The sequence below is a fragment of the Streptomyces sp. TS71-3 genome (assembly GCF_018327685.1).
Classification (GTDB): Bacteria; Actinomycetota; Actinomycetes; order Streptomycetales; family Streptomycetaceae; genus Streptomyces.
The window spans coordinates 4,485,248-4,542,918 of sequence record NZ_BNEL01000001.1 but is presented as its reverse complement, the minus strand read 5'-3'; the positions used below and the strand labels follow the sequence as shown (position 1 = coordinate 4,542,918).

Genomic DNA, 57,671 nt, shown 5'->3' with positions numbered 1-57,671 from the left:
GGTGGCCTTCGTGCTGGACCCCTGGATGTGGACGCACGGCGCGGCACGGGCCGGCGCCGCGGTCCCCTCCCCGGGGTGCGAGGACCGGCTGCGCCAGCTCCGTGAGGCGGGCTGGACGGCGCTGGCGGTACCGCCGGGTGCGGGCCCCGCGCAGCTGTGGCAGCAGGCCGACCGGCAGCGCAGCGCGGAGAGCGCGAGTCCGGCGGGTACGAGTGGGGGTTGGTCATGAACGGCGTGCGCCGTCCCGCGCGCGGGGCGCGGGGCAGGGACCTGGACACGGTGAGCGGGGCGGCGGCCGCAGCCGGAGGTGCCCGATGAGCGGGCGCACCCGGATGGCGCTGTGCTCCACCGCCGCCACACTGCTGACGGCGTGCGCGCTGCTGCCGCTGGTCGACAGCTCCGTCTGGCTGTTGCAGGCGGCCTTCCTGCTGGTGGCGCAGACCGCGGCGGGGGCCCTGGCCCGCAGGGTGCCGCTCCCCCGGCCGGTGACGGTGCTGGCGCAGGCCGTGGTGTCGCTTCTGCTGCTGACGCTGGTCTGTGCCCATCAGCAGGCCATCGCCGGCCTGGTGCCGACCCCCGAGTCCCTCCAGCGGTTCTCCACGCTGATCCAGCTGGGCCGCGACGACGTGCGCCAGTACGCGATCCCGGCCCCGCTGACCGACGGGATCCGGTTCATGCTGGTCGGCGGCGTGCTGCTGATCGGCCTCGCGGTGGACGGCATCGCGGTGACCTTCCGCAGCGCCGCCCCCGCGGGGCTGCCGCTGCTCGCGCTCTACGCCATCGCCGCGGGCCTGTCGCGGAGTTCCGCGGACTGGCTGTGGTTCCTGCTGGGGGCGACGGGGTACCTGCTGCTGCTTCTGGCAGAGGGCCGGGACCGCCTCTCCCGCTGGGGCCGGGTCTTCAGCGGGGCGCCACGCCCGCCGGGCGGGCGGGTCACGGCGGCCGGCCAGGAGGCCGGCGCCGCCGTCGCGCCGGTCCGTGCCGGCCGCAGGATCGGGGCGGTGGCGCTCGGCATCGCGCTCGTGGTCCCGCTGGCGCTGCCGGGGCTGAGCGGCGGGCTGTTCGATCCCGCGGCCCACGGCCGCGGCGTGGGCCCGGGCGGGGGCACGGTCTCCGCGGTCAATCCGCTGGTGTCGCTCCAGGACAGCCTCAACCAGCCCGAGGACCGGCAGGTGCTGACCTACCGCACCACCCCCGGCACGGCGAACGACCAGTACCTGCGGATCGTGGCCGAGGACGACTTCGACGGCAGCACCTGGAAGCCCACGGTCCGCCGCATCACCGACGTGCCGAAGGTCCTCCCCGCGCCGCCGGGCCTGAGCCCCGCCGTGCGCACCACGAAGGTCAGGACCATCATCAAGGCCGCCGGCTGGTACGGGCAGGACTGGCTGCCCATGCCGTACCCGGCGAGCCAGGTCAGCATCGGCGGCCGCTGGCGGTACGAGCCGGTGGGCCGCACCCTGGTCGGCGACCGCGGCCAGACGACCAAGGGCGTCTCCTACGAGGTGACGAGCCTCGCCGTGGCGCCGACGGCGCAGCAGCTGGCCGACGCCCCGAAGCCGCCGCCGGACGTGATGCGCGAGTTCACCAAGGTGCCCGCGTCGCTCCCCTCGGTGGTCGCCGCCAAGGCCCGCGAGGTCACCGCGGGCGCGATGAACGACTACGAGCGTGCGGTGAAGCTCCAGGACTACTTCGCCCTCAACGGCGGCTTCACCTACAACACCAACGTGCACGCGGGCAGCGGCCCAGGTGCCATCGCACGGTTCCTGCGCCAGAAGGAGGGCTTCTGCATCCACTTCTCCTTCGCGATGGCGGCCATGGCCAGGACGCTGGGCATACCGGCCCGGGTCGCGGTGGGCTTCACGCCCGGCACGCTGACCGCGGACGGTTCCATGTCGGTGGGCCTGAGGGATGCGCACGCCTGGCCCGAGCTGTACTTCGAGGGGGTCGGCTGGACCCGCTTCGAGCCCACCCCGAACCGCGGCTCGCTGCCCGACTACACCCGCTCCGACACCCCGAGCGACATCTCCAGCGATCCGTCGGCGCCCTCGCAGGCGGAGCCCACGGCACCGTCCTCCGAGCCGACGGCCCAGGACAACTGCTCGACCGCGGAGAAGCGGGTCGGCTCCTGCGAATCCACCATCCCGGGGGCCGGTGGGGGCTCGGGGGACGACGGCCCGTCGGCCGGCCAGATCACCGGCATCGTCGCGGGCGCGCTGGCGCTCCTGCTGCTTCCGCTCATTCCGATGCTGTGGCGGATGAGGGTGCGTGCGAGCCGGCTCGGGGAGTGGGACAGCCATGCTTCGGTGGTGCTGCGCGTGTCCGGATCGCGGGGCCGCGGGGTCCTACGGGCGCGGGGGCGCGTGGCACGCGCCGGGAAGGGACGCGCGTCCGCCGGCGGTGGCGCCGATCCTCGGGTGCGCTGGGGGCACACCGGGCCCGAGCAGCCGGCCGCCGGTTCCACGGTGGAGCCCACCGCTGACGAGGCGGTGCGGCACGTCCTGGCGCACTGGCGTGAGATCACGGACACGGCCTGGGACCACGGCATCCCGCCCGACGATTCGGAGACTCCCCGCAGGGCCGCCGAGCGGATCGTGCGGTCGGCGCCGCTGGGGCAGGACGCCGCGGCGAGCGTGCACCGGGTCGCGAGCGCGGTGGAGCAGGTGCTCTACGCCCGCACGCCCTCGCCCGCCCCGGGCCTCGCCGACGACGTACGGCAGGCACGGGCCGGCGTGCGGGCCTCGGCCGGGCGCTCCACGCGCCTGCGCGCCCTGCTGGTGCCGCGCTCGGCCGTCCGCCTGGTGTGGGCGTTCTCCGCCTGGCGCAGGCAGGCGGCGGCAGGACTGGCCGCGTCCTGGCCGAGCGGGCGCTTCGGGCTGCGCCGGGCGTCACGGTGAGGCCGGGCGCCGCGGTAGGCGAGGCGTCACGGTACGGGGCCTTGGACCGGGCCGGGCTCGCGGGGAGGCGGCGGCCCTCAGGGGGGAGCGGGGTCCAGGCGGGGCCTCTCCCTCGGCTCCTCCGGACACGACTGAGGGCGACCACTGTGAAGGGTCGCCCTCTGTATGTGTGGTGATGTCCGCCGGTGGTGGGCCGGCGGGGCCGTCACTGGCCTTGCTCGTCCTGGCGTCGCTGCCACCGCTCCTCGATGCGGTCCATCATCGAGCGCCGCTGCCTGCCCTGCCTGCGGCCGGGTCGCGTACGGGGCGCGCCCTGGGCGCCCGCGCCGGCCGGTGACTGCTCGCCCGCCCTGGGTGCCTTGCGCCAGCCCGTGATGGCGAGCACGGCACAACCCAGCATGACGAGGAACCCCACCACGCTGATCCAGATGAGCTGGGCGACCATGCCGCCCATGAGAAGACCGATACCGACCAGAAAGCCCACAACTGCCAGATACGCCCGACGCCGGGTATACCTGCGCAGTCCGCTTCTCTCAAGCGCTGTCGCGAACTTGGGATCTTCGGCGTACAGCGCTCGCTCCATTTGCTCGAGCATTCGCTGCTCGTGCTCCGAGAGCGGCACGGAGTCCTCCTCATGGTGCAGTCGCCGGGGCGACTGGGGGGTTCCCTTCAGGATAGGCAGGGAATCGCCCCCGTGAAACCCGCCCCTCTACGCCAATTCACCACCCGGGCCGCGATGCGGTTCCGAGTCGCTGATCACTAGATTCCCCAGCTATCAGCCCCTCATGCCGGACGGCCTCCTTCGATCATACGGCGCCGTGCGCCCGATGGGGTGTTCTGTGGGGTACTCCATTCGCCGCTGCGTCGCTGATCAGTCGCGGTCCGTCGCGGTGCCCTGGCCGTCCGCGCGGCCCTGCCGGGCGCCGAGCACGTGGAGCTGAGTGGCGACGGACTGGAAGGCGGGCAGTTCGGCGGCCTCCGCCTCCAGCTTCAGCAGGCCGTCCAGGGCTCCCGGTTCGGTGTCGACCAGGTCTCCCGGGACGAGGTCGGCGAAGACCCGCACGCCGTGCACCGCCTCGACCCGGACGCCCGCGGTCTCGGCGAGCGCGGTGAGCTGCTCGACGGTGAAGCGCCGCGGCACGGGGTCACCGCCGCCCCAGCGGCCCCGGGGGTCGGTGAGCGCCTGGTGGGCCTCCGTGAAGCGGCCGGCCAGTGCGCGGGCGAGCACCGCTCCGCCGAGCCCCGCGGCGAGCAGGCTGAGCACTCCGGAGGGCCGCAGCGCGCCGATCACGTTCCGCAGGCCCTCGGCGGGTTCGTCCATGTACTCCAGGACGCCGTGGCACAGCACCACGTCGTACCCGCCGCGCTCCACGACGTCGAAGAGGCCGTGCGCATCGCCCTGGACGCCCTGGATGCGGTCTTCCACGCCTGCCTCCGCGGCCCGGCGCTCCAGCGCGAACAGGGCGTTGGGGCTGGGGTCGACGACGGTGACGCGGTGGCCGAGGCGGGCGACGGGCACGGCGAAGTTCCCGCTGCCGCCGCCGGTGTCGAGGACTTCGAGCTGCTCTCGGCCCGTGGCCTTGACCCGGTGGTCGAGGGCGTCCTTGAGGACCTCCCAGACCACGGCGGTACGGAGGGAAGCGCGGGGGCGCATCGGATCCGACACGGGATTGACTCCTCGGCGCGGCGCCGCCTCTTGTCGGGCGGAGCGGTTTGCTTGCAGGCTCACCCACCCTATTGCCTCCCGGGCCCCGGCTCGGCGCGCCGGCGGCCCCGCCCGGCGGCCGCGGGACCCGACGGGCTCGGGGCGGCGGCCGGCAGCGGGCACGTGCTGGTCGATCGCGCGGTTTCCCGGCGCTCCTGAGGACGCAGAGGCACCCCGAGCCCAGCGCCCGCCCCGGAGGCGGGGCTGGGGGGCTCACTCGGGGGTACCCCCCCATCCCCGCCCATAGAGCAGTGGGGAAGCCTCAGGGCAGTGGGGCAGCGACGGCCCCCACCGGCCGGCAGGCAGGGGCCGGTAGGTGGCGATTGAGATCCAAGCGGCCGAGGCCCGGGGCCTGCGCGGGCGAGGCTGGGCTTCCGTGGACGCCGGGGAAGCCGCTTCCCGCCGGCCCCGGGAGCCGGCTCAGCTTGCGTTCTCGATGGGCCCCTCCCCCTCCGTCCGCCGCATGGCACGGCCCCCGGCGGGACGGTGCCGGTCACCCGTCTGGCGTACCTCCCGGGGCTCGGCGGAGGGCTGTGGCAGGACGGGCTGGAGCGTCAGCATCCGCTCGACCAGGCGCAGGAACATCGCGCCGTCCCGCAGCAGGTCATCGGCGTCACGCCGGGTCACCGCGCCCCGGATGCCCGCCTCCGCGCGGGCCCTGCGGTCGGCGCCGGAGGCGAAGAGGGCGCTCCACTCGGCCAGTTCCGGGGCGATCTCGGGGAGCACTTCCCAGGCGCTCCTGATGCGCGCCCGGCGGCGGGGCGTGGGCTCGGGCCTGCCGCGCGCCGCGAGCACGGCCGCGGCGGTGCGCAGCGCGGCGAGGTGGGCGATGGCGTAGCGGTCGTTCGGCGCTTCGAGGAGAGCCGCCTCGTCGAGGCCCGCGCGCGCCTGGGCGAGCAGGTCGAGTGCGGCCGGCGGGGCCGCGGAGCGGCGCAGCACGGGGTGGACGTCGGTGGCGGGACCGGTCAGCGAGGGGGCAGGGCCGGCGGCGCGGCGGCCGGCGGCTGCTGCGGGGTACCTGGCCATGACATACCTCCTGTCGTCTGGGTGACGGCCCCGTGGCCGTCAGTACCCATCGTGGACCACCCCACTGACAATCGGCTCTGACCTGCACGTTTACTTCGATCGCACGTTCGGATACGGGTCCCCGCGGGCTCGGGGCCGGGCGGGTCGGCCGAGCCGCCCCAGGAGCCCCGGACACCCGGCCGGACCCGGCGCGTGCCCCTGCCCCGCGCCCCGTCCCCACACGAGTACGCCGGTCCGGTGCGGCCCATCCCCCGTTCAGGACCGCACCGGACCGGCGTCCCCCCGCAGCTCCCCCGTGGTCACCCCGCGGCCCGTCCCCCATGGGCCGTCGCATCGCGCCAGGGCCGGCCGCCCCGCGGTGCACGGGCGGCCCAGGGGCGCGGCGCCGTTCCGCCGCCCCGTGTCGGCGGTACGGCGCCGCGCGCCTTCCGTGCCACCACTCTTCCGTGCCGGGCGGCCCGGCCCATCCGCGTGCCTACTCATCTCCGTGCCTGAGTAGGCCTACTCAGGCATGGGGGCACGCCCCCAGCACCACCCTTGGCGGGGCGCCCGGAGAGCACGCTGAGGCAGTCGTACGGCCGCCGGCCGGCCCGCCCGTCTCACGCCCTCGGACGCCCGCGGACGCCTTCGGCCACGGGTCCCGGACGGGCCCGCCGCCGGTGCGGATAAGGTCCCTGGCATGGCACGGATTGCGGTGATCGGCGCCGGGATGGGCGCGATGGCGGCCGCCGCCCGGCTGGCCGTCGCGGGCCACCGGGTGGTGGTGTACGAGCGCTCGGACACCTACGGCGGGGCCCTGGGCGGCGTGGAGCGCGACGGCTTCGTCTTCGATACGGCCCCGGGCCTGCTCCCGCTGCCCGCGGTCTACCGGGACCTGTTCGTCAAGACCGGCAAGGAGCCCCTGGAGGAGTGCGTGGGGCTGACGCAGGTCGAGCCCGCGGCCCGCCATCTGTTCGCGGACGGCACGGACGTCCGTCTGGCGAACGCCTCCCGGGCCGCCGTCGGTGCGGCCCTCGACACGGCCCTCGGCGGCGGTGCCGGCGAGCTCTGGGCGGCGTTCATGAACCGCGCGCGGGAGGCATGGGACCGTTCGCGCCGCCCGCTGCTGGAGGAGCCGCTGTGGCCGAACTGGCGGGTGCTCGGGGAGCGCGAGCCGTATCCGGCGGCCGTCAGGCGCCGCCTGCTGCGCAAGGACCGCTCCGCGGCCACCCTCGCGGAGATCGCGGAGCTGGAGCTCGGCGGCGAGCCCCGGCTCCGCGCGCTGCTGGAGCACCATGCGCTCGCGGCCGGCATGGACCCGCGGACGGCCCCGGCCTCCGCTGCCGTACTGCCGTATCTGGAGCAGACGTTCGGCATGTGGGCGGTGCGCGGCGGCCTGCGGGCGCTCGCCCGGGCCGTGTACGAGCGCTGCGTGGCCCGGCGGGTCGAGTTCCGCTTCGGCGCTCCGGTGGCGGGGATCGTGGAGAAGGACGGCAGGGCGGCGGGCGTCGAGCTGGCGGACGGCACGGTCGAGGAGGCCGGCTTCGTAGTGGCCGGCGTGGCGCCGGGCGTGCTGGACAGGATGCTGGCGGGAGTCCCGGCCCGTGCCGCGGGCGAGGTGCCCGGCCGGTCCGGGTTGCCCAGCCGCCTGACGGTGCTGCTCGCTCTGCGGGGCGCCCGCCCGTCCGATGCCGCACACCGCACGGTGGTGCACACCCCCGATCGCGAAGGCGAGCTCGACCGGCTCTTCGGAGCCGCCCCGGGCCTGCCCGCGGAGCCGACGGTCGGCGTGCTGCGCCCCGACGGCCCGGAGTCCGTGCCGGACCCCGGGCACGAGGCCGTCACGGTGACCGCCACGGTGCCCGCGGGCGCGGCGGTCTCCGAGGAGGACGTCGAACGGGTGCTCACGCGCGCGGAGGAGGCCGTTCCCGGGCTGCGCGAACGTCTGCTCTGGCATGAGGTGCGGACCCCCGCGGACGTCGCCGAGGCGACCGGCGCGGAGGGCGGAGCGGTCCCGCCGCCCTCCCTGGCCGCAGCGGGCGGCCGGCTGCTGCACCCCTCGAACACCACCCGTCTGCCGGGGCTGTTCACCGTGGGCGGCTGGTCCCACCCCGGAGGGGGGCTGCCGCACGCGGGCATGTCGGGCGCGCTGGTCGCCGGACTGATCGTGGAGGGCTCGCAGTTCCGCGGCTCGCGGTGAGCGGCCCGCCGAGGCCCCTGGCCCCGCACGTGACGGCCGCACGGCGGCCAGGGCGGCGGGCGCCCCGGAAAGCTCGACCGCGGCATGACCCCGGCCAACGCGGCCGCCACCCGTGCTTGTAGGCCCGTCGCCGTGCTCGATGACGCCGAGGCGCCCCGGGTAGCCGGGGTGTGTCAGTAGCGGTGCTGCTGGTCGCGGTAGCCCGGGTCGTGGCCCGTGGTGGGGTCGTAGCCCGCCGCGGGGTCGTAGCCGGCCGCCGCGGGGTCGTAGGCGCCCTGGGGGTGGCCCTGGTACGGGTAGGACTGCTCGGGCGGCAGGTCACCGCCGTAGCCGTCCTCGATGCCACGCTGCTGGGGCATCCAGACGCCGCCGGGAGGCGTGTCCGTGCCGTACGAGCCGCCCGCGTAGGGATCCTGGGCCGGATAGGACTGGGGGTAGCCCTGCTGGGCGTAGGGGTCGTACTGCTGCTCGGTGCCGTAGCCCTGGGTGCCCGCCGCGCCGTCCGGCTGTCCCGCCGCGCCGTTCGCGTACGGGTCTGCGACCCAGCTTTGGTACACCTGCTGCCCGGCGTCATAGGTGTACTGCTGCTGGTCGTAGCCCGTGGCGTACCCGTCGTACCCGTACTCGGTGCCGCCGTAGCCCGCCTGCTGCGCGGACGCCGAGGCGTAGGCGGGGTTGTCGGGGGCCGCGGCCGGCGGGTAGCCGTAGCCGCTGTCGTCGTAGCCGTTTCCGTAGCCGCCGTCGCCCTCGGCACCGTAGGCGGGCGCGTTGGTGTAGATGCCGTACTGGCCGGTGTCCTCCGGCAACGGCTCGGGTTCGTAGACCTGGGCCGGGGGCTGCTCGGGCGGCAGCGGCCCGGGCGCACCGGCCGCGGCGTAGGGCTGCTCGGGGTGCGGCGGGGTGTCGGAGGCGTCGGGGCCGTCATAGGCGCCGGCGGCCTGGTACGCGCCCGTGTCGCCGTATGCGCCGACGGTGTCGTACGAGCCGGTGTCCTCGTACGCGTCCTGGGCACCGTACGCGTCCTGGCCGTCGTAGGCGTCGGGAGAGCCGGCCGGCTCGTACTCCAGGTCGGAGACCTGGAGGGTGGGGTCCTGGTGGGCGCCCGGGTCGCCCTTGCGGCGTCTGCTCGCACCCGGCCTTCCACCCAGCGCCCAGCCCGTGGTGAAGCCGCGGCGGAACGACAGGGTGACGCATGTCTGCCCGACGGCGAAGGCGATGGCGCCGATCACGATGACCACGATGGACGGCATCACGACGCCGACCACCACGCCCAGGAAGCCGACGAAGGCGAGCAGCCGCCAGCGCAGGCGTGCCTTGTACTGCAGCAGCACCTCGCCCAGCAGCCAGAGCGCGACCAGACCGAACGCGATGTAGAGGACCGTCATGCCCATGTACGCCCCTCCCTTACGGTCGTGCGGTTTGCCACGCCCTGCCGGGCAAGCGTAAGGCCGCTGCTAGCCCTGGTGCTGGTGCAGACCCAGATTCTCGTGGATTTCCAGCGTCGCCGTGGAGTTGTTGAGCGTGATGAAGTGCAACCCCGGGACGCCTTCGGCGAGCAGCCGTGCACAGAACTCCGTCGCGAACTCGATGCCGATGGAGCGTACCGCCGCGGGGTCGTCCTGGACGGCGAGGATGCGCTCCGTGAGCGCTGCGGGGATGTCGGCGTTGCTGAGCTGGGGCAGCCGCTGGAGCATCTTGACGCTGGTCACGGGCATCACCTCGGGGATGATGGGCGTGTCGCAGCCGGCCGCCGCGGCGCGGTCCCGAAGCCGCAGGTACGACTCGGGCTGGAAGAACATCTGGGTGATCGCGTAGTCGGCGCCCGCCCGGCACTTGTCGGTGAAGTGCCGGATGTCGGTGTCCTCGTCCGCCGAGCGGGGGTGCATCTCGGGGAAGGCCGCGACGCCCACGCAGAAGTCACCGGACTCCTTGATCAGGCGGACCAGGTCGGCGGCGTAGGTGAGGCCCTCCGGGTGCGGGACCCAGTCGCCCATGGGGTCGCCGGGCGGATCGCCGCGCACGGCGAGCATGTTCCGGATCCCGGCGTCGGCGTACTGCCCGATGATGTTGCGCAGCTCGGCGACCGAGTGGTTCACCGCGGTGAGGTGCGCGACCGGGGTGAGCGTGGTGTCGGCGACGATCTGCTCGGTGGCCTTCACGGTGCCGGCGCGGGTGGAGCCACCCGCCCCGTAGGTGACCGAGACGAAGCTCGGTGCCACCGCCTCGACCCTGCGCAGGGCGTTCCAGAGGTTCCGCTCACCCTTCGGGGTCTTGGGTGCCCAGAACTCGAAGGAGTACGTGGTCGTCCCGGACGCGAGCATGTCGCGCACGGTGGGTGCGCGGTCGATCCTGGTGGATGCGGTGCCAAAGGCCATACGGGCAGACTAGCCAGACGCGGGGCGCGACCAAACCGGAGCAAGGTCAATTGTCTTGTTTGCCGGGATGCCGACTTACGGGTGCCCACGTGACGGGCGGGTGTGCCACGGTATGTCGCTCCGGTGTTGGCCGATTCCTGCCAGGCGGTGTGTGCCGGTGACAAGGGTGACAAGGGTGTGCCAGGGCGGGTGACGTGGCGGTGCCATGCCGGAGACGGTCCCGTGCCGGGCACCGGATCAGGCGGTGTACCGGATCAGGAGGCCCGCAGGCGCTTGGCGAACTCCGCGGCCGCCGCCGCGGGGTCGTCCGCGCCGGTGATCGCGCGCACGACGACGACCCGGCGGGCGCCCGCGTCGAGGACCTGGTCCAGGTTGCCGAGGTCGATGCCGCCGATGGCGAACCAGGGGCGGTCGGTGCCCAGGGACGCGGTGTACCGCACAAGACCGAGGCCCGGCGCGTGCCGGCCCGGCTTGGTGGGGGTGGGCCAGCAGGGGCCCGTGCAGAAGTAGTCCACGCCCTCCTCGACGGCCGCGGCCGCGGCCTCCGGTTCGGCGTGGGTGGAGCGGCCGATCAGGACCCGCTCGCCGAGTACGGCCCGGGCGGCGGGTACGGGAAGGTCGCCCTGGCCCAGGTGGAGCACGTCGGAGCCGGCGGCGTGGGCGACGTCCGCGCGGTCGTTCACCGCGAGCAGCTTGCCGTGCCTGCGGCAGGCGTCGGCGACGACCCGCAGGTGCTCCAGCTCCTCCGCGGCCTCCATGCCCTTGTCGCGCAGCTGGACGATGTCGACACCGCCCGCGAGGGCCGCGTCCAGGAACTCGGGCAGGTCGCCCTGCCGCTTGCGCGCATCCGTGCAGAGGTACAGGCGGGCGTCGGCGAGCCGGTCCCTGAGGGTGCCGGGCTCGGCGGCGGGGCCGGGGGCCGGGATGGCGCTCTGGCTGGTGCTGGGCACGGCGGGGTCCCCCCAGGGGTCGTCGGTGGCGGCGGTGGATCGGCCCGGGTCCGCGGGCGGGCGCGGGACGCGCACGTCCCGGCGTACGGGCCGCGGGGTGGCCGCGGCCCGTACGCGCGGCTGTTCGTGGAGTCAGCGGATCCGAATCAGACGGCGAGCGCCTGGGCGCGGCGCTTCACCTCCGTGCCGCGATTCTCGCTGAGCGCCTGCGCGGGCGTGCCCGGCAGGCTCGGGTCCGGGGTGAAGAGCCACTCCAGCATCTCTTCGTCGGTGAAGCCGTCGTCCCTCAGCAGCGTCAGGGTGCCGGTCAGGCCCTTCACGACCTTGTCGCCGTCGATGAAGTCGGACGGAACGTGCAATGCCCTGTTCTCACCGCGGCGCACAGCGATCAGCTGGCCCTCCTTGACCAGCTGCCTGACGCGCGTCACCTCCACGTCGAGCCGTTCGGCGATGTCCGGGAGGGTGAGCCAGGCGGGGACGAGAGCATCGATCTTTGCGTCAATCTCGGTCACAGGACAAGCGTGCCATCTTGGACCGGCAGTCGGAAGCGGGGCGCCTCCGGCGAGGCGCGCCGCGGGGCGGGCACGGTCGGCAGGACCCTCAGGCTGTGGCCGATTTCAGGGGCCGGGTGGGGTCGGAGAGGGCGGCCGGGTCCATGGGCGTGGCGGACTCGATGAGCCTGCGGCCCTGGGCCAGGTCGCGGGGGCGGCTGACGGCGAGGACGGCGACCAGCTGGGTGCCGCGGAGCCAGCAGGCCGACCAGGAGGCGCCCGCGGGGTCGCCCCGCCACACCAGCGAGTCGGCGCCCGTGTGGTGCCCGGCGTACTGCACGAACCGGCCGAACTGCTCCGACCAGAAGTACGGCACGGGATCGTAGACCGCGCTGGTCAGGCCGAGGATGTTGGCGGCGACGGTGCGCGGTCCCTGGAGGGCGTTGTCCCAGTGGTGCACCAGGAGCCGTTCCCCGTAGCGCGCGGACGGGAACGACGCGCAGTCCCCCACCGCGAACACGTCGGGCGCCGAGGTCCGCAGGCCGTCGTCCGCGCGGACCTCGCGGTGGGTGCCGAGCGCGATCCCGGAACCGGCGAGCCAGCCGGTCGCGGGGCGGGCGCCGACGCCGACGACGACGGCCCCGGCGGGCAGCCGGGTGTCGTCGTCGAGGACCACGCCGCCGGGCTCCAGACGGGCCACCCGCGCGCGCGTGCGCAGCCTTACGCCGGCCTCGGCGTACCAGTCCGCCATGGGTGCCGCCACCTCCCGGGGCAGCGCGCCGGCGAGCGGCTGGTCGGCGGCCTCCACGACGGTCACCTCGCAGCCCGCCTCACGCGCCGCCGTGGCGAACTCGGCCCCGATCCAGCCGGCCCCGACGACCACGATGTCGTGCTGCGCGGCGAGTACCGGGCGCAGTCGCTCCGCGTCGTCGAGGGTGCGCAGCAGGTGAACGGCCGGCATGTCCTCGGCGCCGGGCAGCCGGACGGGCTCCGCACCGGTGGCGATCACCGCCACGTCGTAGGGGACGGGACCCTGGGGGGTGTCCACCTCGTGGTCGGCGGGCCGCAGGCCGGTCGCCTCCTGGCCGAGCCGCAGCTCGACACCGAGCGCGTCGAAGTCGATGTCGAAGGCGGAGCCCTCCGCCTTGCCGAGCAGCACGGCCTTGGACAGCGGCGGCCTGTCGTACGGCGGGTGGACCTCCGCGCCGAGCAGGGTGACCGGGCCGTCGAAGCCCTGCTCGCGCAGGGCGACGGCGGTCTGCACGCCCGCCATGCCGGCCCCCACCACGACGATGCGGCGCTCCGCCTGAAGCTGGTGTGACCGGCTCTCCGGTCCCGTCTGCTCGCTCACCCGATCACCATAAGCGCGTGACTTTCCGTCAGTCAGCCGTTCCCCGAGGCGTACTCCCTGGGAGGGCCCCCGGAATGCGGCTCCCTTACTGGGTCGCACGGTGAGGGGCTAGGGTGGGCCGCAGGAAAGAGCTCCGCGGGAGCCCGGACGCACCGGGCTGAGAGGGAGGCTGGGACGGCCTCCGACCGTACGAACCTGATCCGGGTCATGCCGGCGAAGGGAGGGTCTTGACACCCATGCGACCCCGTGACGAAGGCGGTCCGCCCCCGGCGGACGGGCCGCGCCCCACAGGACGTCCGCCGGGCGGCACACCACCCGGGCGCGACGACGGGACGTCCGCACCGCCCGCACCGGACACCGGGGCCTCCCCTCCGCCGGGAGGGGGCACCGGGACCTCCACACCGCTCGCGCGGGACACGGCCACGGCCGCACCGCCCAGCGGCACGTCCTGGGACGTGCTGGTGGTCGGGGGCGGCGTCATCGGCCTGGTGACGGCCTGGCGCGCGGCGCAGCACGGGCTGCGCACCACCGTCGTCGACCCGGCGCCGGGCGGCGGCGCCGCACAGGTGGCGGCGGGGATGCTGGCCGCGGTCACCGAGCTGCACTACGGCGAGCAGACCCTGCTCGGCCTGAACATGGCCTCGGCGCGGCGCTACCCGGACTTCGCACAGGAGCTGTCCGAGGCGTCGGGCGTGGCGGATCTGGGCTACCGCGCCTGCGGCACCCTGGCCGTCGCGCTCGACGCCGACGACCGCGCCCACCTGCGCGAACTGCACGCCTTCCAGCAGCGACTCGGGCTGGACCCGCAGTGGCTGACGGGCCGTGAGTGCCGCCGTCTGGAACCGATGCTCGCCCCGGGCGTGCAGGGCGGCCTGCGGGTGGACGGCGACCACCAGATCGATCCGCGCAGGCTCTCCGCGGCCCTCCTGACGGCCTGCGAGCGCGCCGGGGTGCATTTCCATCGGCAGTGGGCCGCACGCCTGCCGGTGGAGCGGGACAGGGCCTCGGGCGTCGTCCTGGAGGACGGCACCCGGGCCTCGGCCGGGCAGGTGGTGCTGGCGGGCGGCAGTCTCAGCGGACGCCTCGCGGGCGTTCCCGAGGGCGTTCTGGCGCCGGTGCGGCCGGTGAAGGGGCAGGTGCTGCGGCTGACCGTGCCGGCCTCGCACGCGCCGTTCCTGAGCCGGACGGTACGGGCGGTGGTGCGCGGCAACAGCGTCTACCTCGTGCCGCGGCTGAGCGGTGAGCTGGTGGTGGGCGCCACCAGCGAGGAACTCGGCTGGGACACCACGGTGACCGCGGGCGGCGTGTACGAACTGCTGCGCGACGCCCACGACCTGGTGCCCGGCATCACCGAACTGCCCTTCACCGAGAGCTCCGCGGGACTGCGCCCCGGCTCCCCGGACAACGCGCCGCTGCTCGGGCCCACCGCGCTCCCCGGGCTGCTGCTCGCGACCGGGCACCACCGCAACGGCGTCCTGCTCACCCCGGTGACCGGCGACATCATGGCGCACGTCCTGACCACCGGTGAACTTCCCGAGGACGCACGCGCCTTCACCCCGCGACGCTTCAGCGAGGCAGAGCGAAGGGAGCAGAGGACATGACCGGCAGGACCGCTTCCGTATCGGTCTCCGTCAACGGCAAGGGCCAGGACGTGCCCTCGGGGACGACGCTCGACGCGCTCGTCGCCGGGATCTCCGCGGCGTCCTCCGGGATCGCCGCCGCCCTCAACGAAACCGTCGTCCCGCGCGCGCAGTGGCCCCGTACCCCGCTGCGGGACGGGGACCGCATCGAGGTCCTGACCGCCGTCCAGGGAGGGTGACGCAGATGGCAGACGACGCGTTCGTGCTGGGCGGGAGGACGTTCGGCTCCCGCCTGATCATGGGAACCGGCGGCGCCCCCAGTCTCGACATCCTGGAGCGGTCCCTGATCGCGTCGGGCACGGAACTGACGACGGTCGCGATGCGCCGCCTCGATCCGGGCGTGCAGGGCTCGGTGCTCTCCGTCCTGGAGCGGCTCGGCATCCAGGTGCTGCCGAACACGGCGGGCTGCTTCACCGCCGGTGAGGCCGTGCTCACCGCCCGCCTGGCGCGTGAGGCGCTCGGCGGTGACCTGATCAAGCTGGAGGTCATCGCGGACGAGCGCACCCTGCTGCCCGATCCCGTCGAGCTCCTGGACGCCGCGGAGACCCTGGTCGACGACGGTTTCACGGTCCTGCCGTACACCAACGACGACCCGGTGCTCGCCCGGAAGCTGGAGGACGTGGGCTGCGCGGCGGTGATGCCGCTCGGCTCCCCCATCGGCTCCGGGCTCGGCATCCGCAACCCCCACAACTTCCAGCTCATCGTGGAGCACGCGCGCGTGCCGGTGATCCTGGACGCCGGTGCGGGCACCGCCTCCGACGCGGCGTTCGCGATGGAGCTGGGGTGCGCCGGGGTGATGCTGGCGTCGGCGGTGACCCGCGCCCAGGAGCCGGTGCTGATGGCGGAGGCCATGCGGCTCGCGGTGGCCGGGGGGCGGCTCGCGTACCGGTCGGGCCGCATCCCGCGCCGGCACTTCGCCGAGGCCTCCTCCCCGGCGGAGGGGCTGGCCCGCCTGGACCCGGAACGCCCGGCCTTCTGAGCGGGTGCCGGTGACCCGGCCGTGACCCGGAACACCCCTCGGGCCGGTGGCCCGGCTGCGACCCGGACCGCCGCCTCGGGCCGGTGGCGGTCCGGTCCGCGACCGGCCACCACGGCGGCCCCGGCTGCCGGGTCGGCCGTCACGGGACGGCTTCAGTCCCGCACCGGGGACGTCCGTGTGGTCCGGGTTGTCGGTGACGGCTCGTAGACTCACCTTTCGTGGACACGACCCTCTCGGACCGGCTGATCGGGCAGGTCCTCGACGACCGGTACCGCATCGACGCGCTCATCGCGGTGGGCGGGATGGCCACGGTCTACCGAGCGGTGGACACCCGCCTCGACCGTGTGCTCGCGCTGAAGGTGATGCATCCGGCGCTCGCCGCCGACGCCTCCTTCGTCGAGCGCTTCATCCGCGAGGCGAAGTCGGTCGCCCGGCTGGCCCACCCGAACGTGGTCGGGGTCTACGACCAGGGCACCGACGGAGGCTACGTCTTCCTGGCCATGGAGTACGTCGCCGGCTGCACCCTGCGCGACGTGCTGCGCGAGCGGGGCGCCCTGCGCCCGAGGGCCGCGCTGGACATCCTGGAGCCCGTGCTGGCCGCGCTGGGCGCCGCGCACCGCGCCGGGTTCGTGCACCGCGACATGAAGCCGGAGAACGTCCTCATAGGGGACGACGGCCGGGTGAAGGTCGCGGACTTCGGCCTGGTACGCGCCGTGAACACGATCACCAGCACCACGGGCACCGTCCTGGGCACCGTCTCCTACCTGGCCCCCGAGCAGATCGAGCACGGCACCGCGGACCCCCGGGTCGACGTCTACGCCTGCGGTGTCGTGCTGTACGAGATGCTGACCGGCGCCAGGCCGCACTCCGGCGACTCCGCCGCCCAGGTGCTCTACCAGCATCTGAGCACGGACGTGCCGGCCCCGTCGGCCTCCGTCCCCGGGATGCCCGCCGAGCTGGACGCACTCGTGGCCTCCGCCGCGGCGCGGGCGCCCCAGGCGCGCCCGCAGGACGCGGTCGCCCTGCTCGCGGACGCCAGGCGCGCTCGGCAGGCACTCACGAGCGAGCAGCTCGACGCCCTGCCGCCCGGCGCGCGTGCCACCGCCCACGACAACGCGGAGGACCGCACCAGCGTGATCCCGAGCGCCTTGCGGGCCGCCGTCGGCGCCCGGTCCGGAAGGCGCCGGCACGCGGGCGGCAGCGCCCGCGAGGACGTGGTGGCGATGCACCACTCCACCAGCCGGCTGGAGAGCCCGCCCCCGGTGCGCCGCCGCCCGCGCCCCCGGCGCGGCACCCTGGCGCTGATCATCGCGGTGCTCGCCGTGCTGGGCCTGGGCGTGGGCGTCTGGTACATCAATTCCGGCCAGTTCACCCGGGTGCCGCCGCTGCTGGCGAAGACCGAGTCGGAGGCGAGCCGGCGGCTCGCCGACGCCGACCTGAAGACGGGTGACATCAAGCACGCGTACAGCGACACCGACGAGCGGGGCACGGTCATCGCCAGCGACCCCAAGGCGGGCAGCCGCATCCGCAGCCACGACGAGGTCGGCCTGACCATCTCGCTCGGCCCGCGGACGGTCCGGGTGCCCGATCTCCAGGACGTGCCGCTGTCCAAGGCGAGGGCGCAGCTCAAGGGCGCGGGCCTGGCGCCCGGCATGGTCAACAGGACGTTCAGCGACGCCGTCGAGAAGGGCGCCGTGATCCGAACGGACCCGCCCGCCGGAAACAACCTCAGGGCGGGATCCGCGGTGGCGCTCACGGTCAGCAGGGGCGAGCCGGTGGACGTCCCCGACGTCGGCGGCGAGTCCGCCGCCGAGGCGACCGCGGATCTGCACGACGCCGGTTTCGGCGTCAAGGTCGCGGACAAGCAGGTCAGCTCCCCCTTCGACGCGGGCACGGTCGCCGCCCAGTCGCCGGGCAAGGACACCCAGGCCGGCGAGGGCGACGTCGTCACCCTGACGCTCTCCAAGGGTCCCGAGATGATCGAGGTGCCGGACGTCGTCGGCCAGAACGTGGACGACGCCAAGCAGAAGCTGACGGACGCGGGCTTCGACGTCGACGTGGACCGCGGCTTCCTCGACTTCGGCGACAAGGTCAAGGACCAGTCGGTACAGGGCGGCGACAAGGCCCCCGAAGGGGGCACGATCACCCTCAAGGTGGGCTAGGGCAGGGCTGGGCCTCCGGCATGGCACCCTGTCCCGTGTGAGCAGCCGAACCGGCCGTAGTAGCCGAGTACATGATCCCCTCGGGGTGGCGCGCAATCCGGTCGGCGGGCATGTCCCGGTGGCCGGCGGCCTGGCCTCGGCCGGGCTGTCGTACGCGCGCGAGATGGGTGCCGAGACCGTGCAGGTCTTCGTCGCGAACCCGCGCGGCTGGGCGACCCCGGCGGGCAACCCCGAGCAGGACGAGAAGTTCCGCGAGGCCTGTGCCGCGGAGCGCATCCCCGCCTACGTCCACGCCCCGTACCTGATCAACATGGGCTCGCACACCGCCGAGACGGTGGAGCGGTCGGTGGTGTCGCTGCGCCACTCTCTGCGGCGCGGCCGTGACATCGGGGCGCTCGGCGTCGTCGTGCACACGGGTTCCGCGACGGGCGGGCGGCAGCGCGCGGTGGCGCTCGCCCAGGTACGGGAGCGGCTGCTTCCGCTGCTCGACGAGCTGACCCACGACGACGACCCGTACCTGCTGCTGGAGTCGACCGCGGGCCAGGGGGCCTCGCTCTGTTCCAGGACGTGGGACTTCGGGCCCTACTTCGACGCGCTGGACCACCACCCGAAGCTCGGCGTCTGCCTGGACACCTGCCACATCTTCGCGGCGGGCCACGACCTGACCGGCCCGGACGGCACGCGGCAGACCCTCGACCTGCTGGTGGAGACGATCGGCGAGGGAAGGCTGAAGCTGATCCACGCCAACGACTCGAAGGACGTGGTCGGCGCCCACAAGGACCGGCACGAGAACATCGGCGCCGGTCACATCGGCGAGGAGGCGTTCCGGGCGCTGATGGCCCACCCCGCCACCGAGAACGTGCCCCTGATCCTGGAGACGCCCGGGCCGAAGGAGAAGCACGCCCAGGACGCGGCGCTCCTGAAGAAACTCCGGGAGTAGCGGCCGGATCGGGAATACCCCTAGGGGGTATGACGTTCACTCGGGTAAGGACATCACACCGGACCAGGGGGCACCATGCTGGAGAACACTCACGAAACGGCCGGCCACGAGCACGCTCACCACGCAGCGGCAGGCGCCACCCACCCGGCCACCTGGGCGACGGCGGCGCGGGCCACTCTGCACTGCCTGACCGGCTGTGCCATCGGAGAGGTGCTGGGCATGGTCGTCGGCACCGCGCTCGGCTGGGGGAACCTGCCGACCACCCTGCTCGCCATCGTCCTGGCGTTCTTCTTCGGCTACTCGCTCACGCTGCGCGGCGTGCTGACCGCGGGTGTGGGCCTGCGGGCGGCGGTGCGGGTCGCGCTCGCGGCGGACACCGTCTCCATCGCCGTGATGGAGCTGATCGACAACGGCACCATCGCCGTCTGGCCCGCGGCCATGGACGCCCACCTCGTCGACCTGCTCTTCTGGGTCTCCCTCGGGATCTCGCTGGTGCTGGCGTTCCTGGTCACCACGCCGGTGAACCGCTGGATGATCGGGCGCGGCAAGGGGCATGCGGTGGCTCATCAGTACCACCACTGAGTCGCCGGCCGGACGGCCGGGGAGTAGCCGATGGCCGGGCCGGTGGGCCCTTGAGCTCCTGGGCTCCTGGGCTCCTGGGCTCCTGGGCTCCTGGGCTCCTGGGCTCCTGGGCTCCTGGGCTCCTGACAGTACGAGCGTGACGGGCGCCCCGGGCGTGGCACAGGCCGCGCTCGGGGCGCCCGGTCGTTCAGAGCTCCGGTCCGTCCCCCGGTTCCTCCTGGTAGGAGTAGCGCTGCTCGCGCCAGGGGTCGCCGATGTTGTGGTAGCCGCGTTCCTCCCAGAACCCGCGGCGGTCGGCGGCCATGTACTCGATGCCCCGCACCCACTTGGGGCCCTTCCAGGCGTAGAGGTGCGGAACGATCAGGCGGAGCGGGAAGCCGTGCTCCGCGGTGAGCGGCTCGCCGTCCTTGTGGCTGGCGAAGATCACTCCGTCGGCGGTGAAGTCGGAGAGCCGCATGTTGGAGCTGTAGCCGTACTCGGCCCAGATCATCACGTGGCTGGCGGAGGGCGAGGGCGGGGCCAGGTCCAGGACGGTCGCGGCGGGCACGCCGCCCCACTCCGCTTCGAGCATGCTGAACTTCGTCACGCAGTGCAGGTCGGCCGTGACGGTCGTGTACGGCAGCGCGGAGAACTCCTCGTGGGTCCAGCTCGTGGTGCCGCCGTCGGCGGTGACGCCGAAGACCCGGAACTCCCAGCGGTCGGGCCGGAACTTCGGTACCGGCCCGTAGTGGGTGACCGGCCAGCCGCGTTGGAGGCGCTGGCCCGGTGGGAGCTCCGGCCGTGCTGCGTGCCGGGATGCGCGTCCCACCGGATGAGCCATGCTTCCATCCTGACAGACCCGGTTTGGGCTGAGCGGGCGGTTCCGTGCGGGCCCCTTTTCGGCCCCTCGCCGCCACCGCCTGCGGCGAGCCCTTCCCGTCCAGCCCCTTGCTGCCTCTTGCCCGGCTCTCCGACGGTGGGGGGCTGAGCGCGCAGTTCCCCGCGCCTCCTTCCGTCCGCCTGCGGCGGGTCGCCAGGGCCAGGCCCCTTGCTGCCTCACGCGCGGCTCTCCGCCCGTCCGGGCTGGGAGCGCAGTCCCCCGCGCCCCCTTTGGCGCACGCGCCACCGCCTGCGGCGAGGCCCGGCGGCCCAGCCCCTTGCTGTCTCGCCCGGCTCTCCGCCCGTCTTGGCTGAGCGCGCAGTTCCCCGCGCCCCTTTGCGGCGCACGCGCCACCACCTGCGGCGAGCCCCCTGCGGCCCTGAGAGGCGGCGGTCCCTGACGGGGCCCCGCCCGTCAGGGGCGCATCGGGTGAGAGGAGGCCTTACTGGTCCCTGTACATCTCCGCGACCAGGAACGCCAGGTCCAGGGACTGGCTGCGGTTGAGGCGGGGGTCGCATGCCGTTTCGTAGCGCTGGTGGAGGTCGTCGACGAAGATCTCGTCGCCGCCGCCCACGCACTCGGTGACGTCGTCGCCGGTGAGCTCGACGTGGATGCCGCCGGGGTGGGTGCCGAGTTCCTTGTGGACCTCGAAGAAGCCCTTCACCTCGTCGAGCACGTCGTCGAAGCGGCGGGTCTTGTGGCCGGAGGCCGCCTCGAAGGTGTTGCCGTGCATCGGGTCCGTCACCCAGGCGACCGTGGCACCGGTCGCGGTGACCTTCTCGACCAGCTCGGGCAGCTTGTCGCGGACCTTGTCGGCGCCCATGCGGACGATGAAGGTCAGCCGGCCCGGCTCGCGGTCGGGGTCCAGCCGCTCCACGTACTCCAGCGCCTCCGCGGCCGTGGTGCTCGGGCCCAGCTTGATGCCCAGCGGGTTGCGGATCTGCGAGGCGAACTCGATGTGCGCGCCGTCCAGCTGACGGGTGCGCTCACCGATCCACACGAGGTGGCCCGAGGTGTCGTACAGCCGGCCGGTACGGGAGTCCGTGCGGGTCAGCGCCGTCTCGTAGTCGAGCAGCAGCGCCTCGTGCGAGGAGTAGAACTCGACGGTCTTGAACTCCTCCGGATCGGCTCCGCACGCGTGCATGAAGTGCAGGGCGTTGTCGATCTCGCGGGCCAGCTGCTCATAGCGCTGGCCGGAGGGGGAGGACTTCACGAAGTCCTGGTTCCAGGCGTGCACCTGGCGCAGGTCGGCGTAACCGCCGGTGGTGAAGGCGCGCACCAGGTTCAGCGTCGAGGCCGACGCGTGGTACATCCGCTTCAGACGCTCGGGGTCCGGGACGCGGGCCTTCTCGGTGAAGTCGAAGCCGTTGACGGAGTCGCCCCGGTAGCTCGGCAGCGTCACGCCGCCGCGGGTCTCCGTGGGCTTGGAGCGCGGCTTGGAGTACTGGCCGGCGATCCGGCCCACCTTGACCACGGGCACGGACGCCGCGTACGTCAGCACGGCACCCATCTGGAGGAGCGTCTTCAGCTTGTTGCGGATGTGATCGGCGGAGATCGCGTCGAAGGCCTCGGCGCAGTCGCCGCCCTGGAGCAGGAACGCCTCGCCCTTGGCCACGGCGCCCATCCGGGAGCGGAGCAGATCGCACTCGCCCGCGAAGACGAGCGGCGGATACGAGGCCAGCTCCGCGATCACGGAGCGCAGCGCCTCGGCATCGGGGTACTCGGGCTGCTGCGCCGCGGGCAGGTTCTGCCAGGTGTTTCCACCGGCCTGGGTTTCAGCGTTCACGGTCACGGACCCAGGTTACGGCTTCCTTACGCCTCGGAAGTCGCATTATCCAGGAGATGAGACATGCGCCTCTGCGGACACGGGCTGCTCCGCGGCACGCACGGGCCGCCCCCCGTACCGCACGGAGCGTTTCGTACCGGTCGCCCTACGTCAGTCGGCACAGGTGCCGCCGCGGCCGACGCGCCGCGGAGTTCGTGTACAGTCACGGCCATGTTCGCGCAGCCGACCCTGGACTGGTGGTGGACCGCTCATCAGGCGGCCCACTGACACTGCGCACCCGCATCACCGCAGAGGCCGCCCGAGGGGCGGCCTTCGGCGTTTCCGCGGCCCGTTCCTCGCCGACTTTCGGAAGGAACCCGCCATGCGCCCCACCTCTCCCGACGAGGGCACCGACCCCGCCGACGATGCCGAGCGCCCCGGCCCCGACACCGCCGCGCTCATCAGAAGCCTGCTCGCCCCGGACGCGCCCCCTTTCGCCCTGTTGCGCCGCAACACGCCCGGTCACCACCCCGACACGGTGGAGGTGCTGCTCGGCCGGGTCACCGAGGCGGGGCGCCTGAGGGACATCCCGCTGCCGGCCGGCGCCCCGGCCGGTGGCCGCGCCGTGCACGACGCGCTGGCGCTGGTGCCGTTCCGGCAGATCCGCGAGCGGGGCTTCGACGTGCGCGACGACGGCACCCCGCTGGCCCTGCTCGTCCCGGACGAGACGCACGAACTGCCCCTGGACGAGGTGCTGGCCGCGCTGCCCGCCCACCCCGTGCGGGTCGCGGACGGCGGGTTCGACGTGCCCGACGAGGAGTACGCCGCGATCGTGGCGCGGGTCCTGCGGGACGAGATCGGGGTCGGCGAGGGCGCCAACTTCGTGATCCGGCGCGACTTCCGCGGCCGGATCGAGGGCTTCGGCGCCGCCGACGCGCTGGCCCTCTTCCGGCGGCTGCTGGTCGGCGAGCGCGGCGCGTACTGGACCTTCGTGGTGCACACCGGCACCCGCACGCTGGTCGGCGCCAGCCCCGAGGTGCACGTGCGGATGTCCGGCGGGGGCGACCGGGCGCCCGCGGCCGGGAGCGACGGCGAGCGGCCGGGCGGGACGGTGGTGATGAACCCCATCAGCGGCACCTACCGCTATCCGGCCGAGGGCCCTTCGGTGGCCGGGCTGCTGGACTTCCTCGACGACCGCAAGGAGATCGAGGAGCTGTCGATGGTCGTCGACGAGGAACTCAAGATGATGTGCACCGTCGGCGACATGGGCGGGGTGGTGGTCGGGCCCCGGCTGAAGGAGATGGCCCATCTCGCGCACACCGAGTACGAGTTGCGGGGCCGCTCCTCGCAGGATGTGCGGGACGTGCTCCGGGAGACGATGTTCGCGGCGACGGTGACGGGCTCGCCGGTGCAGAACGCCTGCCGGGTCATCGAACGGTACGAGCCGCGCGGGCGGGAGGGCGGGCGCGGGTACTACGCCGGGGCGCTCGCCCTGATCGGCAGGGATGCCTCGGGCGCCCAGACGCTGGACTCCCCCATTCTGATCCGGACCGCCGACATCGCCCCGGACGGCCGGCTGCGGGTCTCCGTCGGCGCCACCCTGGTGCGCGGCTCGGACCCGGCGGGAGAGGTCGCGGAGACCCGGGCGAAGGCGGCCGGGGTGCTGGCCGCGCTCGGCGCCCACCCCGGCCGCGGGAACCCGGCGGGAACGCCGCCGCGGCTGGCCGACGACCCCCGGGTGCGGGCCGCACTGGACGGGCGGCGTGCCTCGCTCGCCCCGTTCTGGCTGCGGATGCAGGAGCGCCCCGCCGCGCCGGACGACGCGGCCGGCCACGCGCTGGTCGTCGACGGCGAGGACACCTTCACGGCGATGCTGGCACACGTCCTGCGCTCGTCGGGTCTCACGGTGACGGTGCGGCGCTTCGACGAGCCGGGCCTCGCGGCGGCGGTGGCGGCCCACGAAGGGCCGCTGGTGCTGGGGCCCGGCCCGGGGAACCCCGCGGACGCGTCGGACCCGAGGATGCGGCTGCTGCGCGGGCTCGCCGCGGGGGCGCTGCGCACGCACCGGCACGGGCTGCTCGGCGTCTGCCTCGGCCACGAGCTGCTGGCGGCGGAGCTGGGGCTCGACATCGTGCGCAAGGAGGTGCCGTACCAGGGCGCGCAGGTCACGGTGGACCTCTTCGGCAGGGCCGAGACGGTCGGCTTCTACAGCAGCTTCGTGGCGCGGTGCGACGACGAGCGGGCCGCCGCGCTGGCGCTGCGCGGGGTGGAGGTCAGCCGGGCGGAGGGCAGCGGGGAGGTGCACGCGGTGCGCGGGCCGGGCTTCGCGGGGGTGCAGTTCCATCCGGAGTCGGTGCTGTCGCTGCGCGGGGCCGGCGTCGTGGGGGAGCTGTTGGCGTGGACGGCGCAGCCGTCACGAACCGGCGACCTGCAGCCGTAGTCGTCCGCCCGGCCCGGTCCGGGGTTGTCCGACGCTGCGGGTCGTGGACCGCACGGGCGGGGCGGTTTCGGCCGCTCCCGGATCTTCCGCCAGTGGTGGTTGCTCGCGCAGTTCCCCGCACCCCTGATCGGGGCGCAGCCCCGTCCTCAAGGGGCGCGGGGAACTGCGCGACAAGCCACGACGGCACCGTCAGGTCACCACTTGCCCGGAGTGGGCCGTCGCTGCCGCCCCGAAGGGGGCACCGCTCAGCCGAAGAACACGCTCACCTCCTCGTACAGCGCCGGGTCGACGGTCTTCAGCTTGGCCGTGGCCTCCGCGATCGGCACCCGGACGATGTTCGTGCCGCGCAGCGCGACCATCTTGCCGAAGTCGCCCTCGCGCACGGCGTCGATGGCGTGCAGGCCGAAGCGGGTGGCCAGCCAGCGGTCGAAGGCGCTGGGCGTGCCGCCCCGCTGGACGTGGCCGAGCACGGTGGTGCGGGCCTCGTTCCCGGTGCGGCTCTCGATCTCCTTGGCCAGCCACTCGCCGACGCCGGAGAGCCGGACGTGGCCGAAGGAGTCGAGCGAGCCGTCCTTGAGCACCGCGTCGCCGTCCTTCGGCATGGCGCCCTCGGCGACCACCACGATCGGCGCGTACGAGGCGCGGAACCGGCTGGTGACCCAGGAGCAGACCTGATCGACGTCGAAGCGCTGCTCGGGGATGAGGATGACGTTCGCGCCGCCGGCGAGGCCCGAGTGGAGGGCGATCCAGCCGGCGTGCCGGCCCATCACCTCGACCACCAGGACGCGCATGTGCGACTCGGCGGTGGTGTGCAGGCGGTCGATGGCCTCCGTGGCGATGCCGACCGCGGTGTCGAAGCCGAAGGTGTAGTCGGTGGAGGAGAGGTCGTTGTCGATGGTCTTCGGCACGCCGACGCAGTTGATGCCGTACTCGTCGGCGAGGCGGGCGGCAACGCCCAGGGTGTCCTCGCCGCCGATGACGATCAGCGCCTCGACCTCCTGCTTGGCGAGGTTCTCCCGGATCCTGCGGATCCCGTTCTCGACCTTCAGGGGGTTCGTGCGCGACGAGCCCAGGATGGTGCCGCCGCGGGGCAGGATGCCGCGCACCTGGGGGATGCCGAGCTGGAAGCTGTCGCCCTCCAGCGGTCCCCGCCAGCCGTCGCGGAACCCCACGAAGTCGTACCCGTACTCCTGTACGCCCTTGCGGACGACGCCCCGGATGACGGCGTTGAGCCCCGGGCAGTCGCCGCCTCCGGTCAGTACTCCGACCCGCATGGAAATGTCCCTTCGCCCTAGGGGAGCTGATGACGCACACGCTAATAGTGATCCACGTCACCCCGACATGGGACAAATGGTCAATTCCGCCGCTTTCACGGAGAGTTGATCTTCAGCATTCACTCGAAGGTGGGGCTATGTCGTCAATCGTCATCAAGCCCCCTTTCGATGGCATACCGCACCAGCTCCACACGATTGTGGAGCTGGAGCTTGCCCAGGGTGTTCTGGACGTGGTTCTGCACGGTGCGGTGCGAGATGACCAGACGTTCGGCGATCTGCTTGTAGCTCAGCCCCTTGGCCACCAGGCGCAGCACCTCCTTCTCGCGGTCCGTGAGCCGGGGCGCCCCGGGCTCGTCGGACGCGGCGGGCGAGGGCTCTGCGGCCAGCCTGCGGTACTCGCCCAGGACGAGTCCCGCGAGGCCGGGTGTGAAGACCGGGTCGCCGGCGGCGGTCCTGCGCACCGCGTCGATCAGTTCGTGCGTGGACGCCGACTTGAGCAGGTAGCCGGTCGCGCCCGACTTCACCGCCTCCAGGACGTCGGCGTGCTCCCCGCTCGCGGACAGCACGAGGACGCGCAGCGCCGGGTCGGCGGCGACGAGTTCCTTGCACACCTGCACCCCGGGCTTGGCCGGGAGGTTGAGGTCGAGCACGAGGACGTCGGGTCCGGCGGCCTTGGCCCGGCGCACCGCCTGTTCGCCGTCGCCGGCCGACGCGACCACCTCGAAGCCGGCCTCGGCGAGGTCGCGGGCGACGGCGTCACGCCACATGGGATGGTCGTCGACCACCATCACCTTCAGGGCCGCGGGCGCCCCGTCCGGCCCGGCGGACGGGGCGGGCAGAGCGGACGGCCCTGCGGCGGGCCCGGCTCCGCCCTCGCCGCCGCCCCCGCAGTCCCCGTCGGGGGGCCGGCCCGGCCCTGCCGAGGGGCCGCCGGCAGCTCCCGCTCCTGCGTCCGCGGCGGCCCGTTCCCGTGGCACCTCCCCGGCCGCCTGTGCCCGTGGAGCGTCCTCTGCGTGCCGCTCGCGCACGTCCTCAACCCGCCTTCCCCCGCGCAGCCGCCTGCCGCGGAACAGTCAGTTCGACCTCCGTGCCCTGCCCGGGCACCGTCACCAGCTCGGCCCGGCCTCCGATGTCGCGCAGCCGCCCCCTGATCGACTGCGCCACCCCGAGCCTGCCCTCCCCGGCCGCCTCGGCGAGCCTGCCCGCCGGGATGCCGGGTCCGTCGTCCCGGACGGTGACGACGACCGCCTCCGGCTCGTCCTCGACGAGGATCCAGGCGCGGGCCCGCTCACCTGCGTGCTTGCGGACGTTGTCCAGGGCGGCGCCGACCGCGGCGGCCAGCTCCCTCGCGGTGGGAGCGGCCAGCGGGACGGGGGTGCCCGGCTCGGAGAACGTCACGCGGGAGCCGGCGTAGGGGGCGAGCAGGGAGCGCACGTCCACCAACCCGTCGCCGGGCTCCTCGGCGCCCGCGCCCGGGGCCCCGGAAGCGCCGTGCACCGCGGAGGCGCTGGACGCCTCGGAAACCCCGGGCATCCCGGAAACCCCAGGCGCCCCGGAAGTCGCGGACGCCGACCCGGCGGCGGAGTCCCCGTCCGCGCCGGGTCCCGCGACCAGGGCGGCGCCCCCGGCGGAGGCCGTGCCTCCGGCAGAGGCAGTGCCTCCGGCAGAGGCCGTGGCCCCAGCGGAGGCCGTGGCCCCGACAGGTGACAGACCGGTACTGACCAGGGCCCGCAGCGCGGCCTCCTGCTCGCCGGCGAGCCGGCCCAGCTCCGCCGCCTCGCCGCCCAGCGCCCTGCTGCGGCGCTGCACCATCGCGAGCACCTGGAGGACGCCGTCGTGGATGTCGCGCGCCAGGCGCTCCCGCTCCCGGGTGGCGGCCTCGATCTCCAGGGCGCGGGCCAGGGTGCGTTCGGAGGCGCGGGCGACCTCGACGACGTAGCCGATCGCGATGGCGGCGACCCAGACCAGCACGACGTTGTGCACGGTGCCGCGGCTCAGGGCGCCGCGCTGCACGATGTCCGCGACGCCCACCAGCGCGGCGGCCAGCGCGGACCACCGCCAGCCGCCCTTGAGCGCGAAGGCCAGCACCGAACCGGCCGTCCAGATGGTCGGCAGGGTGGGCGCGCCGGCCACGATCCTGGCGTGCTCGGCCGCGACCGGTGTCAGCAGGATGCCGGTCAGCGCGAGGCCGAGGTCGGTCACGAGGAACGGCCACGTGCAGGCCCTCGCGCCCCTCACCTTGCGCCAGGTGACGGCGGTCCAGGCGGTCAGCACCACGAGGTAGGCGAGGGCGACCCGGGGCCGGACGAACCCGTCGTACCCGGCGGCGAACAGGCCGATCGCGTAGAGCAGGGTCAGCGGGCGATAGACCATGAGCGCACGCCACAAGGGCTGCTCGACCGACATCCTGACGGTTCTCCTGCGCTCTGCCATGCCCCGCCCCCCTTTGCGGACCGCCTACGCGACGCCGGCGCGTTCCGCTCTGCCCGGCTTCCGCGCCCGCTCCTGCTTGGCGGCCTCGGCGATCTTGCGCTTGGCGGCGGTCGCGTAGATGTCCACGTACTCCTGCCCGGAGAGCTTCATGATCTCGTACATGACCTCGTCCGTCACCGCCCGCAGGACGAAGCGGTCTTGCTCCATGCCCTGGTAGCGGCTGAAGTCCAGCGGCTTGCCGATGCGGATACCGGGCCGCATCAGCTTGGGGACGACCTTGCCGGGCGGCTGGATCTTCTCGGTGTCGATCATCGCCACCGGGATCACGGGCACGCCCGTGGCGAGCGCCACGCGCGCGAGGCCGCCCGGCTTGCCGCGGTAGAGCCGGCCGTCCGGAGAGCGGGTGCCCTCCGGGTAGATGCCGAACAGCTCACCGCGCTCCAGGACCTCTATGCCGCTGCGGATCGCGGCCTCCCCCGCACCGCGTGCCCCGGAGCGGTCCACCGGGAGCTGGCCGACGCCCTTGAAGAAGGCGGCGGTCATCCGGCCCTTTATGCCGGGGGTGGTGAAGTACTCGGCCTTGGCGATGAAGGTGACCTTGCGGTCGAGCATCGTGGGCAGGAAGAACGAGTCGGAGAACGACAGATGGTTGCTGGCGAGTATCGCGGCGCCCTCGGCCGGGACGTTGTCGAGGCCTTCCACCCAGGGCCGGAAGGCGAGCTTCAGCGATCCTCCCAAGGAGAACTTCATCGCGCTGTAGATCACCCGTGCCTCCTGTTCCTGTGTGTCCGACCATACCCGTGCGAACCCCGGGCATCCCCCGGCAGCTCCCCTCAGCTCGCGGACGGACCTGGTCGGTGTCGGTGGGGTCGCGTACGGTGAATAGGCCGTGTTCCGCGGGAACCGTCGACACCCACCCGCCGGCGGGCGCCCGTCGGCACGCACCGCCCGGCCGCCCCGCCGCCGGCGTCCGCAGACCGCGGAGCGCAGGGGCACGGAGAACCGCAAGGCACACCGCAAGCCCGCCATGCCCCAAGTCCGCCGAACCCCAGGCCCACCGGGCCGCAACGAGCCCGCGACCGGGAAGCCCCAGGCCCCTCGGCGCGGAGCCCTGGCACTCGGGTAGAACACCGGGTACGAACAACCGCAAGGCCGCACTCACGAACAGGAGACCCGAAGGTGCCGGTACTCCCCGGAGCCGAGCCGTACCGCCATGACGGCGGGGACGTCGGCGTGCTCTTCTGCCACGGTTTCACCGGTTCCCCGCAGTCGCTGCGCCCCTGGGCCGAGCACCTGGCCGGGCAGGGGCTGACGGTGTCGGCCCCCCTGCTCCCCGGGCACGGCACGCGCTGGCAGGACATGCAGCTCACCGGCTGGCAGGACTGGTACGCGGAGGTGGACCGCGAGTTGCGCGGGCTCCGCGAGCGGTGCGCGCAGGTCTTCGTGGCCGGCCTCTCCATGGGCGGCACCCTGGCGCTGCGGCTCGCGGCACGGCACGGCACCGCCGTCTCGGGCGTGATGGTGGTCAACCCCGCGATCAAGATGCACGGCCTCGCGTCCCGCGCCCTGCCGGTCCTCAGGCACATCGTCCCCTCGGCCCCGGGCCTGACCGACGACATCGCCAAGCCGGACGGACGCGGGCCGGGTACGGGCATCGCCAGGCCGGGCGGGCGCGAGCTGGGCTACGACCGGGTCCCGCTCAACAGCGCGTACTCGCTGCGCAGGTTCTTCCGGCTGGTGGACGGGGAGCTGCCGCAGGTCACCCAGCCGCTGCTGGTGCTGCACAGCGCCCGCGACCACGTCGTGCCGCCGTCCGACACGGCCCGGGTGCTCAGCCGGGTGTCGTCCACCGATGTCACCGAGACCCTGCTGGAACACAGCTACCACGTTGCGACGTTGGACCACGACGCGGACCGGATCCTCGCGGACAGCCTCGCGTTCATCACCCGGCTCGCCCCCACTCTCAGCAAGGAAGGGACGGCCACCGGTGGCTGAGCAGGACGGACCCCGCTCCGAGGCCGAGCGCGCGGAGCAGCCCGAGGAGGGCACGGGCGGCGCCCGCGGCGCGGCGCGCCCGGGCGGCACGCAGCCGGACGCCCCGGTGCCCGAGTCCGGCGCCGCGGAGCCCGAGCCCGCGGCTCCGGAGCCGGCCCGGACCGAGCCCGCCTTGCCGGAGCCCGCCGCCGGTGAGCCCGGGGGCCCTGACACCGCCAGGGAGCCGGTCACCACGGACGCCGCCGCGGAGCCCGGCGCCGCGGACCCCGCCCTGCCGCACGGGAAGCTGCCCGGCGCTCCGGTGGGGGCGCAGCCACCCGCGGAGACCGCGGCGGACGCCCCTGACGGCACGGACGAGGACGCACCCGCCGCGCAGCACGGCGGCGCGGAGAACGACGGCGCAAAGCAGCCCGCCGCCACGCCCGACGAACCCGCCTTCGACGAGGAGGCTGCCTGGGCCGCCATCGTCGCCGGGTACGGCGAGGAGCCGCCCGACCCGCCGGGTGCCAAACCCTTCAAGCCGATAGAGAACCTGCTCCTGCCGGAGCCCGGCCCGTCCCAGGGCACCCCGGGCGGCACCACCCGCCGCCGCGGGCCCGAGCGGACCCCTGAAACCGGCGCAGACGGTACGGACGGCTCGGACGGCGCGGAGAGCCGGAAGAGCGGCAAGGACGGCACGAAGGACGGGAGCGGCGAGAAGGGCGACAAGTTCCCCCGCGCCGGCCGGGCGCTGGGCGGCTCGGTCGCCTTCGCCCCGGGCGTCGGCCCGCGGGACTACCGCACCGCCGACCCCGCCGACGACGACTTCGACGGCGACGACGAGGGCCATTTCGTGCCGCCCGAGCCGCCCCCGCTGCCGACCGGCGACACCACCGCGAGGTTCGGCTGGCTCGCCGTGCTCGGCGGCCCCCTCCTGCTCCTGCTCAGCGTGCTGCTCGGCTGGGAGATGACGTGGTGGCTGGCGACGCTGGGGATCGGCGGCTTCGTCGGCGGCTTCATCACCCTGGTGGTGCGGATGAACCCGGGCGACGAGGACAACGACGACCCGGGCCGCGGCGCGGTCGTCTGAGCGCCCCACGGGCCGCATCGGGCCTCGCCCCATCGGGCCCTGCCGCATCGGGCCCTGCCACGGCGGGACGTCGACGGGGCCGGCGCGTCATCCAGCGGGCGGGATCCTGAGCGCGGCCAGGACGGGAAGGTGGTCCGTGGCCGCCGTCAGGTCGCCCTGGCTCACCCCGGGCAGGTCCCGGGGCACCCCGCAGGCCAGCACCTCCACGCCCTCGGTGGCGAAGATCGCGTCGATCCGCTGCCGCGGGCCGTCGGCCGGGGCGGTGTGCTCCGCGCCCCACGGCGCAACGGCCCAGCAGTCCCGCAGGGCTCCGGCCAGGCGCCGGAACGTCCGGCTCTCCGGGCGGTCGTTGACGTCACCGCCCGCGACGGCGTGGGGGGCGCCGAGGGCGCCCAGGCGGTTCAGCAGCATGCCGGCCTGGGCGTGCCGCTCGTCGTCCTGCAGGGAGAGGTGGCAGCTCAGCACGCCGAGGCGGGCCCGGCCGAAGCGGACCACGGCCACGGCGAAGCCGCGCCGGTGCAGGCCCGGGGTGCGCGGCAGCAGGACGTCCTCGGTGCGCTCGACGGTGGCGCGCAGCGAGCAGAGCAGCGCCGGGCCCGCCGCGGGGGCGCCGCCGGCGAGGATCACCAGGCCGGTCTGGGAGGCCAGCCGGGCCAGCTTCTTGCGCCACCGGAAGAACCGCGGTGCCTCCTGGACCAGCACCAGGTCCGGTGCGCAGGCCCGGATCACGCGGGCGAGTGCGTCCGGATCGTCACGGAGCGACCTGATGTTGTAACTGAGCACCCGGATGACGGCGGAGCCGTCCTCCTCGGTACGGGACTGCGGTATCGGCGTGACGGCCGCGGTGCTGGTGGGCATGGCGATCAAGATACGGGACGGGGCGGACGTCGCCCCGCACCACCGGCCCCGCAGGGCCGCGGGGACGCGATGGGGGCCGGGCCCCGGGGCGGGCCCGGCCGGTGCCTCAGCCCTGCCGGGCCAGGTCGGCGGCGCCCACGAGGCCCGCCTTGTTGCCGAGCTGGGCGGCCAGCACCTGGGCGTGCGGCCGCCATTGGCCGCCGATCAGCCAGCGCCGGAAGGACTTGCGGATCGGGTCGAGCACCAGCTCGCCCTCGTCCGAGACGCCGCCGCCCACGATGAACGCGGACGGGTCGAAGAGGGAGGCCAGGTCGGCGAGGCCGGCGCCGGCCCACCGGGCCAGCTCGCGGAACGAGTCGATCGCGACCGGGTCGCCCTGCCGTGCCGCCTCGCTGACGTGCCGGCCCTCGATGGTGTCCGGGGTGCCGTCGCCGAGGCCGAGGAGTATCGAGGCGTTCTCCGGGGTGGCGTTGGCGCGCTGCTTCGCGTACCGCACCAGAGCACGGCCGGAGGCGTACTGCTCCCAGCAGCCCTGGCTGCCGCAGCCGCACAGCAGGCCGTCGGGCACGACCCGGATGTGGCCGAACTCGGCGGCCACTCCGAAGCGTCCGCGGCGGAGCTTGTTGCCGATGATGATGCCGCCCCCGAGGCCGGTGCCCAGGGTGATGCAGATGACGTCCTCGTGGCCCTGGCCGGCGCCGAAGCGGTACTCGCCCCAGGCCGCGGCGTTCGCGTCGTTCTCCACCACGACCGGCATGCCCACGCGCTGCTCGACCTTGTCCTTCAGCGGCTCGTGGCGCCAGTGGATGTTGGGTGCGAAGAGCACCGTGGCGCGCTTGTCGTCGACGTAACCGGCGGCGCCGATGCCGACGGCGTCGATCTCGTGCCCATCGCCGGCACCGGTGACGGCCGAGCAGATCGCGTCGACGATGCCCTCGGCGGTCGACGGGGTGGGCACGGTGTGCGTCTCCAGGATCGAACCTTCTTCGTCCACCACCCCGGCTGCGATCTTGGTGCCGCCGATGTCCACCCCGATGGTGAGTCCCATGTGTCCCTCAGTTCCGGTCGAGCCCCGCTGCGGTCAACCGTACCCGAGGGGAGTCAGTCCAGGTCGATGTGTTCGCCTGGTCCGCGGCCTTCTTCGGGCCGATCAGGGCCCGTTCCGTGACTGCGGGGGTCCGGGTGAACGGAGTGGTCCCCGTGGTCCTCCTTGGCCGCGGGGCCGTGGTCCCCGCCACGGGTCCAGCGCTGTTCCTGCGCGCTCACCACCGAGCGGTAGGCGGAGAGGAGTTCGGAGCCGGCGGCGGCGAGGTGGTCGAGGACGTCGGGGTTGCGCTCGATGACCGGTTCGACGGCGGCCCTGGCCTGCTTCACGGCCTGCCGCACCATCTGCTGGGCGGCGCCCTGCGCGGTCGTGCCGAGCAGCGGGGCGGCGGCTCCGGAGAGTCCGGTCAGCCGGTCGGCCACGACGTCCAGGAGCTTGCGCAGCTCCTCGGCGGCCGAGCCCGGCGGGGGCCCGTACCTGGCGCGGCGGCGGGCACGCTCCTCGGCGAGGTCCTCGGCGACGGCGGTCGCCCAGGCATCGGGGTCGGGCGCGCTCCCGCCCAGTCCCGAGAACTGCGCATCCGGGTCGGGGGCGGGGCGGCTGGGGGTGTCGTAGGGGCTCTGCGGCCCGTTCGCCTCCCGGGGGTCCTCCGGGAGGTCCGGGCGCTCGGCTTCGCTCATGGCGGTCTGACTCCCGCGGACGGTTCCGGCTTCGTACCTTCGACGGTACCGGACCCCGGGGGGCAACTTCACGAAACGTGCGCTCGGACATCCCGGGCGGTGCGGCGGCCCCGTGGAGGACGGCCGTCCCGGATGGTACGGCGGCCCCGTGCGGGGCGGCGGCCGGAGCCCGGGGCGCGGGTCACAGGCCCCGGGGCCACAGCGCCGGGTCCGGCCGGAACCGGATGCGCAGCTCGCCGTCGCGCAGGGCGGCCCCGTCGACCGTGCAGCGGCACAGCGCGGACGGCAGGGCGACGACGCGGCGGAACGGGCCCGCGGTGAGCACGAGTTCGTCGCCGCGCCTGACCAGGTCGAGCTCGGCACGCTCGGCGCCGGGCAGCGGGATGTGCCAGACGAGCACGCCCTCGTCGGCGCGGTGGTCGGTCAGCGGCCAGGGCGGGGTGCCGGCGGGGGTCCCGGGGGCGGGGCGCTCGGGGGTACGGGGCGCCGAGGACCGCTCGGGGGCCGTCCGGGGGCCGGCCCCGGGCAGCCCGGCGGGGCCCGCGGCGGCGGCCAGCGCGGCGAGGTCGTCGAGCCCGCGGGGCTCGCGGCCCAGGTGCGCGATCCGGTACAGCGGCCCGCACGCCCCGCCGGGCCCCGCGCCGTCGCCGCCGGAGCCCGCCCATGCGTCGAGGGTCTTGCGCTGGGCGGCGGCGAGGCCGCCGAGCCACGGGTCGGCGGAGGACTCGGGGACCAGCCGGTTGGCGATCAGGCCGTCCATCCGCAGGCCGTGCAGGGCGAGGCCGGCGGCGGCGGTGCGGACGGCCTCGGCGCCGGACTCCCCCGGCTCGGCGACCAGCCGGACCGTGGTGCCCGGATCCTCGATCACGCTCTGTGCCGTGGCCAGTGCCACGTCCCAGCGGCCCGCGGCCTCGTAGAGCCCGTCGGCGGGCATCGGCAGCCGCGCGAGCCGCCCCAGCACGGGCCGCAGGGCACGTGCCGCGAGGCGCTCCTGCGGCAGCAGCCTGCGCAGGTAGCGGCGGAGCCGCTCGGGCAGCGCCAGGGTGCCGAGGGCCTCGGTGGTGGCGGGCAGGTCGGCCACCACCAGCTCGTGGGGCCCCGCGGCCGCCTCGCAGAGTGCGCGCAGCAGGGCCAGCTCCCGGCTGCCGGGCAGGGGCGTCAGCTCGTCGTCGTGGAACGGGGCAGTGCCGAGCATGTCGAGCGTGGCGGACGCGTGCCGCTGGAGGGCCAGCAGGTCCGCACGGAAGCCGGCGGCGGGGTCGGGGCGCAGCACCGTGAGCCCGGGCAGCGGGGTGACGGGGACGGGCCCCGTGGGCGTGCCCAGGGCCGCGCCCGCGGTATCGGTGGCATCGGTGGTGAGCAGCAGGGTGGCGGTGCCGCCACGGGCGGCCGCGACGGCGGTCGCAGCGGCCACGGTGGTACGGCCGGCGCCCCCGGGTCCGGTCAGCAGGACGGTACGCACGGCGACCCTCCGTCCAGAACGGCGGACCGCACGGTGACCACTCCCCGCACCACGAAGGGGCGCGGGAAACTGCGCGACAAGCCCCCACCGGCCGGCGGCCAGGAAAACAACCGCAAGGGGCACATCCCAGTGACCGGCCGCAAGCGCGCCAGGCCCGCCAGCCCACTCCTCCCCGAACCAACCACTCCGAACACCACGAAGGGGCGCGGGGAACTGCGCGACAAGCCCTCACCGGCCGGCGGCCAAGGAGACGACCGCAAGGGGCTGGGCCTGACGGCCCTCCCCCACTGCCCGAAGGGCGTGGGAGGTACCCCCGGCAGGCGCATCACGCCCGGCAGCGCGCTACCTCCCGAACCGACCGCATCAAAGGGGCGCGGGGAACTGCGCAACCAGCCCGCACCGGCCAGTAACCAGGAAAACAACCGCAAGGGGCCCACCCCGGTGGCCCCCCGTGGGCGAGCGGAAAGGGATGGGCGGGCGGGACGGAACCGCACCGGGGCTACCGGGTCTCCACGCGCTTCTTCAGCCCCGCCAGGGCCCGGTCGATGACGACCTTCTCGGCCTTGCGCTTGATCATGCCGAGCATCGGGATCTTGACGTCGACGGTCAGGCTGTAGGTGACCTGCGTGGCCTCCTCGCCGGCCGGCTCCAGGACGTACGCGCCGTCCAGGGAGCGCAGCATCTGCGACTTCACCAGGGTCCAACTGACCTCGTTGGTGCCCTTCCAGGTGTAGGCGAGGGTCTGGTCGTCCTTGATCGCACCGGCGTCCATGACGAGCCGGACCTGCTCGGCGCGGCCCTCATTGTCGGTGGCCAGCACCTCCGCCTGCTTCACCTCGCCCGTCCAGTCGGGGTAGCGGGCGAAGTCGGCGATCACGTCCATGACATCGGCGGGCGCCGCCTTGATCGTGATGCTCGAACTGGTGTGTTCCGCCATCGCCGTGGCTCCTCAAGGTGCAGTCCGGCCAACGTGTCGGACGGGGGGGGTGAACGCGGTTCGGGTGCCGGGCCCCTGGGCGGTACGGCGGCCCGTGCAGCGGAAGGCTACCGCGCGCCGGTGCACCACCCGAACTGCCGTCTCCCCCGGGCACCGCGGCGGCATGTCCGACCGCCCCGCACCGGGTGTCCCACCACGGCGGGACCGCTCACCACTGGAGCACCCAGGGCCGGCCGGACGACGCGAAGTGGCCCACGTTGACGCACTCCGTGCGGCCGATCCGCATCCTGCGCGCCAGCGGCTGGTGCACATGGCCGAAGAGCGCGTACCGCGGGCGGGTGCGGCGGATGGCGTCGAGCAGGGCGGTGCTGCCGCGCTCGAAGCGGCGCGCCACGGTGTCGTAGACCAGCTCGGGAACCTCCGGCGGTATGTGCGTGCACAGCACGTCCACCTCGCCGACCGCCTCGATCTTCGCGGCGTACTCCTCGTCGCTGATCTCGTAGGGCGTGCGCATCGAGGTCCGCAGGCCGCCGCCGACGAAGCCGAAGACCCGGCCGCCGATCTCGACCCGCTCGCCGTCCAGGACCGTGGTGCCGATCCCCGCGTACTCCGGCCACAGGCCCGGGATGTCGACATTGCCGTAGGTGGCGTACGTCGGAGCGGGGAAGGCCGCGAACAGCTCGGCGTACTGCCTGCGCACCGCCTCCTCGATGGCCGTGCGCGGGTCCGTCCCGATCGCCGACCAGAGGCCGGCGCCGAACGCGCGCGCCTCCTCGAAGCGGCGGGCGGTGCGCAGCTCCACGATCCGGTGCGCGTTCTCGGTCCCGAACAGGTCCGGGAAGATGCCGCGCGAGTGGTCCGCGTAGTCGAGGAACAGCACCAGGTCACCGAGGCAGACCAGCGCGTCGGCGCCCTCCCCCGCGCGCGCCAGATCCCGTGCGTTGCCGTGCACGTCGCTCACTACGTGAACGCGGGTGCCGCGTATACCCCGCCCCGTCCGCGCGTCGTGGACGCCTGATCGGCCGTGTGCGCCGTATACAGGACGCTGACCGAATGCTGTGCCTCCCATACCGAGCAAGCGTAGGACTCCCGGCGAAGCGGTGGAACACGGCCACACCACCCGGACCTGCGGCAACTTCCTACTCGGGAACGGAGTGGACTACTGTGCGCAAAGCAGGGCCGTGGCGTGTGACGCGGCAAACATCTGACCGGGCCCCCTACCGCGCAGGCGGTACTGATGGGTAACGTCCGGGCAGTCCGGTGCGCCGTGGGTGCCCAGCGGTTCAGCGGCTTTCGGCCATTGACGCCCGCAGCTCACCGGCTGAGCCTTGGACAGCACCGTCACATCGCACGTCCGCCCTCCCCCAGCCAGCGCTGGGTGGGGTATCCCCCACGCCCCCAAGGCGGTGGGGGAGCGCCCAGCCCCAACCCACCTTCCAAGGACGCGCCTCGGCGCCGTTTCCCCCGGCGGCGCCAGCGCCCCCACGAGGAGCAGCAGCCTTGCGCGAGTTCAGCCTTCCGGCCCTGTACGAGGTCCCCACGGACGGCAATCTGACCGACATCGTCCGCAGAAACGCGGCTCAGCACCCGGACGTCGCGGTCATCGCCCGCAAGGTCAACGGTGTCTGGCAGGACGTCACCGCCGCCGCCTTCCTGTTCGAGGTGCAGTCCGTCGCCAAGGGGCTGATCGCCTCCGGCGTGCGCCCGGGTGACCGCGTCGCACTGATGTCCCGCACGCGTTACGAGTGGACGCTGCTGGACTTCGCCATCTGGAGCTCGGGGGCGATCACCGTCCCGGTGTACGAGACCAGCTCGCCCGAGCAGGTGCAGTGGATCCTCAGCGACTCCGGCGCGGTGGCCTGCGTGGTCGAGACCGACGCCCACGCGGCCGCGGTGGAGTCGGTGCGGCCGGGTCTGCCCTGGCTCGGCCCGATCTGGCGCATCGAGCCCGGGGCCGGCGCCCCCGGGGCCGGCGCCCCCGGGGCCGTCGAGCAGCTGCGTGCCACGGGCGCGGGCCTGCCCGACGAGGTGGTCGAGGAGCGCAGCTCGGTGGCGAAGGCGGACGACCCCGCCACCATCGTGTACACGTCGGGCACCACCGGGCGCCCGAAGGGCTGCGTGCTCACGCACCGCAGCTTCTTCGCGGAGTGCGGCAACATCGTCGAGCGGCTGCGCCCGCTGTTCCGCACCGGCGAGTGCTCCGTGCTGCTGTTCCTGCCGCTCGCCCACGTCTTCGGGCGCCTCGTGCAGGTGGCGCCGATGATGGCGCCCATCAAGCTGGGCTGCGTACCGGACGTCAAGCAGCTCACGGACGAGCTGGCCGCCTTCCGCCCCACGCTGATCCTGGGCGTGCCCCGGGTCTTCGAGAAGGTCTACAACTCCGCCCGCGCCAAGGCCCAGGCCGACGGCAAGGGCAAGATCTTCGACAAGGCCGCCGACACCGCGATCGCGTTCAGCCGGGCGCTGGACACCCCGGCCGGCCCGTCGCTCGGCCTCAGACTGAAGCACAAGACGTTCGACAAGCTCGTCTACAGCAAGCTGCGGGCCGTGCTCGGCGGCCGGGGCGAGTACGCGATCTCCGGCGGCGCTCCGCTGGGCGAGCGCCTCGGGCACTTCTTCCGCGGGATCGGCTTCACGGTCCTGGAGGGCTACGGCCTCACGGAGTCCTGCGCCGCGACCGCGTTCAACCCCTGGGACCGGCAGAAGATCGGCACGGTCGGCCAGCCGCTGCCCGGCTCGGTGGTCAGGATCGCGGACGACGGCGAGGTGCTGCTGCACGGCGAGCACCTGTTCCGGGGCTACTGGAACAACGACGCCGCGACGGCGGAGGCGCTGGCCGACGGCTGGTTCCACAGCGGCGACATCGGCACCCTCGACCAGGACGGGTACCTGACGATCACCGGCCGCAAGAAGGAGATCCTCGTCACGGCCGCGGGCAAGAACGTCGCGCCCGCGGTGATCGAGGACCGCATCCGTGCGCACGCGCTGGTCGCCGAGTGCATGGTGGTCGGCGACGCGCGGCCGTTCGTGGCCGCGCTCGTCACGATCGACGAGGAGTTCCTGGAGCGCTGGCTGAAGGACCACGGCAAGCCCCCCGGCACGCCGGTGGCCGCGCTCCGCGACGACCCCGACCTGCTCGCCACCATCCAGCAGGCGGTGGACGACGGGAACGCGGCGGTGTCCAGGGCCGAGTCCGTGCGCAAGTTCCGGGTGCTGCCGTCTCAGTTCTCGGAGGAGTCGGGGCATCTGACGCCGTCGCTGAAGCTCAAGCGGAATGTTGTGGCGAAGGATTTCGCCGATGAGATCGAGGCGCTCTACCGGGGCTGACGGTTCCGGGGCCCCTGCGGTTCCGTTCGGCCACTTGGCGGTGGGCGCGCTTTCGCGCGCTTCCCCGCGGCCCTGCCCCTTGTCGGGCTCCGCCCAGCCCCTCGCTGTCTCGTGCCCGCCTTTCGCCGGTGGGACCTTCTCGCGCAGTTCCCCGCGCCCCTTATCGGGGCACACCGTGCTACCGGCGTGCTACCGGCCTCGTAAGCCCGTCCTCGGGAGGGGCGCGGGGAACTGCGCAAACGGCCACGGCGCACCGGCAGCGAGAAGTCGGACCCAAGCCCACGCCGACGTGCCCCTGTCAGGGGCGCGGGGACCTGCGCGAACAACCACGACGCACCCGCAGCGGGGCAGCGGCCCGAGCCCGTCCCGACGTGCCCGTACCAGGGGCGCGGGGAACTGCGCGAACAACCACGGCGCACCCGCGGCCGGACGCCGGGGGCAACCCCTCGTCGGCGTGCCCCCGGCCGGTGTTCTCAGAGGAGGGTTCTGAGGCGTTCCGCCAAGAGGTCCCAGCGCCACTGTTCCTCCACCCAGTGGCGGCCCCGCTCGCCCATCGCGCGGCGCAGGCCCGCGTCGGCCAGGAGGGTGAGGATGCGGTCCGCGGTCCGCGCGGGGGCATCGGGGGCCGCACCGCGGACCACGTAGCCGGTCTCGCCGTCAAGCACCGCGTCGGGGGCGCCGCCGGAGTCGCCGGCCACCACGGGCAGGCCCGTCGCGGACGCCTCCAGGTAGACGATGCCGAGGCCCTCGACGTCGAGACCGCCGCGCCGGGTCCTGCACGGCATCGCGAAGACGTCACCCGCACCGAAGTGCGCCGGCAGTTCCTCACCGGGCACCGGGCCGGTGAACCGTACGGAACCGGCCACTCCCGTCCGCTCCGCCAGGGCACGCAGTTGCTTCTCGTAGGGGCCGCCGCCCACCAGCAGCAGCACGGCCTCCGGCTGCCGGGCCAGCACCCGCGGAAGGGCCCGTACCAGGGTGTCCTGACCCTTGCGCGGCACGAGCCGGGACACGCAGAGCACCACCGGCCGGTCGGCGAGCCCGAGCCGGGCGCGCAGCGCGTCGCCGCCCGAGGCGGGGTGGAAGAGCTTCTCGTCGACGCCGGGCGGCAGGTGGGTCATGCGGGCCGCTGCCTCGGGCGTCAGTGCGGCGGCGATCCGGCGGCGCGTGTACTCGCCGAGGTACGTCACCGTGTCCGTGGACTCGCCGATGCGGCGCAGGAGCTGCCGTGCGCCCGGGAGCTGCGCCCAGCCGGCCTCGTGGCCGTGCGTGGTCGCGACCAGCCGTGTGGCGCCCGCGCGGCGCAGCGCCGGCGCCATCAGGCCGAGCGGCGCGGCGGCCCCGAACCAGACGGACGTGCAACCGTGTTCCCGCAGCAGCTCGACGGCGCGGCCGGTCATCCGGGGAGTCGGCAGCAGCATCGTGGTGCGGTCGCGCACCACGGTGAACGGCTGCTCGCGGTCGAAGGCTGCGGTGGCCCTGGCGCCCTCTTCGCCGCGCTTCCAGGTGGACGCGTAGACGACGACGCGGTCCTGATCGAGCCGGCGGGCGATGTTGTGCAGGAACGTCTGGATGCCGCCCTGACGGGGCGGGAAGTCGTTCGTCACGATGAGCGTCCTGTGCATTGCGGTCGAGAGTACCGAAACGGCTCTCCCCGGTCGCTGACCGGTACGGCGGCACGGCATCATGGCGGAGCCGGAAACGGAGCCGGGACCGGAGCCCATCCGGAACCGGAACCCATCCGGAACCGGAGGCAGCCGGCCGGCGGCGGCGCGGACGACGGAGAGCGGCACAGCATGGATATGGCGGCCAGGACGGCGCGCGGGATACCGGCGGCGCTGTGGGTCGTCGGCGCCTGGGCCGCCACCAGGGTCGTGCTGCTGCTGTGGGTGCTGGGCGCGCTGCGCTTCCCCGGCCTGGACGTCACCGGCGACGTGTCGGTGATCTACCACGGCTGGTACGAGGTGCTGCGCACCGGGCACTTCCCGGCCTCCGACGTCGCCTGGCAGTACCCGCCCGGCGCCGCGCTGGCGGTGCTCTCCCCCGCGCTGCTGCCGTTCCTGCCGTACGCCACGGCCTTCTTCGTGCTGCTGCTGGTGGCGGACGCGCTGGTGCTCGGCATGCTGCTGCGCGCGGCCCGGCGGCCGGACAGGACGGTGCGCGGCGCCTGGGTGTGGGTGGTGGGGGTACCGCTGCTCGGCCCGACCGGATACGCGCGCTACGACCTGATGGTGACGGCGGTGGGCGTCGCGGCCCTGCTCGCCGGTGTCCACCGGCCCCGGCTGCTGGGGGCGCTCGCGGCGTTCGGAGCGCTGCTGAAGGTGTGGCCCGCGCTGGTGCTGCTGGGCACCCGGCGCGGCCGGGCCACGGTGCGGTCCTGGGTGACGGCGGCCGTGGTCGCCGCGGGCCTGCTGCTGGGGGCGTGGGCGGTGGTGCCGGGGGCGCTGTCGTTCCTGCGTTTCCAGGAGGACCGCGGCACCGAGGTCGAGTCGCTGGGCGCCCTCGTGCTGCACGTGGCCCGGAACCTGGGCTGGCCGGGCGAGGTGGCGCTGCGCTACGGCTCGGTGGAGTTCCTGGGCCCGTACGTGGAGTTGGTGAGCACCCTGGCGCAGGTGCTGTCGGTGCTGGCGCTGGGCTGGCTGCTGGTGTGGCGGTGGCGGGCGGGCACCTGGTCGGCGGGCACGCTCGCGGACGCGGCCTTCACCGCCGTGCTGATGTTCACCACGACCAGCCGCGTGATCAGCCCCCAGTACATGGTGTGGCTGGTGGGGCTGGCCGCGGTGTGCCTGCTGTTCCGCGCGGGGCCGATGGTGCCGTCCGCGCTGATGGTGCTGGCCGCGTCCCTGGTGACGACGCTGGAGTTCCCCGTCTTCTTCGATCACGTGGTCGCGAGCGACGACTGGGGGATCCTGCTGCTTGCCGTCCGCAACGCCCTGCTGCTGGCCGCGACGGTCACCGCGGCCGCCGGGCTCTGGCGGCGCACGGTTCGGCCGTTCCGGCGGGGTGCCGGGGAGCCGGGGAGCCTCCAGGAGCCGGAGGAACTGGTCGGGTCCCGCTGAGCGGGAACGGGGTGCGGCTCACGCTCAGCGGGACAGGGTTCGGCTCCCGCTGGACCGGGGACGGGGTGCGGCCCCGCTGGCCTCAGAAGGGGTGCAGGTCCCCTCTGACCGCTCTGTACCGCGAGCCCCCGGGTGCCCGGTGCCCGGTGCCCGGTGCCCCGGATGGCCGCAGGGGCGCTCAGCGGAGTTGGGTCCGCAGGTAGGTCCGCCAGCGCGCGGTGAAGGCCGCGGTGTCGATGCCGAGGACGTCCCTGAGCGCGCCGTCGACCGCGCCTGCGCGCTCCGTGTGGGTGCCCACCGCGCGGTAGAACTCGCGCAGGCGCGCCTCGCCCCACTGGTCCGCGATCATCCGGCAGGCCAGCCAGCCGCCCTCGTAGGCCTCGGCGAGCGGGTCGGCCTGCTGGGAGAAGCGGAAGTCGGCGTCGGACGGCAGCGCCTTGGGCACCCGGCCCTGGCGCACGGCGCTCCGCAGTTCGGGCGCGGCCTGGCCGGGGGTGCGCCCCGTGCCGCGGTAGCCGACCCAGTCCGCGTAGCCCTCGGAGAGCCAGAGCGGGGTCGCGGGCGAGGTCACCGTGCGGGTGGCGACGTGCGTGGTCTCGTGCGTCAGCACGACCTGCCGGCCGAGGCCGCTGAGCATGCGGTACGCGTCCGGGTTCACGATGATGCGGTCGGCGGGCGCCCGCGAGGAGCCGCCGGTCTCGCCCGTGGTGACCGCCGCGATGCCCCGGTAGCCGGCCGCGGGCGCGCCCAGCAGCGCCGCCATGCCGTCCAGCGAGCCGGGCACCTCGACCAGGACGCGGCCGGACCATCCCGCCCGTTTCCCACCACCGCCCTCGGCCGAGGGTGCTCCCTGCCCGCTGCTTCCCATGCCCCAGGCCTGCCGCACCGCGGGTACCGCGCGGTCGGCCAGGCGTGCGAAGTCCTTGAGCCGCGCGGTGTCCTGGCCGACGCCGAGGACGAGGCTGTGCGCGCCCGTCACGGCGGTCACCCGGCCCTGCTCCCAGAGCTGCTGGGGGCCGTGCTCGGCGGGCCGGTCGGCGGTGACGTACCAGCGGCCGTCCCTGCGGTGCAGGGTCAGGTCGCGGGAGGCGGTGACGGCGGCGGAGTCGTAGCCGTCGATGCGGTAGCGCAGCTCGGCGGTGGCGCCCGCGATGGCACCCGAGCGGTGGAAGGACGTGACGCGGTAGGCCCAGGACTCCAGGGGGACCGCGGCGAGGTTGCGGAAGGCCGTCGCCGAGCGGCGGGTCGCGGCCGCGTCCTCGCCGGCGCCGCCCGTGGCCAGGTAGTCCGTCTCGTCCCGGTCGAGGACGGCTCGGGCGCGGCGGTCCAGGAGGCTCTGGACGTTCGCCTGCGCGGGGTCGGCCGGGGCGGGGTGGTCGCAGCCGACGAGGGCGGCCGAGGCGATGCAGAGCGCGGCGAGCGCGCTCCAGAGCCGTGCCGTTCGTCTGCCACCGTCTTGACCCGCCACGGACACGATCGTACGGCGCCGGGGGCCGGGGCTCTCGGCGAGCGGCTGTCGTCGGGGCCTGGGCGGCCCCGGGCCTCCGTGGGCGCTTCGCGCCCACCCCCGCCGGCGCGAGGGGGTGCTTCCGGCGTCTCCGGACGAGGCTGTCGTTCTCGGTTGCTCGCGCAGTTCCCCGCGCCCCCACGCGGCGGGGCTGCGCCCCAAACCACCAGGCGCTTCGCGCCCCCCACCGCCACCAGCGAGCACTTTCCTCATCTCCGGACCGGACCGTCACTCCCGGTTGCTCGCGCAGTTCCCCGCGCCCCCATACGGCGGGGCTGCGCCCCGATCCGTCGGGGGAGGTCAGATTCGGGTCACCGATGACACCGGCATCATTCCGATGGGGTCGTATCTGACGGGGGCGCCGGGGTACGGGGCGTGGATGACCTGGCCGTGGCCCGCGTACATGGCGATGTGGCTGGCGTCCTCGCGGTAGGCCACCAGGTCGCCGGGGCGGATCTGGGAAAGCGGTACCTGGCTGCCGGCGTAGCGCTGTGACTGCGAGGTGCGTGGCAGGCCGATGCCCGCCTGGGCGTACGCCCACTGGGTGAGGCCGGAGCAGTCGAAGCCGGCCGGGCCGTTCGCTCCCCAGACGTACGGGCGGCCTAGCGCCGAGCGTGCCGCGGCGAGTGCGGTGGCCGCGCGCTGCGATGCGGGCTGGGCGCCGGGGGCGGGGACCTGGCCGGGGCGCGAGGCGTGCGCGTACGCCGCGCGCTGGGCCGAGGTCAGGGTGGCCAGCAGCCGCCGGGCCGTGGTGAGTTTCCGCTCGACGGTGTGCTTGTGGCGAGCCGCGGCCCGGCGGGTGCGCTCCAGCTCGCGCAGGCTGCCGACGGCCTCGGCACGGTCCTGGGCCACGCTGCGCTGGAGCGACTGGTACTCCTTCAGCCGGCCCGCGGTGCGGGCGCCGATCCGGGCGAGGGCGGCGGCGTCCTCCAGGAAGCTGTCCGGTTGCGCGGAGAGCAGCAGCCCCAGGGTGGGGTCGACGCCGCCGGTGCGGTACTGCGCCCCGGCGATCGACCCGAGCGTGCCCCGTATCGTCTCGATGCGGCGCTGCCCGTCGGCGAGCCGGCCCTGTGCCGAGGAGACCTGCGCGGCGAGCCGGGTCGCCTGCTCGGTGGCCCGGTTGTACGCCTCGGTGGCCTGCTCTGCCTGCCGGTACAGCCGGTCCACCTCGGCCTTGGCATCGGCCTCGCGCGCCGCCGGTGCGGCGCCCGCCGGCACCGCGGCGAGCGCGGCGGCCGCGGTGGCCGTGGCGGCGGACAGGACGGTGACTCTGGTGCCAAGGGTGGCCCGGCCCTGGCCGGGCCCGGCGATACGGCGATGAGACCCCACAGGTAGCCGCTCTCCTTCCGCTGTCGAACCCCCAAGACGGGGGAACGCGACGCCAGAGAGTAACCAGACGACTACGCAGGGGCCACAAAGCCACACCGGTGCGCCGCCGTTGGGTTCAGCCGCAGGCGCAGGTCAGCGGTGGATTACGGGGATATGCCGGAGGCGGCGACGGATCCGAGATTCGCTCGTTCGGACGCATCACACGCGGTGTCGATGCCGGATGCCCGGTCCCCACGAAGGGACCGGCTACCGTCCCGGGAGAACGCCGGGCGCCGAACGGCGCCCGGGGCACGGGACGTTCGGACTCGGACGCCGATCAGACGCGGACGCCGAACTGGAAGGGCATGTTGGCCATGGACTCGTAGCGCACCACGGCACCGGTGTGCGGGGCGTGCAGGATCTGGCCGCCGCCCGCGTAGAGGCCGATGTGGCTCAGGTCGCCGTAGAAGAGCACCAGGTCACCCACGCGCAGGTCGCTCTTGGAGTAGATCCGCGTACCGGCGTTGGCCTGGGCCTGGGAGGTGCGGGGTATCGAGACGCCGGCCTGGGCGTAGGCCCAGGAGGTCAGCCCGGAGCAGTCGAACGAGCTGGGGCCCGTCGCGCCGTAGACGTAGGGCGAGCCCATGGCGCGCTGGGCGGCGGCGAAGGCCGCTGCGGCCCGGCCCGAGGCGGAGGTGCCGCCGCCGAGCCGCTCGCTGTCGCGGCTGGCGCGGCTGTCCTGTGCCGCCATGGCCTGACGCTCGGCGGCCGTCAGGGAGTTGAGGAGCTTCTGCGCCTGGGCGAGCTTCCCCTGGACTTCCTTCTTCTTCTTGCCGAGCTCGGTGCGGGTGTCCGCGAGATCCTTGAGCTTGGCGGTGGCTTCCTTGCGCTGCTGTGCCAGGGAGCGCTGCTTCTCCTGGATCTTCTTCAGCGCCTCGACCTGCTGGCCGCTGAGCTGGTCCAGCGTGGTGGCCTTGTCCAGGTAGCTGTCCGGGTCGGACGAGAGGAAGAGCTGGACGGAGGGGTCGATGCCGCCCGAGCGGTACTGGGCGCTGGCGACCGAACCGAGCTGGTCCTGCAGCTGGTTGAGGTCGTCCTGGCCGCGGGCGACCTTGTCCTGGAGGTCGCTGACCTCTTTCTGGAGCTTCTGCTGCTTCTCCTTGGCCCCGTCGTACGCCTCGGTGGCCTTCTCCGCCTCGTGGTAGAGCTTGTCGACCTTGGACTTGACCTCGTCCTTGCTCGGCTTCGGGTCGGCCTGTGCGGCCTGTGAGGTCAGGGCGACCGCAGCTGCGGCGGTTGCGGTGAGCACGGTCACGCGTGCGCGGCTCGGCTGTTTGGATCGACGGTGGGACGCCACGGAGGCGAGCTCCTTCTTCCTCCAGCCGCCTACCGAAACGCTGGTGGGCGGGTGCTCCTCCACCGTCGCTCCCGATGAGCGATCACCCGAGCGGAGGTTCGAGGAGACAGTAGTGACCTTCTTGTGATCAGTTCAAATCCTGACAGGAAAAAACTGCCGCTCCGAGAGGTTTCTTTACTCTCAACTCACCAATAGTGATATGCGGTTGACTTTCCGTCGCGCCAGGAAGCCATATATTCGGGCATCAAAGGCAGACGTTGCCGATGACGCTTAACGGATCAACGTCTCGAAGCCACCTGCCGATGTAACCCCGCGGAGCGGCCTTGAGCGACCTCGAAACGGCGTCAAGGCGCCGTCAATGCGGCGGCGGACTGCGTCCAAGGGCGTTGAAGGGCCTTGCAGAAGGGCCGCCGAGGGGACGCGAGAGGGATCGCGGAGGGGCGGCGAGGGCATCGCAGGGGGCGAAAGCTGCGCCACGGGCGTCACAGCCGGTGTCTGCGGTGAAGATCACACCGTGCTTCGCGGGTTCCGTCAGCCGCGGGAGAGTCGTTTGAGCAGCACCACCGAGGCGACGGGGCGGGCGCCCGCCTTGGCGACCCCGTCAGCCACCTCGCGGTCGGTCGAGACGACGATCACGGGCCGTCCCGGCGGTTCCGCGCGCACCAGTTGGCGGATCAACTCGTCCGCGGTGACCCGTGGTTTGGAGAACAGCACGCGCACCCCGCGCGGCGGGGCGAGGAGCACCGGCGCCGCCAGTTCGGCGCCGTCGAAGACGCAGGTGACCTCGGCGCCGGTCTGCGCGGCCAGCAGGGACAGGGCGCCCAGCAGCCGCAACCGCTGTTTCTCCAGCGGCATCTGGGGATAGCCGGTCTTGGTGACGTTGTAGCCGTCGACGACGAGGTGGGACTGCGGCAGCGCGAGCAACTGGTCGAGAATGGCGGGGTCGTGCTCGGACAGGGCGCGTGCGGCGATGTCCTTCGGGGTCATCCGGCCCGGCTCCACCGCCTCCACGGTCTCGGCAGGGCGCACCGACACGGGCGGCAGGGCGAGTTCGCGGCGCAGGCCCTGGGCGGAGTCGAGCAGGGTGTCGAGCAGCAGCCGTACCCGCATGTCCTCGACGCTGCGGCCCTCGCGGGCGGCCTTGCGGGTGGCCTCCAGGGCCGCTTCGGCCTCACCGAGCCTGGACCGCAGCCGGCGCGTCTCGCTCTCGGCCGCGGACAGCAGCGCCTGACCCTCGGCGCGGACGGCCTCGGTCTCCGCGTGCGCCTTGCGGGCCGCCGCCTCGCCGCGCTTGACGTCGCTGAGGGCGCCGCGGAGTTTGCGGTGCAGCGACTCGGCCTCCTTCCTGGTGGCCTCCAACTCGGCGCGCAGTCCCTCCGTCTCCGTTCTCGTGTGCTCCTTGGCCGCGGCCAGGTCGGCACGGAGACGGTCGAGTTCGGCTCTGTTCTGCTCGTCGGCGCGCTCGGCGTCCGCCCGCTGCACCTCCTCCCCCGCGGCGGTGACCAGCTTGACCCAGCCCGGCGGGCGCAGCACGTAGGCCGCGGCGGCGACGTCGAGCGGGTCGGCGGCGGGCGGTGCGGTTCCCGAGTCGAGGGCGCCGGCCAGCTCGGGCTGGGTGTCGCGGAGCCGCTCGGCGATACGCTGCCGGAACAGCGGCTCGTTCTCCATCGCCGACGCCATGGCGTTGGCGGCGAACTTGACGCGCCTGGTCGGGGTGAAGCGGGCGTACTGGCGGAGCTGGGCGGGCAGCTCGGCGACGGTGAGGCCGCCGAAACCGTCCGAGACGATCTGGACGACACGGCGGCGCACTCCCTCGGGCAGCGGGCGGTCGAGCACCTCAGCGGTGCCTCCCGGCCCCCCGCCTTCGCTCTCCACCATCGTCATCCCATCCGGTCGTCGTGTCGCGGCTCTCTCAGGAGCCGGTGCCGGGCCTCTCCACCAGTTCCACCTGATCCACCGCGCTGCACCAGCGGCAGCGAACGGACTCGATGGTCTCATTCACCACGTCGCGCTCCTCCACCCTGGGCTCGCCGGACAGGTCCAGATGCACGAACTCGACGACCTTGGAGGAACGGGTCACGTCGAAGCGGGTGAGATTGCCGCAGAGGGTGCAGCGCCAACGCGTCTGGGCCGTCGGCAGGGGAATCGTCATCGGGATGTCTGCCTTCCTCGTCCTCGTGTTTCCAGGGTGCGCCTTTTTACTCGGTCCCCCGCGGTGCGCCCGCGTACTCGCACCACCGGGCGCCCTCAGCGGGGCGAGACCTGATCGTTGCGTGGTGCGTTCGGGTCGTAACCCTACGGCCTGACGGGCGGCCCGCGCTCGGGCGCGGACCGGTCTGCCCCGATGTCTCCCGCTGTGCGGACGGCCCCGGTGGCTCCGGGCCCGTGACGGCGGACGGCGGACGGCGGACGGCGGACGGCGGACGGCGGACGGCTACAGTGAAGGCCCAGCCGAGGGCACCGAGGGAGACAGCAAGCCGTGATCACCGCGATCGTGCTCATCAAGACCAGCGTGGACCGGATCCCGGAGATCGCCGAGTCCATCGCCGCGCTGGACAGCGTCAGCGAGGTCTTCTCCGTGACCGGCGACCACGATCTGATCGCCATGGTGCGGGTGGCCCACCATGACGATCTCGCGGATGTGATCCCCGGCCGGATCAGCAAGATCCCCGGCGTGGAGGCCACGGACACGCACGTCGCCTTCCGGACGTACTCGCAGCACGACCTGGACGCGGCGTTCGCGATCGGCCTCGACTCGTAGCGGGCGCCTGCGGCGGGCTTGAGCCGATTGTGCCGCTGAGCCCCTTACGCTCCGCTCTCCGGCGGTGGAGGTTGCTCGCGCCCCACCGCCCAGCCCCTTGCGGTCTCCACGGCGACCACCTGTCCGGTGGGGGTTGTTCGCGCAGTTCCCCGCGCCCCTATCGGGGCACACCCCGGCAAGGCGCGAAGCGCCACCAGAAGGGGCGCGGGGAACTGCGCGACCAGCCACAACGCAACAACCAGACCGCGACCCACCCTCAGGGCCTCCCCCCCCACCGAAGGCGCGAAGCGCCACTAAAGGGGCGCGGGGAACTGCGCAGACAAGCGCGGCGAGGCCGGTCAGAGGCTCACCGGCCCGAAGTGCCCCCGGGAACCGGGACGCGGAGCGGCCGGAGGTGGGGGGCCGGGGCGGCAGATCCCCGGGACAGGGGTGAGCGGGGGCCACCGCGCACCAGGTCCCCCACCGCCCCCACGAACCGTTCCACGTGCTCATCCGGCGTCCCCGCCCCGAAACTCACCCGCACCGCGTTGAGCGACCGCCCGCCGGGGCCGGCGGCAGCCGCCCCGCACTCCCCGGCCTCATCCGACGCACCGCCCAACACCGCCCTGAGCAGCGGGTGCGCGCAGAACAGCCCGTCGCGCACCCCGATCCCGTACTCGGCGGAGAGCGCCGCGGCGAAGTGCGAGCTGTCCCAGCCGTCCACGACGAACGAGAGCACCCCGACCCGCGGGGCGTCCGGCCCGAACAGCGAGAGCACCCTGACCCCCGGCACCCGCGCCAGCCCCTCCTGCACCTTCGCGGTCAGCCGCCGTTCCCGGGCGACCAGTGCCGGGAAGCCCGCCTCGGTCAGCGCCGTGCAGGCCGAGGCGATGGCGTGCGCCCCGATCACGTTCGGGGAGCCGGCCTCGTGCCGGGCGGGCCCCCCGTGCCACTCGACGTCCACGCCGCCGTCCGCGCGCCGCGCCACCCGGCGCGAGGCGCCGCCGCCGGCGAGGTACGGCTCCGCGGCCTCCAGCCAGTCCGAGCGCCCCGCGAGCACGCCGGAGCCGAAGGGCGCGTACAGCTTGTGCCCGGAGAAGGCCACCCAGTCGACGTCGAGCGCGGCGACGTCGACCGGGTGGTGCGGCGCGAGTTGGGCGGCGTCCAAAACGATGCGGGCACCGTGGGCGTGCGCGGCGGCGGCCAGCTCGGACACCGGCCACAGCTCGCCGGTGACGTTCGAGGCGCCGGTGACGCAGACCAGCGCGGGGCCCTGGGGCCGCCCGGCGAGCGCCTGTTCAAGCGTCCGCACCGCCTGCTCGGGCGTCCGGGGCGCCGCCAGGTACGTCACCCGGCGCCAGGGCAGCAGCGAGGCGTGGTGCTCGGTCTCGAAGACGAAGGCCTGGCAGTCGTCGGGCACGGCGCGGGCCAGCAGGTTCAGCGAATCGGTGGTCGAGCGGGTGAAGATCACCTGGTCGTCGCCCCGGCAGCCGAGGAAGCCGGCGACGGTCCTCCTGGCGTTCTCGAAGAGGTCCGTGGAGAGCTGCGAGAGGTACCCGGCGCCGCGGTGCACGCTGCCGTAGTAGGGCGCGTACGCGGCGACGTCGTCCCAGACGCGCTGCAACGCGGGGGCGCTGGCGGCGTAGTCGAGCGCGGCGTAGGTGGTCTCGCCGCCGGTGATCAGGGGGACGCGGACATCGCGGCCCAGGACGGGCAGCGGCTCGTGCACGGGCGCAGGCGTGACGGAGGGCATGGCGGACTCCTGGAAGAGGCTGGGGGGCGCGCGGCGGCGCGATGGCGCGCGGCGCGGTGTGCTGTCGGAAACGGAGGCGGGGCCTGTCGCCCTAGCGCATTCGCCGGCTCACGCGGCAGCTCCTTGAGGACCAGGACCCCTCAAGGGGTCCGCGCTTGCCGTGGACCCTGCTGTCCACGGCCTGGTCTTCACCCGGGGCACCCCGCCACGGACGGAGGGTTGCCGGACAGCGGGCCGGGGCCTTTTCGCTGTCACTCATGACCTGAGGTTGATTATGTCAGCCGTCCACGGGGCGGTCCACCTCGTACCGCGGGCGGCCATGGAAGAAGGGCGGGCGCGCCGGCCGAACACGATCCGGGCGCCCGCCCTTTCGGAGCACTCGTCCGTCAGGCGTGGGTGGCTCTGACCCACGCCTCCAGCACGCCCCGGGCCGCCCCCGAGTCGATGGACTCCGCGGCCCGCGTGATGCCCGCGGCGAGCCGCTCCTCAAGGCCGCTCGCCTCGGCGTCCCACGGCGCGTCCTCGCCCAGTGCCTGAACGGCCACCAGCGCGGCGGCGGAGTTCAGCAGGACGGCGTCCCGCACGGGGCCCCGCTCCCCCGCCAGCACGCGGCGGGCCACATCCGCGTTGTACGAGGCGTCCCCGCCCCGCAGCGCCTCCACCGGCACCATCTCGATGCCCACGGACCGCGGGTCGAAGATCCGCTCCCGGACGGTCCCGTCGTGCACGGCCCAGACCCGGGACGGCGCGGTGGTGGTCAGCTCGTCAAGACCGTCCTCGCCGCGGAAGACCAGGGCGGACGAGCCCCGGTCGGCCAGCACGCCGGCGACGATCGGCGCCCACTTCGCGTCGGCCACGCCCACCGCCTGCGCCCGCACCCTCGCGGGGTTGGTGAGCGGCCCGAGGATGTTGAAGGGGGTGCGGATGCCCATCTCCGCCCTGGCGCGGGCGACGTGCCGCAGCGCGGGGTGGAACCTTATGGCGAAGCAGAAGGTGATGCCCGCCTCCTCGGCGACCTCCGCGACCCGCTCGGGCGCCAGGTCGAGGTTGACGCCGAGCTTCTCCAGCACGTCCGAGGACCCGCTCGCCGAGGAGGCCGCGCGGTTGCCGTGCTTGACCACCTTCGCGCCGGTGCCGGCGACCACGATCGCGGACATCGTGGAGATGTTCACCGTGCGCGCGCCGTCACCGCCCGTGCCGACGATGTCGACCGTGGTCCCCGGGACCTCTATCACCCGGGCGTGCTCGTACATGGTCCGCACCAGACCGGAGATCTCCTCGACGGTCTCGCCCTTCGCGCGGAGTGCGACCGCGAACGCCGCGATCTGGGCGTCGCCGGCCTCGCCGCGCAGGATCCGGTCCATCGCCCACGCGGTGGCCTCCGCCGTCTGGTCACGGCCGGTGAGCAGGGCGTTCAGCACCTCGGGCCAGGAACGACCCGCCGCGATGTCGCCTCCAGCGGGGTGCACAGCGTTCATATGCCGCTCCTGGGTGGGTCGCCTACGGACTAAAGGACAGGAGCCCAGCCTATCCAGCCGGGGACGCGCCACAGGGCCCCGTCCGCGCAGTGGACGGGGCCCTGTGGGGTGACGACACCGGGCCCGGCGGTGGAGCCGGCCGGGGAGGTGACGGCCGCGGCACCGCGGCGCGGGGCCGCGGTGCCGGTCCGGTCAGTGGTGACCGTGGCCGCTGGTGATCTCCTTGTACTCCTCGACCGTGGGCTTCGGGATCTGGTTGCCCTCGCCGTAGTAGCCCTTGGAGAGCTTGGCCCGCAGCTTCTGGGCCGGCTTGAGCTGGCGCTCGACGCCGTTCTCGTCGACCGCGGGGCCGATCTCCGCCGGCTGGTACTGCTCGTGGGCGGTGAGGGTGTGCAGCTGGTCGGCGTCCAGGGGCTCGTGGACCTCGATGAACTCACCGTGCGGCAGCCGCTTGATGATGCCGGACTCGCGTCCGTGCAGCACCTTGTCGCGGTCCCGGCGCTGGAGGCCGAGGCAGATCCGCTTGGTGACGAGGAACGCCACGACGGGCAGGACGAAGAAGGCGACCCGGACGAACCACGTGATCGCGTTGATCGACAGGTGGAAGTGGGTGGCCCACAGGTCGTTGCCGCCGCCGACCAGCATCACGAAGTACCACGTGATCCAGGCCACACCGACGCCCGTACGGGTCGGGGCGTTCCGCGGCCGGTCCAGGATGTGGTGCTCGCGCCTGTCGCCGGTGACCCAGGCCTCCAGGAACGGGTAGACCGCGATCACCACGAGCACCAGCGGGAAGACCACGATCAGCGGGATCGCGACGCCCAGGGCGAGCGTATGGCCGAGGAAGTTGATCTCCCAGCCGGGCATCACACGGATCAGGCCCTCGGAGAAGCCCATGTACCAGTCGGGCTGGGCACCGGTGGAGACCATGTCAGGCCGGTAGGGGCCGATGGCCCAGATCGGGTTGATCGAGGCGATCGCGGCGATGATCGCGATCACGCCGAAGACCAGGAAGAAGAAGCCGCCCGCCTTGGCCATGTAGACCGGCAGCAGGGGCATGCCCACGACGTTCTTCTCGGTGCGGCCGGGGCCCGCGAACTGCGTGTGCTTGTGGTAGAAGACCAGGATCAGGTGGCCCACCAGCAGGCCCATCATGATGCCCGGCAGCAGCAGGATGTGGATCGAGTAGAACCTCGCCACGAAGTCGCCGCCCGGGAACTCCCCGCCGAACAGGAAGAACGAGATGTAGGTGCCGAGGACCGGCGTGGCCAGGATCGCGCCCTCCATGAACCGCACACCGGTGCCGGAGAGCAGGTCGTCGGGGAGCGAGTAGCCGGTGAAGCCGGTGAACATGCCGAGCACGAAGAGCAGGAAGCCGAAGATCCAGTTGATCTCGCGCGGCTTGCGGAAGGCGCCCGTGAAGAAGACGCGCATCATGTGCACGAACATGCCGCCGAGGAAGATCAGCGCCGCCCAGTGGTGGATCTGCCTTATCAGCAGACCGCCGCGGACGTCGAAGCTGATGTGCAGCGTGGAGTTGAACGCCTCCGACATCAGCTGGCCCTTGAGCGGGACGTAACTGCCGTTGTACACCACCTCGTTCATCGAGGGGTGGAAGAACAGCGTCAGGTACACACCCGTGAGGATGATGACGATGAAGCTGTAGAGGCAGACCTCGCCCAGCATGAAGGACCAGTGGTCCGGGAAGATCTTCCGCATGTTCGTCTTGGCCAGCGAGTAGAGCCCGAGCCGGCCGTCCGCCCAGTCGGCCACCCGCTCTCCGGCGGGCGCCTGGTGGCGGGTCGCGTTGCGTGTGGTGCTGCTCATCGTCATCCACGCTCCCAGAAGGCAGGACCGACGGGCTCAGCGAAGTCGCCGAGCGCTTCCAGGAACCCGTCCGGGTTCACGCCGATGCGCAGCTGCGGCAGGGCGTGACCGGCCGGGCCGAAGAGCACGCGGCCCCCGTCGGAGAGGTCGAAGGTGGACTGGTGGCACGGGCAGAGGACGTGGTGCGTCTGCTGCTCGTACAGGGAGATCGGGCATCCCACGTGGGTGCAGATCTTCGAGTAGGCGACGATGCCGTCGTGCGACCAGTCGAGCTCGCGCTTGTCCTTGATGTTCCCGGGCTGCAGCCGGATGATCATCAGAGCGGCCTTGGCGATCTGCTGCTGGAAGTCCTCGTTGGTCTCCTCCAGGCCGTCGGGCTTGGCGAAGGTCAGCGAGCCGACCGGGATGTCGGCGGGGCGCAGCGGCTGGTCGGTGTTCATGTTGACCAGCAGCTTGCCCTTGGTCCACATGGTGTGGCGGAGCTTGGTGCCGGGCTTCGGGCCGAGGCCGCCGAGCAGGAAGACACCGCCGAGCGGGACCAGGGCCAGCGCACCGAACATCGTGGTGCGGATCAGGCCGCGGCGGCCGAGCGCGGACTCCTTGGCGCCCTGCGCGAAGTCGGCGAGGACCTTCTGCTTGGTGTCGGGGTCCGCCTCGATCGGGTGGCGCTCGTCGGCGATCTCCGCGTCGGACATCAGGGTCCGCGCCCAGTGGACGGCGCCCGCACCGATGCAGAAGAGCGCTACGCCGAGGGTCAGGCCCAGGGCGAAGTTCATCGCGTTGATGTGCCCGATCGGGAAGACGTAGACCGACTTCTCGCGCGGGATCGCGAAGTACGACGCGATGAACCCGATCGTGCCCAGCATCGAGAGCGTGAACAGGAAGGCGACCGTGCGCTCGGACCGCTTGGCGGCCTGCTCGTCGATGTCCTGGATCCGGTGCTCGTGGGGGGGCAGTCCCGGGTCCGCGAACGGGTTGTCCTCGTCCGGGAGGGACACCTCGCCGTGCGCCTCGCTGGGCACCGGCAGGTTCTCGTCTGACATGTCGTGGCTACTCATGACTTCTTGGCCTTTGCGGTCCGAGCGGCAACCCAGGCGGCGACGGCGATCAGCCCGCCGAGACCGAAGATCCAGGCGAACAGGCCCTCGCTGACGGGGCCGAGCCCGCCGAGCTTCAGGCCACCGGGGCTGGTGGAGTCATCGCTGTTGACCGCGTGCAGGTACGCGATGACGTCCTTCTTGTTCTGCTCCGGCATGACGCTGTCCGGGAAGTTCGGCATGTTCTGCGGGCCGGTCGACATGGCCTCGTACACATGCTTCGGATCCACGTTCTCCAGTGAAGGCGCGAACTTGCCGTGCGTCAACGCGCCGCCCTCGCCGGTGAAGTTGTGGCACTGCGCGCAGTCGGTCCTGAAGAGCTCGCCGCCCTTGGCGATGTCGGCGCCCTTCGGGTCGTACTGGTTCTTCGTCGGGATGCCCGGCCCGGCGCCCAGGGAGGCGATGTAGGCGGCGAGCTGGTCGATCTCGGCCTGCGAGTAGATGACCTTCTTGCTCGGTGCCTGTGCGCCCTGCTGCTGGAGCGGCATACGGCCGGTGCCGACCTGGAAGTCGACCGCCGCGGCTCCGACGCCCACCAGGGACGGGCCGTCTGAGGAGCCCTGTCCTCCCGTGCCGTGGCAGCTTGCGCAGCCCACCGAGAAGAGCCGCTTGCCCTCGTTGATGGCGAGGGACTGGGAGGTCTCGTCGGCCTGTGCCTTGTCCGCGGGCGCGAACGCGGTGTACAGCCCCCCGGTGGCCGCCAGCGCGAGGAGTAGGACGACGACCGCCGCCAGCGGATGGCGTCGTCGTGCGGAGAGCTTTTTCACGGATTACCCCGGTGTCAGGATCTTCTGCGTCGATGCTTCAGGTGTTCAGCGGGCCACGGCCCGGTTACTTGATCAGGTAGATCGTGGCGAAGAGGCCGATCCAGACGACGTCGACGAAGTGCCAGTAGTAGGACACGACGATGGCGGCTGTCGCCTGTGAGTGGGTGAACCTCCGGGCGGCGTAGGTACGGCCCAGGAGCAGCAGGAAGGCGATGAGTCCGCCCGTCACGTGCAGTCCGTGGAATCCGGTGGTCAGGTAGAACACGGAACCGTACGGGTCGGAGGAGAGCGAGATGCCGTCCTCCTTCACCAGGTTCGTGTACTCGAAGATCTGACCGCCGATGAAGATCGCGCCCATGATGAAGGTGATGATGAACCACATCCGGAGCTTCTTCACATCACCGCGCTCGGCCGCGAACACGCCGAGCTGGCAGGTGAGGGATGAAAGCACCAGGACGGTGGTGTTGACCGACGAGAACGGAACGTTCAGGTGGTCGGCCATCTCCCGCCAGTGATCCGGCCCGGTCACCGATCGCAGGGTGAAGTACATCGCGAAGAGGGCCGCGAAGAACATCAGCTCGGAACTCAGCCAGATGATGGTTCCGACACTGGTGAGGTTCGGCCGGTTGACCGATGGGTGCGCGTGCCCGGTCTCTACTGTCGTTGCTGTCGCCACGCCGACATTATGTCGGTCGCTTATCTTGCACTCACTCCGGGGGTCCCGTTCGGTGTGTCCAGGGCATGTGCCCGGCCACCACGCCCCTGCCGCCAGGTGCTCCCGCGGCCCGCCGACCGGCGGGTTTGAACCGCTGACCCGCGGGGTTTCAAGGGAGTAGCATCCGCGCATCGGGTCCTGGGGACACTCCCCGGGGGCCGGGAGGATCACGGAAGACCCGGAGAGCCCCCCAGGAGCATGGAGGAGCAATGCAGGCCACGGCCACGGTGCTGGTGTACAGCGACAATGCCCGTACGCGCGAGGAGGTCCGGCTGGCCACGGGCCGCAGGCCGGCGACCGATGTTCCCGAGGTCGAGTTCGTCGAGTGCGCGACGCTGCACGCCGTGCTGAAGGAGATGCAGCAGGGCGGCATCGACGTGTGCGTGCTGGACGGCGAGGCCGTGCCGGCCGGCGGCATGGGTGTCTGCCGGCAGCTCAAGGACGAGATCTTCCGGTGCCCGCCGGTGCTGCTGCTCATGGGGCGGCCGCAGGATGCGTGGCTGGCCACGTGGAGCCGGGCGGATGCGGCGGTGACGCTGCCGGTGGAGCCGGTGGAGTTCGCTGACGCGCTGGCGGGGCTGCTGCGCAGCCGGCTCGCCGTCCAGGCCTGACGTACGGCGCCCCTCCGGGGCCGGCGCCCTC

At 73.4% G+C, this 57,671-nt stretch carries 48 protein-coding genes and 2 riboswitches (1 of these 50 cut by a window edge); of the genes, 16 read left to right on the top strand and 32 right to left on the bottom strand.

Going from position 1 to position 57,671, the window contains the following annotated elements:
- Both Sm713_RS18355 and Sm713_RS18350 read left to right on the top strand, forming a co-directional pair.
- On the top strand, positions 1-229 hold the 3' end of the coding sequence (locus Sm713_RS18355) for a DUF58 domain-containing protein (protein ID WP_212910674.1). The gene continues 1,175 nt to the left of window position 1, outside the view; only the last 229 of its 1,404 coding nucleotides appear in the window; its start codon lies beyond the left edge, outside the window; its stop codon occupies positions 227-229.
- An 85-nt stretch (positions 230-314) separates the two neighbouring features.
- The gene (locus Sm713_RS18350) at positions 315-2,897 is read left to right on the top strand and encodes a DUF3488 and transglutaminase-like domain-containing protein (protein ID WP_212910673.1); all 2,583 of its coding nucleotides are present in this window, start codon (positions 315-317) and stop codon (positions 2,895-2,897) included.
- 205 nt (positions 2,898-3,102) lie between these two features.
- On the opposite strand, the gene Sm713_RS18345 is transcribed toward Sm713_RS18350, so the two are convergent.
- The 3 genes from Sm713_RS18345 to Sm713_RS18335 all read right to left on the bottom strand — a co-directional run bounded on the left by Sm713_RS18345 (position 3,103) and on the right by Sm713_RS18335 (position 5,628).
- The gene (locus tag Sm713_RS18345) at positions 3,103-3,519 is read right to left on the bottom strand and encodes a DUF3040 domain-containing protein (RefSeq protein ID WP_212910672.1); all 417 of its coding nucleotides are present in this window, start codon (positions 3,517-3,519) and stop codon (positions 3,103-3,105) included.
- Between the two features lie 249 nt (positions 3,520-3,768).
- On the bottom strand, positions 3,769-4,563 hold the full coding sequence (locus Sm713_RS18340) for a methyltransferase (RefSeq protein WP_212910671.1): 795 nt from the start codon (positions 4,561-4,563) through the stop codon (positions 3,769-3,771).
- Positions 4,564-5,022: 459 nt separating this feature from the next.
- Positions 5,023-5,628 carry an SAV_6107 family HEPN domain-containing protein gene (locus tag Sm713_RS18335; RefSeq protein ID WP_212910670.1) on the bottom strand — a complete coding sequence of 202 codons (606 nt, stop codon included), beginning with the start codon at positions 5,626-5,628 and terminating at the stop codon, positions 5,023-5,025.
- Positions 5,629-6,307: 679 nt separating this feature from the next.
- Here Sm713_RS18335 and Sm713_RS18330 point away from each other — a divergent pair.
- Positions 6,308-7,807 carry an NAD(P)/FAD-dependent oxidoreductase gene (locus Sm713_RS18330; RefSeq protein WP_212910669.1) on the top strand — a complete coding sequence of 500 codons (1,500 nt, stop codon included), beginning with the start codon at positions 6,308-6,310 and terminating at the stop codon, positions 7,805-7,807.
- 173 nt (positions 7,808-7,980) lie between these two features.
- Here Sm713_RS18330 and Sm713_RS18325 read toward each other — a convergent pair whose 3' ends face one another.
- The 5 genes from Sm713_RS18325 to Sm713_RS18305 all read right to left on the bottom strand — a co-directional run bounded on the left by Sm713_RS18325 (position 7,981) and on the right by Sm713_RS18305 (position 12,974).
- A complete protein-coding gene (locus tag Sm713_RS18325) occupies positions 7,981-9,198 on the bottom strand; it encodes a hypothetical protein (protein WP_212910668.1) in 1,218 nt (405 codons plus the stop codon).
- Positions 9,199-9,261: 63 nt separating this feature from the next.
- Positions 9,262-10,182: a methylenetetrahydrofolate reductase [NAD(P)H] gene (gene metF / locus Sm713_RS18320; protein WP_212910667.1), complete on the bottom strand. Its 921-nt coding sequence runs from the start codon at positions 10,180-10,182 to the stop codon at positions 9,262-9,264.
- A gap of 254 nt (positions 10,183-10,436) precedes the next feature.
- Positions 10,437-11,108: a thiamine phosphate synthase gene (gene thiE / locus Sm713_RS18315; protein WP_212912098.1), complete on the bottom strand. Its 672-nt coding sequence runs from the start codon at positions 11,106-11,108 to the stop codon at positions 10,437-10,439.
- 170 nt (positions 11,109-11,278) lie between these two features.
- Positions 11,279-11,644: an Rv2175c family DNA-binding protein gene (locus tag Sm713_RS18310; protein ID WP_212910666.1), complete on the bottom strand. Its 366-nt coding sequence runs from the start codon at positions 11,642-11,644 to the stop codon at positions 11,279-11,281.
- An 88-nt stretch (positions 11,645-11,732) separates the two neighbouring features.
- Positions 11,733-12,974 (bottom strand): NAD(P)/FAD-dependent oxidoreductase, encoded by a 1,242-nt coding sequence (locus tag Sm713_RS18305; RefSeq protein WP_374196003.1) that lies wholly within the window; start codon positions 12,972-12,974, stop codon positions 11,733-11,735.
- Positions 12,975-13,099: 125 nt separating this feature from the next.
- Positions 13,100-13,213, top strand: a riboswitch (TPP riboswitch).
- Here Sm713_RS18305 and thiO point away from each other — a divergent pair.
- The 6 genes from thiO to Sm713_RS18275 all read left to right on the top strand — a co-directional run bounded on the left by thiO (position 13,211) and on the right by Sm713_RS18275 (position 19,277).
- Entirely contained in the window at positions 13,211-14,575 is a 1,365-nt protein-coding gene (thiO, locus tag Sm713_RS18300; protein ID WP_249416365.1) for a glycine oxidase ThiO, read from the top strand. Its footprint overlaps the riboswitch before it by 3 nt.
- On the top strand, positions 14,572-14,793 hold the full coding sequence (gene thiS, locus Sm713_RS18295; protein WP_212910665.1) for a sulfur carrier protein ThiS: 222 nt from the start codon (positions 14,572-14,574) through the stop codon (positions 14,791-14,793). Before thiO ends, thiS begins: the two co-directional genes overlap by 4 nt.
- A 5-nt stretch (positions 14,794-14,798) precedes the next feature.
- Positions 14,799-15,593, top strand: coding sequence for a thiazole synthase (locus Sm713_RS18290; RefSeq protein ID WP_212910664.1), 795 nt, complete (start codon positions 14,799-14,801; stop codon positions 15,591-15,593).
- 218 nt (positions 15,594-15,811) lie between these two features.
- Positions 15,812-17,755, top strand: coding sequence for a Stk1 family PASTA domain-containing Ser/Thr kinase (pknB, locus tag Sm713_RS18285; RefSeq protein WP_212910663.1), 1,944 nt, complete (start codon positions 15,812-15,814; stop codon positions 17,753-17,755).
- Positions 17,756-17,840: 85 nt separating this feature from the next.
- A complete protein-coding gene (locus Sm713_RS18280; protein WP_212912095.1) occupies positions 17,841-18,695 on the top strand; it encodes a deoxyribonuclease IV in 855 nt (284 codons plus the stop codon).
- Positions 18,696-18,770: 75 nt separating this feature from the next.
- A complete protein-coding gene (locus Sm713_RS18275; protein ID WP_212910662.1) occupies positions 18,771-19,277 on the top strand; it encodes a DUF4396 domain-containing protein in 507 nt (168 codons plus the stop codon).
- A 187-nt stretch (positions 19,278-19,464) separates the two neighbouring features.
- Here Sm713_RS18275 and Sm713_RS18270 read toward each other — a convergent pair whose 3' ends face one another.
- Complete coding sequence (locus tag Sm713_RS18270; protein WP_212910661.1) at positions 19,465-20,097, bottom strand: sulfite oxidase-like oxidoreductase; 633 nt, start codon at positions 20,095-20,097, stop codon at positions 19,465-19,467.
- Positions 20,098-20,578: 481 nt separating this feature from the next.
- Complete coding sequence (locus tag Sm713_RS18265) at positions 20,579-21,928, bottom strand: class II 3-deoxy-7-phosphoheptulonate synthase (protein WP_212910660.1); 1,350 nt, start codon at positions 21,926-21,928, stop codon at positions 20,579-20,581.
- Between the two features lie 355 nt (positions 21,929-22,283).
- Here Sm713_RS18265 and Sm713_RS18260 point away from each other — a divergent pair, with 355 nt between their 5' ends.
- Positions 22,284-24,341 (top strand): anthranilate synthase family protein, encoded by a 2,058-nt coding sequence (locus Sm713_RS18260; RefSeq protein ID WP_212910659.1) that lies wholly within the window; start codon positions 22,284-22,286, stop codon positions 24,339-24,341.
- Positions 24,342-24,586: 245 nt separating this feature from the next.
- Here the strand turns inward: Sm713_RS18260 and Sm713_RS18255 are convergent, their stop codons facing one another.
- The 4 genes from Sm713_RS18255 to Sm713_RS18240 form a co-directional block, all read right to left on the bottom strand.
- Positions 24,587-25,615 carry a 6-phosphofructokinase gene (locus Sm713_RS18255; RefSeq protein WP_212910658.1) on the bottom strand — a complete coding sequence of 343 codons (1,029 nt, stop codon included), beginning with the start codon at positions 25,613-25,615 and terminating at the stop codon, positions 24,587-24,589.
- 143 nt (positions 25,616-25,758) lie between these two features.
- Entirely contained in the window at positions 25,759-26,403 is a 645-nt protein-coding gene (locus Sm713_RS18250; RefSeq protein ID WP_212910657.1) for a response regulator transcription factor, read from the bottom strand.
- A 244-nt stretch (positions 26,404-26,647) separates the two neighbouring features.
- Entirely contained in the window at positions 26,648-28,048 is a 1,401-nt protein-coding gene (gene macS, locus Sm713_RS18245) for a MacS family sensor histidine kinase (RefSeq protein ID WP_212910656.1), read from the bottom strand.
- A gap of 24 nt (positions 28,049-28,072) precedes the next feature.
- On the bottom strand, positions 28,073-28,813 hold the full coding sequence (locus Sm713_RS18240; RefSeq protein WP_212910655.1) for a 1-acyl-sn-glycerol-3-phosphate acyltransferase: 741 nt from the start codon (positions 28,811-28,813) through the stop codon (positions 28,073-28,075).
- Positions 28,814-29,227: 414 nt separating this feature from the next.
- Here Sm713_RS18240 and Sm713_RS18235 point away from each other — a divergent pair, with 414 nt between their 5' ends.
- Together Sm713_RS18235 and Sm713_RS18230 are read left to right on the top strand one after the other, a co-directional pair.
- Entirely contained in the window at positions 29,228-30,043 is an 816-nt protein-coding gene (locus Sm713_RS18235) for a carboxylesterase (protein WP_212910654.1), read from the top strand.
- Positions 30,044-30,344: 301 nt separating this feature from the next.
- A complete protein-coding gene (locus tag Sm713_RS18230; protein WP_374196051.1) occupies positions 30,345-31,112 on the top strand; it encodes a hypothetical protein in 768 nt (255 codons plus the stop codon).
- Positions 31,113-31,199: 87 nt separating this feature from the next.
- Here Sm713_RS18230 and Sm713_RS18225 read toward each other — a convergent pair whose 3' ends face one another.
- The 6 genes from Sm713_RS18225 to Sm713_RS18200 form a co-directional block, all read right to left on the bottom strand.
- Positions 31,200-31,970 (bottom strand): endonuclease/exonuclease/phosphatase family protein, encoded by a 771-nt coding sequence (locus Sm713_RS18225; RefSeq protein WP_212910653.1) that lies wholly within the window; start codon positions 31,968-31,970, stop codon positions 31,200-31,202.
- A 106-nt stretch (positions 31,971-32,076) separates the two neighbouring features.
- Complete coding sequence (locus Sm713_RS18220) at positions 32,077-33,018, bottom strand: ROK family glucokinase (protein ID WP_212910652.1); 942 nt, start codon at positions 33,016-33,018, stop codon at positions 32,077-32,079.
- A 53-nt stretch (positions 33,019-33,071) separates the two neighbouring features.
- Complete coding sequence (locus Sm713_RS18215) at positions 33,072-33,695, bottom strand: DUF5304 domain-containing protein (RefSeq protein WP_212910651.1); 624 nt, start codon at positions 33,693-33,695, stop codon at positions 33,072-33,074.
- A 181-nt stretch (positions 33,696-33,876) separates the two neighbouring features.
- On the bottom strand, positions 33,877-35,157 hold the full coding sequence (locus Sm713_RS18210) for an ArsA family ATPase (protein ID WP_212910650.1): 1,281 nt from the start codon (positions 35,155-35,157) through the stop codon (positions 33,877-33,879).
- Positions 35,158-35,656: 499 nt separating this feature from the next.
- Complete coding sequence (locus tag Sm713_RS18205; protein ID WP_212910649.1) at positions 35,657-36,094, bottom strand: SRPBCC family protein; 438 nt, start codon at positions 36,092-36,094, stop codon at positions 35,657-35,659.
- 208 nt (positions 36,095-36,302) lie between these two features.
- Complete coding sequence (locus Sm713_RS18200) at positions 36,303-37,055, bottom strand: metallophosphoesterase (RefSeq protein ID WP_374196002.1); 753 nt, start codon at positions 37,053-37,055, stop codon at positions 36,303-36,305.
- Positions 37,056-37,594: 539 nt separating this feature from the next.
- Here Sm713_RS18200 and Sm713_RS18195 point away from each other — a divergent pair.
- Entirely contained in the window at positions 37,595-39,421 is a 1,827-nt protein-coding gene (locus Sm713_RS18195) for a long-chain fatty acid--CoA ligase (RefSeq protein ID WP_212910647.1), read from the top strand.
- 473 nt (positions 39,422-39,894) lie between these two features.
- Here Sm713_RS18195 and Sm713_RS18190 read toward each other — a convergent pair whose 3' ends face one another.
- Positions 39,895-41,046, bottom strand: coding sequence for a glycosyltransferase family 4 protein (locus Sm713_RS18190; protein ID WP_212910646.1), 1,152 nt, complete (start codon positions 41,044-41,046; stop codon positions 39,895-39,897).
- A gap of 177 nt (positions 41,047-41,223) precedes the next feature.
- Between Sm713_RS18190 and Sm713_RS18185 the strand changes: the two genes are divergently transcribed.
- Positions 41,224-42,480 (top strand): glycosyltransferase family 87 protein, encoded by a 1,257-nt coding sequence (locus tag Sm713_RS18185; protein WP_212912093.1) that lies wholly within the window; start codon positions 41,224-41,226, stop codon positions 42,478-42,480.
- 178 nt (positions 42,481-42,658) lie between these two features.
- Here Sm713_RS18185 and Sm713_RS18180 read toward each other — a convergent pair whose 3' ends face one another.
- The 5 genes from Sm713_RS18180 to Sm713_RS18160 form a co-directional block, all read right to left on the bottom strand.
- Positions 42,659-43,948 (bottom strand): hypothetical protein, encoded by a 1,290-nt coding sequence (locus Sm713_RS18180; RefSeq protein ID WP_249416363.1) that lies wholly within the window; start codon positions 43,946-43,948, stop codon positions 42,659-42,661.
- Positions 43,949-44,287: 339 nt separating this feature from the next.
- Positions 44,288-45,316: a C40 family peptidase gene (locus tag Sm713_RS18175; protein ID WP_212910645.1), complete on the bottom strand. Its 1,029-nt coding sequence runs from the start codon at positions 45,314-45,316 to the stop codon at positions 44,288-44,290.
- A 316-nt stretch (positions 45,317-45,632) separates the two neighbouring features.
- Positions 45,633-46,652: an NlpC/P60 family protein gene (locus Sm713_RS18170; RefSeq protein WP_212910644.1), complete on the bottom strand. Its 1,020-nt coding sequence runs from the start codon at positions 46,650-46,652 to the stop codon at positions 45,633-45,635.
- Between the two features lie 531 nt (positions 46,653-47,183).
- Complete coding sequence (locus Sm713_RS18165) at positions 47,184-48,530, bottom strand: NYN domain-containing protein (RefSeq protein ID WP_212910643.1); 1,347 nt, start codon at positions 48,528-48,530, stop codon at positions 47,184-47,186.
- A 34-nt stretch (positions 48,531-48,564) separates the two neighbouring features.
- Positions 48,565-48,804: a hypothetical protein gene (locus Sm713_RS18160; RefSeq protein WP_212910642.1), complete on the bottom strand. Its 240-nt coding sequence runs from the start codon at positions 48,802-48,804 to the stop codon at positions 48,565-48,567.
- Positions 48,805-49,131: 327 nt separating this feature from the next.
- Between Sm713_RS18160 and Sm713_RS18155 the strand changes: the two genes are divergently transcribed.
- Positions 49,132-49,413 (top strand): Lrp/AsnC family transcriptional regulator, encoded by a 282-nt coding sequence (locus Sm713_RS18155; protein WP_212910641.1) that lies wholly within the window; start codon positions 49,132-49,134, stop codon positions 49,411-49,413.
- Positions 49,414-49,759: 346 nt separating this feature from the next.
- Here Sm713_RS18155 and Sm713_RS18150 read toward each other — a convergent pair whose 3' ends face one another.
- From Sm713_RS18150 to Sm713_RS18125, 6 genes are all read right to left on the bottom strand, one after another.
- A complete protein-coding gene (locus Sm713_RS18150) occupies positions 49,760-51,145 on the bottom strand; it encodes an aminotransferase class V-fold PLP-dependent enzyme (RefSeq protein WP_212910640.1) in 1,386 nt (461 codons plus the stop codon).
- Positions 51,146-51,291: 146 nt separating this feature from the next.
- Positions 51,292-51,408: riboswitch (SAM riboswitch) on the bottom strand.
- 123 nt (positions 51,409-51,531) lie between these two features.
- Positions 51,532-52,623 (bottom strand): anthranilate phosphoribosyltransferase, encoded by a 1,092-nt coding sequence (gene trpD, locus Sm713_RS18145; protein ID WP_212910639.1) that lies wholly within the window; start codon positions 52,621-52,623, stop codon positions 51,532-51,534.
- 192 nt (positions 52,624-52,815) lie between these two features.
- Positions 52,816-54,456, bottom strand: coding sequence for a cytochrome bc complex cytochrome b subunit (locus tag Sm713_RS18140; RefSeq protein ID WP_212910638.1), 1,641 nt, complete (start codon positions 54,454-54,456; stop codon positions 52,816-52,818).
- Positions 54,453-55,508, bottom strand: a complete 1,056-nt coding sequence (locus Sm713_RS18135; protein ID WP_212910637.1) for a ubiquinol-cytochrome c reductase iron-sulfur subunit — start codon at positions 55,506-55,508, stop codon at positions 54,453-54,455. The genes Sm713_RS18140 and Sm713_RS18135 overlap by 4 nt, the downstream gene beginning before the upstream one ends.
- On the bottom strand, positions 55,505-56,314 hold the full coding sequence (locus tag Sm713_RS18130; protein ID WP_212910636.1) for a c-type cytochrome: 810 nt from the start codon (positions 56,312-56,314) through the stop codon (positions 55,505-55,507). Before Sm713_RS18130 ends, Sm713_RS18135 begins: the two co-directional genes overlap by 4 nt.
- A gap of 64 nt (positions 56,315-56,378) precedes the next feature.
- Entirely contained in the window at positions 56,379-56,990 is a 612-nt protein-coding gene (locus Sm713_RS18125) for a heme-copper oxidase subunit III (protein WP_212910635.1), read from the bottom strand.
- Positions 56,991-57,238: 248 nt separating this feature from the next.
- Here Sm713_RS18125 and Sm713_RS18120 point away from each other — a divergent pair, with 248 nt between their 5' ends.
- Positions 57,239-57,640 (top strand): hypothetical protein, encoded by a 402-nt coding sequence (locus Sm713_RS18120; protein WP_212910634.1) that lies wholly within the window; start codon positions 57,239-57,241, stop codon positions 57,638-57,640.
- The last annotated feature ends 31 nt before the right edge of the window (positions 57,641-57,671 follow it).

Excerpts from the sequence above, each read along its gene's own strand:
- Sm713_RS18350 (WP_212910673.1), top strand. The coding sequence starts at position 315 with ATGAGCGGGCGCACCCGGATGGCGCTGTGCTCCACCGCCGCCACACTG.
- Sm713_RS18335 (WP_212910670.1), bottom strand. The coding sequence starts at position 5,628 with ATGGCCAGGTACCCCGCAGCAGCCGCCGGCCGCCGCGCCGCCGGCCCT.
- Sm713_RS18330 (WP_212910669.1), top strand. The coding sequence starts at position 6,308 with ATGGCACGGATTGCGGTGATCGGCGCCGGGATGGGCGCGATGGCGGCC.
- Sm713_RS18325 (WP_212910668.1), bottom strand. The coding sequence starts at position 9,198 with ATGGGCATGACGGTCCTCTACATCGCGTTCGGTCTGGTCGCGCTCTGG.
- metF (WP_212910667.1), bottom strand. The coding sequence starts at position 10,182 with ATGGCCTTTGGCACCGCATCCACCAGGATCGACCGCGCACCCACCGTG.
- thiO (WP_249416365.1), top strand. The coding sequence starts at position 13,211 with ATGCGACCCCGTGACGAAGGCGGTCCGCCCCCGGCGGACGGGCCGCGC.
- thiS (WP_212910665.1), top strand. The coding sequence starts at position 14,572 with ATGACCGGCAGGACCGCTTCCGTATCGGTCTCCGTCAACGGCAAGGGC.
- Sm713_RS18290 (WP_212910664.1), top strand. The coding sequence starts at position 14,799 with ATGGCAGACGACGCGTTCGTGCTGGGCGGGAGGACGTTCGGCTCCCGC.
- Sm713_RS18275 (WP_212910662.1), top strand. The coding sequence starts at position 18,771 with ATGCTGGAGAACACTCACGAAACGGCCGGCCACGAGCACGCTCACCAC.
- Sm713_RS18270 (WP_212910661.1), bottom strand. The coding sequence starts at position 20,097 with ATGGCTCATCCGGTGGGACGCGCATCCCGGCACGCAGCACGGCCGGAG.
- Sm713_RS18260 (WP_212910659.1), top strand. The coding sequence starts at position 22,284 with ATGCGCCCCACCTCTCCCGACGAGGGCACCGACCCCGCCGACGATGCC.
- Sm713_RS18255 (WP_212910658.1), bottom strand. The coding sequence starts at position 25,615 with ATGCGGGTCGGAGTACTGACCGGAGGCGGCGACTGCCCGGGGCTCAAC.
- Sm713_RS18250 (WP_212910657.1), bottom strand. The coding sequence starts at position 26,403 with ATGGTGGTCGACGACCATCCCATGTGGCGTGACGCCGTCGCCCGCGAC.
- macS (WP_212910656.1), bottom strand. The coding sequence starts at position 28,048 with ATGGCAGAGCGCAGGAGAACCGTCAGGATGTCGGTCGAGCAGCCCTTG.
- Sm713_RS18225 (WP_212910653.1), bottom strand. The coding sequence starts at position 31,970 with ATGCCCACCAGCACCGCGGCCGTCACGCCGATACCGCAGTCCCGTACC.
- Sm713_RS18220 (WP_212910652.1), bottom strand. The coding sequence starts at position 33,018 with ATGGGACTCACCATCGGGGTGGACATCGGCGGCACCAAGATCGCAGCC.
- Sm713_RS18215 (WP_212910651.1), bottom strand. The coding sequence starts at position 33,695 with ATGAGCGAAGCCGAGCGCCCGGACCTCCCGGAGGACCCCCGGGAGGCG.
- Sm713_RS18205 (WP_212910649.1), bottom strand. The coding sequence starts at position 36,094 with ATGGCGGAACACACCAGTTCGAGCATCACGATCAAGGCGGCGCCCGCC.
- Sm713_RS18190 (WP_212910646.1), bottom strand. The coding sequence starts at position 41,046 with ATGCACAGGACGCTCATCGTGACGAACGACTTCCCGCCCCGTCAGGGC.
- Sm713_RS18185 (WP_212912093.1), top strand. The coding sequence starts at position 41,224 with ATGGCGGCCAGGACGGCGCGCGGGATACCGGCGGCGCTGTGGGTCGTC.
- Sm713_RS18165 (WP_212910643.1), bottom strand. The coding sequence starts at position 48,530 with ATGGTGGAGAGCGAAGGCGGGGGGCCGGGAGGCACCGCTGAGGTGCTC.
- Sm713_RS18160 (WP_212910642.1), bottom strand. The coding sequence starts at position 48,804 with ATGACGATTCCCCTGCCGACGGCCCAGACGCGTTGGCGCTGCACCCTC.
- Sm713_RS18150 (WP_212910640.1), bottom strand. The coding sequence starts at position 51,145 with ATGCCCTCCGTCACGCCTGCGCCCGTGCACGAGCCGCTGCCCGTCCTG.
- trpD (WP_212910639.1), bottom strand. The coding sequence starts at position 52,623 with ATGAACGCTGTGCACCCCGCTGGAGGCGACATCGCGGCGGGTCGTTCC.
- Sm713_RS18140 (WP_212910638.1), bottom strand. The coding sequence starts at position 54,456 with ATGACGATGAGCAGCACCACACGCAACGCGACCCGCCACCAGGCGCCC.
- Sm713_RS18135 (WP_212910637.1), bottom strand. The coding sequence starts at position 55,508 with ATGAGTAGCCACGACATGTCAGACGAGAACCTGCCGGTGCCCAGCGAG.
- Sm713_RS18120 (WP_212910634.1), top strand. The coding sequence starts at position 57,239 with ATGCAGGCCACGGCCACGGTGCTGGTGTACAGCGACAATGCCCGTACG.